Origin of the sequence: Sphingopyxis italica (assembly GCF_011926545.1) — a bacterium.
Classification (GTDB): Bacteria; Pseudomonadota; Alphaproteobacteria; order Sphingomonadales; family Sphingomonadaceae; genus Sphingopyxis; species Sphingopyxis italica.
In genome coordinates, this window is sequence record NZ_JAATIT010000001.1 from 1,173,398 (window position 1) to 1,229,497 (window position 56,100).

Sequence of the window (56,100 nt, forward strand, 5' to 3'; positions counted from 1 at the left end):
GCGCCGCGCCGAACATGTTGTAGCGTTCGAGCGGGGTCTGAAAATAATTGGCGGGCGCGAAATTATACGCGTCGCGCGACCCCACATAGTCGCGCAGCGCGCCGTCGGCGGGATTGTAGATGCGATTGTTGATGCGCGTCGGGGTCGTCGTCCCCGAACCCACCAGGCTGCCGTCGAGGAAATAGGTGTCGCGCGAAACCGCGCGTCCCCCTTGGAACACCGGCTCGACCTTCTGATAGCCGATGTTCAGCACCGCATTGCCGCGACCGTCGTCGAAATTGGCGCCGACCGTCACGTCGAAGCGATAGCGCGCGCCGTCGCCGCGCTCGGTGATGCCGACCGTACTGGCCAGCTCGACCCCCGCAAAGTCGCGCTTGGTGATGAAATTCGCGACGCCGGCGATCGCGTCGGCGCCATAGACCGACGAGGCGCCGCCGGTCACGATCTCGGCGCGCTCGATCAGCGCGACGGGAATGATATTGAGGTCGGTCTCGCTGAGCAGCGACGAGGGCACGAGCCGCGTTCCGTCGAGCAGCACGAGGTTGCGGTTGGTGCCGACGCCGCGCAGGTTGAGCGACGCGAAGCCCGCGCCGCCGTTGTTGACCGCGCTGTTGGCGCCGGGCGACACGCCGGGCAGATCGCCGATCAGCTCCTCGGCATTGGTCGCCTGACGCAGCCCGATTTCACTCTCGCCCACGACCTGGACGGGACTCGACTGTTCGAGATTGGGGTTCTGGATGCGCGATCCGGTGACGACGATCGGCGACGCATCCTCGATCACCGTCTCGCCGCCCGGCACGTCCTGCGCATAGGCCGGCGATATACAGACGGCGCTTCCAAGCAATGTCGTCGAAAGCAGATAGTGACGCGGTCGAAATTTGCCCAACATGTCGATTCTCCCTGTTATTGTCCGTTTTTTATGAAGCGAGCCGGGCCCAGCGATGCGCCGCGAGCGCGATCGGCAGGCCGAAGAGGAACATGTGCGATGCAAGGTCCGCGAAGCTGAGCGACATGCCGCCGGGCGGCACCGCGAAGTTCGAGAGCGGCAGCACCGCGCGGTTCATCACGAAATAGACGGCGACGCCGTAGAGCGGCCCGGTAAGCCAGGGCGATTGCCGCGCCACCGGCGCGACTCGCGCGGCGATGAGCACGAAGGCCGCCGCGAACAGGAACGAGAGCAGGAAATGGCTCACCAGTCCCAAAGGCACCGGAGCGAAGCCCGTCCGCGCCGCGGGGCCCAGCAGCCCCGACGCGATGCTCCGCAATATGTCGGCCGGGCCGACGCCTTTCAGCGCCCATGCCGTAAAGGCGAAACCCAGATCGAGAACGCCGCCCGCCAGCCCGCCGATCAGGATCGCCTTGGCAGGCGCCTCCTGGCCTCCCGCCATTATGACATGGGTAGCCTCGATCATCTTCGTCCCCTTTTCTTCTCGAAAGGGGCGCTAACGCGGGCGGGTCGTCACTTGGAGCGTATCGCCGCCGATCGTCGCGACGATGCGGCCCAACGCAGGCCGATCAGGCGAACGTCGCGTCCCGCGGGGTGAACGGCCGAGCACACGCACGCCAACGCGCCGCTTCGGCCGGGAACGGCCGCTCTGTCGGTGATGGGGAGTTTTCCCCGCGCCCATATGATCGCGGCGGCAGGATGCTGGATGCCCCGCGAGGATTCGAACCTCGATAGGCGGTATCAGAAACCGCAGTCTTACCATTAGACGACGGGGCACCAGAGGCGGGCGCAATATGGCCCGGCGCCCGCGCTGTCAAGGCCGCTGGGGCGGCCCGTACAAGTCCGCTTGCCCTGCCGCATTTCGCCGCTAGCATCACCCCATAACAAAAGGGGGCCGCGCGCAGGCGCGGATACCCGAAGGAGTGGGTTGATGCGTCATGTCGCGATCGTCGGGTCGGGGCCCGCGGGCTATTACACCGCCGAAACATTGCAGAAAGCGGACGATATCGCGGTCGATGTCATCGACCGCCTGCCGGTGCCCTATGGCCTGATCCGCACGGGCGTCGCCCCCGACCACCAGTCGATCAAGGCGGTGTCGCGCCGCTACGAAGGCACGGCGCTCACCGACAATGTCCGCTTCGTCGGCCATGTCTCGGTCGGCAGCGACGTGACGATCGACGAGCTTGTCGGGCTTTATGACGCGGTCATCCTCGCGACCGGCGCACCGAACGACCGCCCGCTCGACATCCCCGGCGCCGACTTGGGCGGCGTGATCGGCAGCGCCGCCTTCGTCGGCTGGTATAACGGCCATCCCGATTTCGCCGATCTCGATCCCCCACTGGGAGCCCCCGGCGTCGCGGTGATCGGCAACGGCAATGTCGCATTGGACGTGGCGCGCATCCTCGCCAAGACGCCGCAAGAATTCGGGGGCAGCGACATCGTCGCGCACGCCCGCGATGCGCTGGCGGCGAGCGCGGTGCGGCATATCCAGATCCTCGGCCGCCGCGGCCCGCACCAGATCGCCATGACGCCGAAGGAACTCGGCGAGCTTGGTCATCTCGAGCGCGCGAGCCCGCGCGTCGACCCCGCCGACCTGCCTCCCGAGGGCGACGACGCGATGCTCGAACCCGGGATGCGCAAGTCGGTGACGCACCTCCGCGGCTTCGCCGCCAACCCCGTCGCCAAGCCGGTGACGATCGATTTCGATTTTTTCGCGATGCCGGTCGCGATCGAAGGAGACGGCAAGGTCCAACGCGTCATCGTCGAACGCACCACGCTCGACGCCGACCTTCGCAGCCACGGCACCGGGGAGACCTATGCCGTCGACGCGGGGCTCGTGATCAGTTGCATCGGCTATCAGACCCCGCCGATCCCCGGCGTTCCCTACGAACATGGCCGCGGCCGCTTTGCGAGCGACGACGGGCGGATCCTGCCCGGACTTTACGCGGTCGGCTGGGCGCGGCGCGGGCCGTCGGGGACGATCGGCACGAACAAGCCCGACGGCGCGCGCATCGGCGAGATGGTGCTGGAGGATATCGGCCGCGGCGCGGGCAAGGCCGGACGTCCCGGGCTCGACGCGCTGCTCGCCAGCCGCGACGTCGTGCCCGTCACCTTTCGCGACTGGCGCCGGATCGAGGAGGCCGAGGTCGCGGCCGCGCTCGACGGCAATCCGCGCGAGAAATTCACCAGCATCGAGGCGATGCTCCAAGCCACGGGGCGGTGAAGGAACCGGTCCGCACCGCGCTGCGCGCACTGCTCGCGCTCGCCTATGGCTATGCCGGCTGGCGCCATCTGGTCACGCCCGCGCCTTTCCTCGCGATCACCCCGCCGTGGGTTCCGCGGCCCGAACTGATCGTCGCCGCGACCGGCATCGCCGAGATCGCGGGCGCGGTCGGCCTGATGATCCCGGCGACGCGCAAGGCGGCCGGTTGGGGCCTCGCGCTCTATGCGCTGTGCGTCTGGCCCGCGAACTTCCACCATGCGCTCGCCCATATCGCCATCGGCGGCGAGACCTTAAGCTGGTGGTATCATGGCCCGCGCCTCGCCGCGCAGCCGCTGATCATCTGGTGGGCGCTGTGGGCCAGCGGGGCGGTCCACTGGCCGTTCGGGAAGTCCGTGGGCAATCCTGAAATCCGTTTACCCTGAGCTTGTCGAAGGGCCGTTCTTCTTTTCGGCGTCGCAGATGGAAGAACGGTGCTTCGACAAGCTCAGCACGAGCGGAGAATCGAGAAGCCTATTTCGCGACCGGCGTCTCGATCGGCGGCTGGCCCTTCTGGCTCGCGGCATAGGCTTCGACCGCCTTCAGCACGCGCAACATGTTGCCGCTGGCGATCTTTTCGAGCTCGGCCTGACTGTAGCCGCGTTTCGCGAGTTCGACGAAGAGCGCCGGATAGCCCGACACATCCTCCATGCCGACCGGCGCCGAATCCATTCCGTCATAGTCGCCGCCCAGCCCGATATGATCGACCCCGATCGTCTTTTTCAGATGATCGATATGGTCCGCCACCTTCGCGACGTCGGTCGTCGGCACCGGATTGGCGGCGTCCCAGGTTTTGAGCGCCGTCTCGGCCGCCGCCGGGTCGCCCGGATACATCGCCTTCAGCCGCGCCGCCTCGGCGGTGCGCGCGAGGCCCTGCGCGCGGACGTCGGCATCGAGGAAGCCCGGCAGCAATACGATCATCACGATCCCGCCGTTCGCCTTTACGGCAGGCAGCACACTGTCGGGGACATTGCGCGGATGCGGATTGATCGCGCGCACCCCCGAATGGCTGAACATCACCGGCGCGTGCGAGGTTTCCAGCGCGTCCTTCATCGTCGCTTCGCTGACATGGCTCAGATCGACGATCATCCCGATGCGGTTCATTTCGCGAACGACCTGGCGGCCAAAATCGGTGAGCCCGTCGTGCGCGGGCACGTCGGTCGAAGCGTCGGCCCAGCTCAAATTCTTCGAATGGGTCAGCGTCATATAACGCGCGCCGAGATCGTACATCTGGCGCAGCACCGCGAGGCTCGAGCCGATCGAATGGCCTCCCTCCATGCCGAGCATGCCGGCGATCTTGCCCGCTTTCATTCCCTTTTCGAGCTCGGCCGAGGTCGACGCGAGCATGAGTTCGTCCGGATAGCGCGCCACGAGCCGCTTCATCACGTCGATCTGCTCGATCGTCTGCTGCACCGCGAGCGGCTCATCGGGATTGCTCGGTACATAGACCGACCAGAATTGCGCGCCGACGCGGCCCTTGCGCAGCCGCTGGAGGTCGGTGTGCATCGCACCCTCGGGCGGGGTGGCATCGGGTTTCGCGGTGTCGGTCGTGTCTTCGAAATCGAAGCTGTTGATCATATTGCCCTCGCGCCCGCGCAGCGCCCACGGCACGTCATTGTGTCCGTCGAACACCGGCGCCTGCTTGAGCGCAGCCTCGGCAACCGCCTCTGGCGACTTCTGTGCGATGGCGGGGGTGGAGATAAGGGCGAAAGCGGCGAGGCCGGCGAGCAGGGAGGGCTTGTTCATGGGAGGCGACCTTAAGTGCTTGAGCCGCCGGTGCAAGCCTTGCTTGACGCAAGCGTCAAGGCCGCGCAGCATCGGTGCATGACAGCTTTCGACGACTGGCGCGCGCGTTCGCCCTATTACGACGAAACCCACGAAGCCTTGGCGCAGAGCGTCCGCCGCTTCGTCACGCGCGAGATCGCGCCGCACATCGATCGCTGGGAGGCCGAGGGCGAACTGCCGCGCGAGCTGCACAAAAAGGCCGCCGATGCCGGCATCCTCGGCCTGCGCTATCCCGAGCGATATGGCGGGCACAGCGAGGGTTTCGACAATTTTCACAGCCTCGTCGTTACCGAGGAGCTCGCGGCCGTCGGCGCGGGAGGGCTTGGCGCTTCGCTGATGACGCACGGCATCGGCCTGCCGCCGATTCTCGCGCTGGGTTCGGAAGAGTTGAAACAGCGCGTCACGCCGCCGGTACTCGCGGGCGAGAAGATCATCGCGCTAGGCATCACCGAGGCGGGCGGCGGCAGCGACGTCGCGAACCTCAAGACCACGGCGGTCAGGGACGGCGATCATTATGTCGTGAACGGCGGCAAGATGTTCATCACCAGCGGCATGCGCGCCGACTGGCTGACCTGCGCGGTGCGCACCGGCGGACCGGGCGCGGCGGGCATCTCGCTGCTGCTGATCGACATGGCCTCGCCCGGCGTCGAGCGCACAAGGCTCGACAAGATGGGCTGGCGCTGCAGCGACACCGCCGCGATCCACTTCAGCGACGTGCGCGTCCCCGCCGAAAACCTCATCGGCACCGAGAACGGCGGCTTCATCGGCATCATGCGCAACTTCAACAGCGAGCGGCTCGGCATGGCGATGGGCTGCTGCGCCTACGCCCGCGTCGCGATGGCCGAGGCGGCGGAATGGGCCAGGCAGCGCGAGACCTTCGGCAAGCCGCTCGTCGGTCACCAGTCGATTCGCATCAAGCTCGCCGACATGGAGCGCCAGATCGAAGCGACGCAGGCCTGGGTCGACCTCTGCGCGTGGCAGGTCAAGACCGGCAAGGACCGCCCCGCCGACTTCGCGATGCTCAAGGTGCAGGCGACGCGGATGCTGGAGGCCGTCGCGCGCGAAGCGGCGCAGGTGCTGGGCGGCGCATCCTACATCACCGGCAGCAAGGTCGAACGCATCTACCGCGAGGTGCGCGTCAACGCGATCGGCGGGGGCAGCGAGGAAATCATGCTCGATCTGGCGGGACGGCAATTGTTCGGCGGCGGCCGCTGAACGTCAGTGCGGGGAGCGCGAACTCCGTTCGCCTGTCCGCGCCAGGCGTTCCACAAGCGCCACGCGCCGATTATGCGCCATCGCGGTACCATTCAGGTCGTCGGCAAGTTCATAGCCGGCGCGGCGCTGCAGATGGCTTAGCAATTCCGCTCGCGCTTCCGGCGCGTGGCGCGACATCTCGTCGGCTAGCGCGTCGATAATCCATGACCATGCCTCGGCTTCGCTGTCGTCCAGCCGATGCGAACGCACCGGCGTTCGGGCGCTTGCGACCTCCCCGGCTGCGGCGACAGGGGTCCATATGACGGGTGCCGTGGAGGTCTTCCGCCATTCCATTTCCAGAAACGCGCTGACCCATAACCCGAAATAGCCCGCCCAGACGAGCACCCACATGACATGTTCACCGATCGTCAAGGGCGTATCGGACAAAGTCCGGTTGGCAACATAACGCAGCGTCAGCATGATCAGCGATGCCCCGACGACATGGAGAGCCAGCCTCGCCAGACCGCCACCACTGGTCCGCGACCGCATCGCCGACCGCAGCGCATGCGCGTACAGCAGCGTGCCTCCCGCGATCGACACCAGGCGAACATCGCTCATCCACAAATAACGGTCGCCGAACACGATTTGCGCCCATGCCGAAAGCACGAGATAGGTGAAGCTTGCGAAGAGGCCAACCCAGACCATAAGGCGCGTGGTGCTGCGGTCTGACGATGGTGATTGCAAAGTCTGGTACATGCGGAAAGCGATAGCCAATCTGTTGATCTTGCGAAAGAGACAGCCGACCAACCGACGCTGTTTTGGCACAAACGACATCCCTCGATCCTCCCGCTTGCCAAAGGGGGATGGCATGGGCGATGCTCGGTGCGACGTGGTGTGTAGCAGATTATCAGGGGACGAACCGATGGAAATATTCGAGACGGTGGGGGCTGATCAGGGTGGCTGGGCCGATGCGGCAACCAGCGAGCTCGACGCGATGATCGATCTTCGCCGCGCGATTCATCGCGAGCCCGAGCTCGGGCTGCAAAACCCGAAGACGCTCGCGAAGATCAAGGATGCGCTCGCCGGGCTGCCGCTCGAATTTCGCGAGGGGCCGTCGACGACCGGGCTGATCGCGATCCTGCGCGGCCCCGCGAACGGGCGCACCGTGCTGCTGCGCGGCGATATGGATGCGCTGCCGCTGCTCGAAGACACGGGGCTCGATTTCACGTCCGAGATCGCCGGCGCGATGCACGCGTGCGGGCACGACACGCATGTCGCGATGCTCGTCGGCGCCGCGAAGCTGCTCTGCGCCGCGCGCGACCGGCTCCCCGGCACCGTGATGTTCATGTTCCAGCCGGGCGAGGAGGGCCATCATGGCGCGCGCTTCATGCTGGAGGACGGGCTGATCGACCCGCTCCCCGACGCGGCCTTCGCGCTCCACGTCATGCCCAACGCGCCGCACGGTATCTTCGCCGGGCGCGCGGGGCCGTTGCTCGCCTCGTCCGACGTCCTCTCGATCATGGTCAAGGGCGCGGGCGGCCATGCGTCGATGCCGCACGACAGTATCGACCCGATCCCGGTCGCCTGTTCGATCGTCACCGCGATCCAGACCATGGTCACGCGCCGCATCTCGGTCTTCGATCCCGCCGTCGTCACCATCGCGAAGATCGCCGCGGGAACGACGAACAACATCATCCCCGAGACCGCCGAAATGCTCGGCACGATCCGCACGCTTTCACCCGAACGCCGCGCGATGATCGCGCGCGAACTCAAGCGCCTCGCTCCCGCGATCGCCGAAGCGCACGGCTGCACCGCCGAAGTGACGATCGAGGAGGGCTTCCCCGTCACCATCTGCGACAGCCGCGCGGTGAGTTTCGGCCAGTCGGTCGTCGAGGAGATTTTCGGCGAGGAGGCGTGGCTGACGATGGACAATCCGGTGATGGGCGCCGAGGATTTCTCCTACGTCCTCGAAAAAGTCCCCGGCGCCATGTTCTGGCTCGGCGCGAGCGAGGCGGGCAGCGACTGGCGCCAATGCTGCGGGCTCCACTCGAACCATATGGTGCTCGACGAAAAGGTCATGGCAAGAGGCGCCGCGCTGCACGCGGCGCTCGCCGAGCGGTTCTTGAACGAGGGGTTTGAAGCCTAGCTAGGCAATTTCCACGATCAGACTACGGGAACCGTGAAGCAGTCGATCATTGCAGGGGTCTCCCCAACAGGTCGCCACATCATAAATTCCCGCCAGCATGACATTGGAATCTTTGGCGCCTGTCGGTTTCCGGATGCTACCCGTCACAGGCGAACCCGCCACTCGAAAATGGTTGTGCAGCCAACTTCCTCGACCCGAATCACACCAAAATACCGCATCGTCGGTAAGCATCAACGCGACACCGGAATCAGCGTGACCAGCCCGAACGATGGCTTCGACAAATTCGATGTCAGCGCAAAAGGCGTACATCGTTTCCGGATGCTGGCCGTTTACAGGGACCTTGAGTTCGACTGCATATCGTTTGCCGCCCATCCGGACGAACAAGTCCAGATTCACCTTCGGCTTGAGCGTGGAGCCATCGAGTCTTGGAACCCGCAGACACTTTTCAAACTCCACGTCAAAGCCAGACTCTCTCAATCCGAGGGCGAGTTCCAATTGCAATGAACGCTCGTTGCTTATGGGGCCAACGGTCGCAGGCGGGGCAACGAGAAACTCTCTCAGCCAAGCGGCGATCACGGCACCAGCACCGTGTCGACCGCCTGCGGCAGCATGTCGGGGTAATCGAGCGTATAATGCAGTCCGCGGCTTTCCTTGCGGTGGAGCGCGCTCTTCACGATCAGCTCGGCGCATTGCAGCAGGTTGCGCAGCTCGATCAGGTCGGTCGTGACGCGGAAATGGCCGTAATAGTCGCCGACCTCGCCCGTCAGCATCTTGATCCGGTGCTGCGCGCGCTCGAGCCGCTTGGTCGTGCGGACGATGCCGACATAATTCCACATGAAGCGGCGGATCTCGGTCCAGTTCTGCTTGATCACGACTTCTTCGTCCGAATCGGTGACGCGGCTTTCGTCCCACGGGCGGATCGCCGGCGGCGGTTCGAGCTGGTCCCAGCGCGCGATAATGTCCTTCGCCGCCGCCTCGCCGAACACGAAACATTCGAGCAGCGAGTTCGACGCGAGACGATTGGCGCCGTGCAGCCCGCTTTCGGTGCATTCGCCCGCCGCATAGAGCCCCGGCAGGTCGGTGCGCCCGTCGAGATCGATCAGCACGCCGCCGCACGTATAATGCTGCGCGGGCACCACCGGGATCGGCTGTTTCGTCATGTCGATCCCGAGCGTCAGCAGCTTTTCATAGATATTCGGAAAGTGCCCGGCGACGAAATCGGGATCCTTGTCGCTGATGTCGAGGTGGACATAATCGAGCCCCGACCGCTTGATCTGGTCGTCATTGGCGCGCGCGACGATATCGCGCGGCGCGAGTTCGGCGCGCGCGTCATAATCGGGCATATAGCGGTGGCCGGTCACGGGGTGCTTGAGGATCCCGCCCTCGCCGCGCACCGCCTCGGTGATCAGGAAATTCTTGACGTCGAGATTGTAGAGGCAGGTCGGGTGGAACTGCATCATCTCCATATTCGAGACGCGGCAGCCCGCGCGCCACGCCATCGCGATGCCGTCGCCCGTTGCTCCTCTGGGAGCGGTCGAAAACTGGTAGACGCGCCCCGCCCCGCCGCTCGCAAGGATCGTCGCGCGGCCGACATGCGCGCGCACCTTCCCCGTCTTCTCGTCGAGCGCATAAACGCCCCAGACGCGGCCCGATCCCGAATAGCGTTCCTCGTGCCGCCCCGTGATCAGGTCGATGCACGCCTGCCCGGGCAGCAGCGTGATGTTCGGATGCGCCTCGGCGGTCTTCAATAGCGCCGCCTGCACCGCCCAGCCGGTCGCGTCGTCGACATGCACGATCCGCCGGTGCGAATGCCCGCCCTCGCGCGTCAGATGCAGCGCTTCGGCTTGCTTGTTGAACGGCACGCCCATTTCGACAAGCCGCTCGATCGCGTGCGGGGCGTTTTCGACGACGAACTCGACCGTCTCGCGGCGGTTCAATCCGCCGCCCGCGATCATCGTGTCCTCGATATGATTTTCGAACGTGTCGCCCGCGTCGAGCACCGCCGCGATCCCGCCCTGCGCCCACGCGGTCGACCCGCCGGTGAGCTCGCCCTTCGCGAGCACGAGCACGCGGCAATGATCGGCGAGCGCGATCGCGGCGGTCAGCCCCGCGGCGCCCGAGCCGACGATGATGACGTCGTGTTGGGTGGTGTCGGTCACTCTTCTCCCCTCCCGCAGGCGGGAGGGGCCGGGGGTGGGCATGAATTCAACGCCGCAAGTATCGTCATCAACACACCTTCCAGATTCGACATGACATCTGCATTGGCGAAGCGCAGCGTCTGGTAGCCTTGCGCGCGCAGATAGCCATCCCTGCGACGATCTTCGTCCTGCCGCATGTCGTGCGAGATGCCATCAAGTTCAACGACAAGCTTTGCTTCGCGACACAGGAAATCGGCCACATAAGGACCGATCGGCATCTGACGGCTGAATTTCCAGCCCTCGACCTGGCGTTTGGAAATCGCTTGCCAAAGCCTGCGTTCAGGCATCGTGGCCTCGCGGCGCAGCCTTTGCGCCTTTAGCGTCTCGCGGGGCCGAAATTTACGAACAGGCCCACCCCCGGCCCCTCCCGCCTGCGGGAGGGGAGAAGGGCGCTCGCCCTCACCCATTCGCCGCGCGCGTCAGGTTGAGGAACACATCTTCCAGATCGGCCTCGCGCGTCGAGACGTCGACGATGCCGTGCCCCATCGCATTGACCGCCGCGAGCACTTCGCCCGCGTTCATGCGGTCCTTGTTGTAACTGATCGCGAGCCCGCGTGTCCCGTCGCGCTCGATCTTTTCGAACGCCGGATGCGTCGGCAGCGTCGTCACATCGGCGTCGAGCGTCACGACGACGATCTTCTCGCGCGCCATATCGACCAGCTCGCGCGTCGGCTTGTTCGCGATCAGCTTGCCATGGTTGATGATCGCGATCCGGTCGCAAAGCTCCTCGGCTTCCTCTAGATAATGCGTCGTCAGCACCACGGTGACGCCGCGGTCGTTGAGGCGCTGCACATAGTCCCAAAGCTGCTGGCGCAGTTCGATGTCGACTCCCGCGGTCGGTTCGTCGAGCACGATGATCGGCGGCGAATGCACCATGGCTTTCGCGACGAGCAGGCGGCGCTTCATGCCGCCCGACAGCGTGCGCGCATAGGCGTCGCGTTTGTCGGACAGATGGACGGCGCCGAGCAGTTCGTCCGAAATCCGCTGATCCTTGGGCACGCCGTAGAGCCCCGCCTGATTTTCGAGCGTTTCATAGGGCGTGAAAAAGGGATCGAAGACGATTTCCTGCGGCACGATGCCGATCGAATATTTGGCGTTGCGCGGATCGGCGTCGATATCGAAGCCCCAGATGCTCGCCGACCCGCTCGTCTTGTTGACGAGACCCGCGAGGATATTGATCAGCGTCGACTTGCCCGCGCCGTTCGGGCCGAGCAGACCGAAGATCTGGCCGCGCGGCACGTCGAAACTGACATTGTCGAGCGCCTGCTTGCCGCCGGCATAGAGTTTGGAGACGGCGTCGATGCGGATGGCGGCTTCACTCATGGCCGCCTCCATAGCCGCGCGCCCGCCCGCGTGAAAGCCATCATCGCCGATAGATTTTCTGCTGATGGGCGCGTTAACGCTAAATTGGAATCTTGCCGCTAGGACGATGCCGGTGGGGACCAGTCACATCTTTCGCCCGCTGCCGCTGCGGCGCGGGCTAGCCATCGCTGCGCTCTTGATCGCGCCCGCCGCCGCCTCGCCGGCGCTGGCGCAAGTGAGCGCGCAAGGCGAGGCCGAAGCCATCGTGCTTCGCCCGCTCTCCTTCTTCAAGGTCAACGACCTCGACTTCGGCGACATCATCGCGTCGAACGCCGCGGGGACCGTGACGATCGAACCCGACGGGTCGCGCAGCCGCACCGGCGGCGTCACCCTCGCGGGCGGGGGCGGCGAACCCGCGCGCTTTGCCGGGCTCGGCACCCGCAATCGCCAGGTCAACATCTCGCTCGGTTCGAATAGCATCTGGATCACCGGACCGGGCACGCGGATGCGCGTCCGCAATTTCGAGATCGGCAGCACGCCGACCGCGATTCTCTCGACCTCGCCCACCCGCTTTCGGATCACCTCGCCGCTCGGCAATTATAATTTCCCGGTCGGGGCGACGCTCGAGGTCGGCGCCAACCAGGCGCCGGGCGATTACAGCGGCAGCTTCACGATCACGCTGAACTATCTCTAGGGTCAGGACCCTTAGACCTTCCTGTGGGGGGAAGACGGCACCGGGGGACCACTGGCACCCCGACGGGCGCCTGCACCGGTGCCGTCACGACCCGCCCATCATGCGCGGACCCGATTGCCGAGCCTTCGCGCGCTTGCTATGGGCGCCCTCGATGACCCAGCCCGCACCCGAAACCATTCGCACGCCCAAGACCCGCATCGCCTGCGACGGCACCGGCGACGGCCTCGCCGATGCGGCGCTCGGCCACCCGCGCGTATGGCTGGAAATCGACACCGACGAAGGTTTCGCCGACTGCGGCTATTGCGACCGGCGCTTCGTCCTGATCGGCGGGATCGCCGATAAAAGTTAAGCGTCGGCGGGATCGTCGATGACAGTTAAGCGCCGGCGGAAGTAAACGCCGCTTTTACCAGCCCCGTGCACCCGCGATGAAGGTCCCGCTGGCATAGTCTGTGCCAGACAGGAGCAGAATCTGTGGGGATTCAAGGGACCAGACAGTGTCGGGGCGCTGCTCGCACCCTGACCATCGCCGTTGCCACGGCCAGCGCGGCGCTATGCGCGCCCGCTTATGCCGCCGACATGAACGCGACCGCCAATGCGGCGGTCGTTCGTCCGAACACGCTGATCAAGACCGACGATCTCGACTTCGGCACGCTGCTCGGCGGGCCGGGGGGCGGCACCGTCACGATCAATCCCGTGACCAACGGACGCAGCGCAACCGGCGGCGCGACGCTCGTCGGCAGCGACGGCCGGCGGGCGGTGTTCCAGGGCACCGGCGGCATTTTCCTGATCACCGTGTCGGGCAGCACTTCGGTCACGCTAACGCGCGCGGGCGGCGGCGCGGCGCCGATGACCGCCAGCCTCGTCCGCGCCGCGACCACCAGCGGCGGCGGCATCGCCTTGCTCGGCGCGACATTGCTGCCGAGCGGGGTGCAGACCTATTATATCGGCGGCACGCTCACCGTCCCCGCGAACCAGCCCGCGGGCGATTACAGCGGGACGTTTACGCTGACGGTCAATTATCTCTGACGAACCTTTGCGGTCGGCGAGCGCAGCGCTTATATCCATCCTATGACAAGCCCCACCGATCCCCGCCGCTTCCTCTATCGCGCCGACGCGCTCGACCCCGATCTTGCGCAGGCGCTCGCGCGCGAGGCACTCGCCAAGGCCGACGACGGCGAGCTCTACCTGCAATATCGCGCGACCGAGAGCTTCGGCTTCGACGACGGCCGGCTCAAGACCGCCGATTATTCGACCGACGCCGGTTTCGGCCTCCGCGCGGTGTCGGGCGAGATGACGGGCTTTGCCCACGCCAGCGACATCAGCGCCGGCGCGATCCGCCGCGCCGCCGAGACGCTGGCGCTGCTCGACCCCGCAAGCCAGGCGCACGCCGCCCCGCCGCCGCGCACCAACCGCCACCTCTATGACGAAGCGAACCCGCTCGACCTCATCCCCTTCGCGAAAAAGGTCGCGCTCTGCCAGGAAATCGACGCCGCCGCGCGCGCGCGCGATCCGCGCATCGTGCAGGTGTCGGTCGCGCTCGCGGGTAGCTGGTCGGTGGTCGAGATCGTCCGCGCCGACGGCTTCCTCGCGACCGATATCCGCCCGCTCGTCCGCCTCAACGTCTCGATCGTCGTCGAAGAGAATGGGCGCCGCGAATCGGGCTATTTCGGCCTCGGCGGCCGCTACATGTACGACCATCTGTTCGAACCCGCACAGTGGAACCGCGCGATCGACGAGGCGCTGAACCAGGCGCTCGTCAATCTGCGCGCGGTCGACGCGCCCGCGGGCGAGTTCACCGTGCTGCTCGGGCCCGGCTGGCCCGGCGTGCTGCTCCACGAAGCGGTCGGCCACGGGCTCGAGGGCGATTTCAACCGCAAGGGCACCAGCGCCTTTTCGGGAAGAATTGGAGAGCGCGTCGCGGCTCCGGGGGTGACGGTCGTCGATGACGGCGCGATGGACAGTCCCGTCGGCGGCGGCCGCCGCGGCTCGCTCAGCATCGACGACGAAGGCACGCCGACCGGTGAGACGGTGCTAATCGAGGACGGTGTTTTGAAGGGCTATATGCAGGACCGCCTCAACGCGCGCCTGATGGGGGTCGAACCCACGGGCAACGGACGGCGCGAGAGTTTCGCGCACGCACCGATGCCGCGGATGACCAACACCTTCATGAAGGGCGGAAACGACGATCCCGCCGAGCTGCTCGGTCGCGTCAAGAACGGCATTTTCGCCAAAAGCTTCGGCGGCGGGCAGGTCGACATCGTCTCGGGCAAGTTCGTCTTCAGCTGCACCGAGGCGTACAAGATCGAGAATGGCAAGCTTGGCGACTCGATCAAGGGCGCGACCCTGATCGGCGACGGGCCGAGCGTGCTGACGAAAGTCACCGGCATCGGCAACGACATGGCGATCGACGAAGGCATCGGCATCTGCGGCAAGGGCGGCCAGAGCGTCCCCGCCGGCGTCGGCCAGCCGACCTTGCTCGTGAACGGGCTGACCGTCGGCGGGACGGCGTAAGCCTACCGGAAATTCGTCATTGCGAGCGTAGCGAAGCAATGACGACGAAGTGTGATCCCGCTCACTTGGCGTTCGCCCCTCCCGCGCATATAGGATAGCCAAACAGAAACAAGAATCGGTCGCATCATCCGCGGGGGCAGCCTCCGCAACAGGGAGGGTAATATGCGTTCGACTCTGCGTTTCGTTTCCGTGGCCACCGTCGCCGCGATGCTCGCCGCCGTTCCCGGTTCGGCGCAAAAGACCACCGGCCCCAAGGAACGTTATGAAATGGACGTCGCGACCGCGTCGGGCTTCGCCGCCATGACCGCGGGCGGGCGCAAGCCCGGGATCGGCGGGATGATGGGGATGATGTTCGGCGGCGGCCCCGACAATCAGGTCGCGCGCACGATCGAGCTGCGCCTGGGGTCGAACCAGCCGCCGACGAAGCCGCCGGTCCGCGGCGACCATTATTTCCAGCCGCAGGCGAAGCTCGGCGCGTCGCTGCCGCTCTGGGGGCCCGAACCCGGCACGCCCCGCCCGCGCGAGGATGGCAACGAAATGCCCGGCAATTTCGAGCGGCCCAAGGGCCGTTTGCTGCTGTTCTGGGGCTGCGGCGCCAAGGCCGGGCCGGGACAGCCCGTGGTGATCGATTTCGCGAAGGTCGCCGCCGGACAGGTGCCGCCGAACCTCTTCACCTCGACCGTCCCGCGCATCCGCGAGGTGATGGCGTCGAACAGCGCCTCCTACGCCGGCTGGCCGAACGGCAAGTCGTCGAAGGCGGTGCCGAAGGACAGCTCGCTGCTCGGCGCGCATCGCATTGCGAGCAATGCCGGGCCGGAGATCGGCTTCACGCTGGCGCAGGATTATATGCCCGCGCTCGGCGCCTCGACCGCGCCGCAGGGCGACGGGTCGGTGATGATCCGCTGGAACCAGCTGCAACCCGCGACGGGCTATGTCGCCTGGGCTTTCGGCGGCATGGACCGCGGCGACGCGGGCGGCGACATGGTGTGGTGGACGAGCAGCAACGCGCGCGAATTCGGCGGCGGCCTGTGGGACTGGCTGCCGCCGTCGGTCGTCGCGAACCTCGTCACCAAAAAGATCGTGATGCCGCCCGCGCAGACGAGCTGCCAGATCCCGGCCGAGGTCAAGAAAGCGTCGGGCGAGATGCTGATCGGCAATCTGAACGCCTTCGGGCCCGAGGCGAATTTCTCCTATCCGCCGAAGCCTGCCGGGGGTGCGGCGTGGAACATCGACTGGACCGCGAAAGTCCGCTTCCGCTCGCACACGATGCTGATGATCGGCGCCGATTTCGGCGGCATGGGGGGCCGGGCGGGCGGGGACGACGCGGCCGCCGAAAAGCCGAAGAAAAAGAAGTGCAAGGGTCCGTTCGGCATCCCGCTGCCTGATGGGGCGTGCTGAAACGGCGGCGAGTCAGCCCCTGTTCACGCCGCGCGGCGTAGAAGGGCGCCGGGTAGGCTATGATGAAGACAGGAGTCGAACCATGCGTCACCTCATCCCGGCGCTCATTGCCGCCGCGGCCGTAGCGGCCGCCCCCGTCGCGACTGCGCGTGAAAAGCTCGAACCCGAAGCCGAGCTTGCCAAGCTGCTCGAAGGCCGCGTCGCCGGCGAGCCGCAGAAGTGTATCCCGCTCTCGACCGCGCGCAGCTCGCAAATCATCGACAAGACCGCGATCGTCTACAAGGTCGGCAGCACCCTGTGGGTCAACCGGCCCGAAGGCGGTGCCGAATCGCTCGACGATGACGATATCCTCGTCCTCAAGACGTCGGGTAGCCAGCTGTGCAGCATCGACACGCTCGAGCTGCACGATCGGACGAGCCGGATGTACAGCGGCTTCGTCTCGCTCGGCGAATTCGTCCCCTATCGGCGCGCGAAGGGCGAATGAGCGGCCAGCTCTAAACCATATTATCGTCATCCCGGCGAAGGCCGGGATCTCACCGTGGCGACCGATCGTTACGTTGAGATCCCGGCCTTCGCCGGGATGACTCAATGACGGGAAAACAACCTTGGCTGAAAAAGGACACGCCCCTCCCCCCGCCGACTGGGCGCAGCAACTGCTCGCCTTCTGGTTCGACGAACATGGCATGGACGACTGGTACGGCGGCGGCCCCGATTTCGACGCCGAGGTCCGCGAGCTTGCCGAAGGCTGGCACGAAGCCCTTCGCTCGCAGCCCGCCGAGGCCTTTCTGACCGATCCCGACACCGCGCTCGCCGCGACGATCCTGTTCGATCAGGTGCCGCGCAACATCTATCGCGGCCACGCCGACGCCTTCGCGACCGACAGCCTCGCCCGCGCGATCGCGCACGGCATCGTCGAGCGTGGCTGGCACGAAGCCTGGCCCGACGAGCGGCGCCAGTTCGCCTGCCTGCCCTTCCAGCACAGCGAGGACATCGGCGACCAGCGCGAATCGCTGCGCCTCTTCGGCGGGTTCGACGACCCCATGTTTCAGGATTTTGCGAAAAAGCATTTCGACATCGTCGACCGCTTCGGCCGCTTCCCGCATCGCAACGATGCCCTCGGCCGCGCGACGCGCGCCGACGAGGAAGCGGCGATAGAAGAGGGCAAGAATTGGTGATAGGCACGTCGCGAACCGGAGAGCAGCCATGGCCGAATTCACCGATACGCTGACCGACAAGCATATCGCCTTCATCGAGAAACAGCCCGTCTTCTTCACCGCGACCGCCGCCGAGGGCGCGCGCATCAATCTGTCGCCCAAGGGCTATTCCGACAGCTTCCGCGTCCTGTCGCAAGCCCAAGTCGCCTATCTCGACCTTGGCGGATCGGGGAACGAGACGCACGCGCACCTCGCCGCGGACGGCCGGATCACGATCATGTTCTGCGCCTTCGACCGCAGCGCGCTGATCCTGCGCATCTATGGCCGCGGCCGCCCGGTGTTACCGCAGGACGCCGAATGGGACGCACTGGCGGCGCATTTCACGCTGCTTCCCGGGACGCGCCAGATTTTCGTGATCGACGTCGAAAGCGTGCAGACGAGCTGCGGGTGGGGCGTGCCGATGATGGAATTGCAGCACGAGCGCGACACGCTGCAGAAATACCACCGCCAGGCCGACCGGGATCTGTGGGTCGAGAAATTCAATGAACGCGACCGGAGCATCGACGGCCTGCCGACCCGCCCGACCGACCGCTTCATTTCGGGCGAGCCCGCCTGATGCCGCTCGTCGAACTCGTCCGTCTCCCCAATGGCGCCGAAGCCGAATTGCTGCGCGGCCGGCTCGAAAGCGCGGGTGTCCACGCGGTCTGCTTCGACGCGGGCATGAACATCGCCGAAAGCGTCGGGCTGATGATCCCGGTGCGCATCATGGTGCTCGACGAGGATCTGGACGAAGCGCGCACGCTGATGACCGAGTTCGAGGGCGGCGGGAACGGAAACGCGGCCTGAGCGCTTGCAAAGCAGATGATCAAGGTCGCCAGTTACAATATGCGCAAGGGCATCGGGCTCGACCGCCGCCGCGATCCCGGCCGGGTGCTGTCGGTGCTCGGCGAGCTCGACGCCGACATCGTCGCGCTGCAGGAAGCCGACCGCCGTTTCGGCACGCGCGCCAGCGCGATCCCGCCGCACATGTTCGAGGAGCATAGCGACTATGTCCCCGTCGACCTGCTCAGCGGCCGCCCTTACGCGATCGGCTGGCACGGCAATGCGCTGCTCGTGCGCAAGGGGGCGGAAGTCGAGGAGAGCCATGCGCTCCACCTGCCGACGCTCGAACCGCGCGGGGCGGTCGCGGCGACGGTGCGAATCGGCGATACGCGGCTGCGCGTCGTCGGCATGCACCTCGACATTTCGGGGCTCCGCCGCCGCCAGCAGGCGCGCGCGATCCTGAACCATGTCGCCGAGGGCGAGGCGTTGCCGACGATTCTGATGGGCGACTGCAACGAATGGCGCGCAACCGGGGGCTGCCTCGCCGATTTCGGCGCAGCGCACCGGCTCGTCGATACCGGCCACAGCTTCCACAGCCGCCGCCCGGTCGCCAGGCTCGACCGCATTTTCGCGACCCCCGACCTCGAAGCGATCGAAGCGGGCGTCCACCAGAGCGCACTCGCCGCGCGCGCGTCCGATCACTTGCCCATCTGGGCGCGGTTCAGAGCGGCCGCCGACACTTAAGCCCCTCCCGCAAGCGGGAGGGGAACACTCTCTGCCCAAATTTTAGGCAACCCCTTGCCTCGCCTGCCCACCGAACGCACGATCCGGTGCATCTCCCTATCCAAAACCGTCACAAAATATCAACTTCCGCCGTCGCTGCGCAATCTGGCACGCCCGTTGCAGTGCAACATGGTGCCATTAGCAAAAGGGGGCGTCATGAAGCTGATCCTGGCCATCATCAAACCATTCAAGCTCGACGAGGTGCGCGAGGCGCTCACCGGTCTCGGCATCGCCGGCATGACCGTGACCGAGGTCAAGGGCTTCGGCCGGCAAAAGGGGCAGACCGAAATCTACCGCGGCGCCGAATATGCCACCAACATGGTACCGAAGGTGAAGATCGAACTCGTCTGCGACGACGCGCTCGCGCCGCGAGTCGTTGAAACGCTGCAACAAAGCGCCGGCACCGGGTCGATCGGCGACGGCAAGATTTTCGTCCTCGACGTCGGGCAAGCCGTGCGCATCCGCACCGGCGAAACCGGCGAGGCGGCTCTGTAATGACAAAGGGGGAAAACATGACGTTCGCAAAGAAGATTGCGGCGGGCGCCGGGGCCGCGGGTCTCGCGCTGTTCGCCGCGCTGCCCGCCTGGGCACAGGAAGCGGCGCCCGCCGTCGCCGAAGCCGCCGCGCCGACGCCCGACAAGGGCGACACCGCCTGGATGATGACCGCGACCGTGCTCGTCATGGCGATGATCGTCCCCGGCCTCGCACTTTTCTATGGCGGCCTCGTCCGCACCAAGAATATGGCCTCGGTGCTGACGCAGATCCTCGCCGTCGCGGCGCTCGCGATGATCCTCTGGGTCATCTACGGCTATGGCCTCGCCTTCGGCGGCGACGCCAACTGGCTCATCTCGTCGGGCAAGTTCTTCCTTGCCGGCGTCACCGCCGATTCGACCGTCGCGACCTTCACCGATGGCGTCGTGATCCCCGAATTCGTCTTCATCGCCTTCCAGATGACCTTCTCGGCGATCACCGTCGCGCTCGTGCTCGGCGGGCTCGTCGAGCGCATGAAATTCTCGGCGGTGATGGTCTTCGCGATCGTCTGGCTGACCATCGTCTATTACCCGATCGCGCACATGGTCTGGTATCTCGGCGGCGACGAAGCCTCCACCGGGCTGATCTTCGGCTGGGGCGCGCTCGACTTCGCGGGCGGCACCGTCGTCCACATCAACGCGGGCATCGCGGCGCTCGTCGGCGGCTTCATCATCGGCAAGCGTCGCGGCTATCAGAAGGACATCATGGCGCCGCACTCGCTGACCATGACGCTGATCGGCACCGGCCTGCTCTGGGTGGGCTGGTTCGGCTTCAACGCCGGCTCGGCGCTCGAAGCCAATGGTTCGGCCGGTCTCGCGCTGATCAACACCTTCACCGCGACCGCCGCCGGCGTCCTCTTCTGGATGCTCACCGAGCGCGCGCTCGGCCACAAGGGCTCGCTGCTCGGCGCCTGTTCGGGGGCGATCGCCGGCCTCGTCGCCGTCACCCCCGCCGCAGGCAATTCGGGTCCGTTCGGCGCGATCCTTCTGGGCGCGATCGCCGGCATCGTCTGCTGCTGGTTCGTGATGAAGGCGAAGCCCAAGCTCGGCTTCGACGACTCGCTCGACGTGTTCGGCATCCACGGCATCGGCGGCCTGATCGGTTCGGTGCTGACCGCGGTCACCATGCTGCCCGCGCTCGGCGGCCCGGCGGGCGACGATTATGTCCTCGGCAGCCAGCTGTGGATCCAGATCAAGTCGGTCGGCGTCGCCGTCCTCTGGTCGGCGGCGGGTTCGGCCATCGCCTTCACGATCGCCAAAGCGGTCACCGGCGGGCGCGTCTCCGAAGAAGTCGAACGCGAAGGCCTCGACCTCGGCGAGCATGGCGAGCGCGCGTATAACTACTGACGACGAGACAGGAACCCCGTCGCCGCACGTCTCTCTCCTTTCAAACGGCGGCGGCGGGATTCTACCGAGGTTCCTCCTGCGAACCACTGGCCGGGGCTTGACCCCGGCCTCTTTTTTGATTGTGGCCGGGACGGCCACGGGCCCGGGGGCCCGCCCCGGCCTTTTTTATACTGTGGCCGCGACGCAACAGGTTCGGGTAATTATATTGCGCGCAAATCGTCCCCCATTGCGGATCACCCGCAAGAGGCGCACCTTCCCGCCCGGACCAGCGTCAGATTGGCCACCAGGAGGAGGATTATTATGAATAAACGAGCATCTTTGCTCGCGGGCTTGTCGTGCCTTGCGCTCGCCAGCACCCCGGCAGCGGCGCAGGACGCGCCGACGGGCAGCTATGACGGCAACGAGATCATCGTCACCGCGACCAAGCGCGACGCGAGCCTTCAGGACGTTCCCTTTTCGATCAACGCGCAGACCGAGCAGGCAATCGAGCGCGCGAATGCGAGCACGATCGAGGACCTGTCGCGCAACGTCGCGGGCCTGACCGTCCAGAACCTCGGCCCCGGACAGAGCCAGGTATCGGTGCGCGGCGTTTCGGCGGGCCAGATCGCGCGCGACCAGCCGGGCGTAAAGGAACAGGTCGGCGTCTATCTCGACGAATCGGTCATCTCGCTGTCGCTTTTCACCCCCGACCTCGACCTGTTCGACCTCAACCGCGTCGAAACATTGCGCGGACCGCAGGGCACGCTCTTCGGTTCGGGATCGGTCGGCGGCACGCTGCGCTACATCACCAACCAGCCGACCACCGACCGCGTCGAGGGCAAGGTCGAGGGCAATGTGAACCTCGTCGACGGCGACGATTTCGGCGGCCATTTGAAAGGCGCGATCAACCTGCCGCTCAGCCAGAATCTGGCGATGCGCGCGGTCGGCTATTATACGCGCTACGCCGGCTTCATCGACGCGCTGCGCGAAGGCGGCGGGGTCAGCGAGGACGTCAACAGCGGCGAACGCTATGGCGGCCGCGTGTCGCTCCGCTGGGAGCCCGCCGAGAACCTCTCGATCACCCCGCGTTTCGTCTATCAGAAGGTCACGACCGACGGCTTCAACCGACAGGAAGTCTATAATCTCTACGCCAACCAGTTCACGACGACGCGCCAGCAGGTGACCTTCGAAGAACGCCAGCAATATCTGCTGCTCGACGAGGCGTTCGAGGACGAGGTCAAGCTTTTCGACCTCACGATGAACTATACCGGCGACGTCATCGGCGTCACCTCGGTAACGAGCTACACCGACCGCGACATTCTCGTCAGCCGCGACGCAAGCGCGCTCACCGGCAGCGTCTCGGCCGACCTCGGCTTCCCCGACGCCGGAATCTTGCTGCCGTCGAACCTCGTCGACACCACCGGGGTCAAGCAGTTCACGCAGGAAGTGCGCGTCAATTCGGCGGATGACGGCCCCTTCCAGTGGCTGATCGGCGGCTATTATGCCAATGTGAAGCGCGACTATACGCAGCGCCTGCCGACACCGGGCTACGATGCCGTCACCGATGCGACGCTTGGCGACGGAACCTCTGCGGCGGTGGCGAACGGCTTCGGCCCCAATTCGCCGTACAATGCCGACATCCCCTATGACCTGTCGCAAATCGCGATCTTCGGCGAGGTCAGCTATGATTTCACCGAACGCCTTACCGCGACAGTCGGCGGCCGCTATTACGCCTTCGACGAAACGCGGCGCTTCGTATCGGGCGGGCTGTTCACGAACGGCGACAATGACCGCGACAAGACCTCGTCGACCGGCTTCTCGCCGCGTCTGCTCTTGAGCTACGACGTAGCCGAAGGCATCACGCTCAACGCGCAGGCGTCGAAGGGCTTCCGCCTCGGCGGCGTCAACGATCCCCTGAACCTGCCGCTCTGCGACGGCGGCGTGCCGAACGGCCCCGACGCCGAAACCTTCGGCGGCCGGCCGCGCTACGACGACGAAACGCTGTGGAACTATGAAGGCGGGGTGAAGGCGCAGTTCGGCGGCATCACCTTCAACGCCGCGGGCTTCTATACCAAGATCAACAATCTGCAGGTCACCGCCGATGCCGGCAGCTGTTCGTCGCGCATCGTCTTCAACGCCGACGCGCACACGATGGGGCTGGAGTTCGAGCTGTCGGCGAGCCCCTTCACCGGTCTCGATCTCGGCCTGTCGGGCAGCTATGTCGAGGCCGAGTTCGATTCGACGCTGACCCGCCCGAACGGGACGGTGATCGAGGGCATCCGCGACGGCAACCGCCTGCCATCGGTGCCGAAATTCCAGATGGCGGCGAACGCGACCTACAGCTTCCCGATCGACCCGTCGTCGGACACGAACGCCTTCGTCACCGCCTCCTTCCAGCATGTCGGCAGCCGCTACACCCAGCCGGGCGATCAGGAGAACAACCCGCGGACCTTCGTCCACGGTTTCACCTTCGGCGGCGCGCCAATCGGCTCGGCGACGACGCTCGACCTCAAGCTGCCCGATTATCAGCTGGTCAACCTCGGCGCGGGAATCGAGTTTCCGGACGAGCTCGAAATCTCGGTCTATGTGAACAATCTGCTCGACGAAAATGCGCTGCTCGCCTTCGACCGCGAGCGCGGCGGGCGCGCGCGGCTCGGCTTTGCGACGAACCAGCCGCGGACCTTCGGCGTCACGGTGCGAAAGGGCTTCTGAGGGGCGGCAAAAAGGGGCCGGGCGCACCACGCCCCGGCCCCTTTTCCGCCCTGAAATGCTGCGCGAATTATATGCAGCATGGTCGTAACTTTTGCCTTTTCAACATGACATTAATATGGCATTCATTGGGTCAACAGTTTCAGGAGGGGAGAGCCTGAAAGGCTGGGCCGGGACGCAAGTCCCGGCCCTCTTTTTTTGTGCGCAGCAGGGGATCCGCCAAAAAAAAACAGCGGTTTCAAGGACTTTGCGCATGGAACGCGGCGCCGCGAAGACGCACCAACCGCCGTCATCCTGCAGGACCGAATCGCTGGCGAGGAGCGAGCCGCCCTCTTCAAGAACATAGGTCGAGCGGCCGATCTCGACATCGACGCTGCCCCAATGCGTCCACCATTTCGCCGCATGGCCCCCGCTTCCGCCGGGACACGCTCAGTTCAGCGCCGCCTTCACGAAATCGGCCGCGCGCTCGCCGATCATGATGCTCGGCGCATTGGTGTTGCCGCTGACCAGCCGCGGCATCACGCTCGCATCGGCGACCCACAGCCCGTCGATGCCATTCAGCTTCAACGCCGGATCGACCACCGCATCGGCATCATTCCCCATCCGGCACGTCCCGACCGGGTGATAGACGGTGTCGGCGCGGCTGCGGATCAGCGCGTCGAGCGCCGCATCGTCGTCCAGATCGACCGGGTGGCGGTCGACTCCCGCATAATCCGACAGCGGCGGCGCGGCGGCGATCCGGTGCATCATCCGCACCCCGGCACGCAAGGTCGCCATGTCGCGCGCGTCGGTCAGGAAACCCGGATCGATCACCGGCGCCGCGGCGGCGTCCGACGACGCCAGCGTCACCGACCCGCGACTCTCGGGCCTGAGCACGCAGGCGTGGCACGAAAAGCCGTGCCCCTTCACCTTGGTGCGGCCATGATCCTCGAGCATCGCGGGCACGAAATGATATTGGATGTCGGGCGCGGGCAGGTCGGCGCGCGATTTCCAGAAGCCCCCCGCCTCGGCAAAGCAGGTCGTCATGATTCCGGTGCGCTGCCTGCGATGCTCGAAGATCGCCTTCACCATCCGCCATGTGCCGCCCGCGCTGTCGCCGAACGGATCGGCCGAGCGCGTCTCCCAACTCGACACATAATCGACATGATCCTGGAGGTTGGCGCCGACGCCGGCGCGGTCGAGTACAACCTCGATCCCCTTGCCGGCGAGGTGCGCGGCCGGCCCGATCCCGGACAGCATCAAGATCTGCGGACTGCCGAACGCCCCTGCCGACAGCACCACCCCGCCGCGCGCGCGCAGCGTCTCGCGTTTCGATCCGCGGCGGATCACGACGCCCGTCGCGCGCCCCTCCTCGATCAGGATCTTCTCGACCAGCGCGCCGGTGCGCACCGCGAAATTGCCATGCTCGCGCAAAGGCTCGACATAGGCACGCGCCGCCGACCAGCGTTCGCCGCCCTTCTGCGTCACCTGATAGAGACCGAAGCCTTCCTGGCTGGCCCCGTTGAAATCGGCGGTGCGCGGCAATTGCAGCGATGCCGCGCTCTCGACGAAGCGCCGGCTCGTTACATTGGGCCAGCGTTGGTCCATGACATTGAGCGGGCCGCCGCCGCCGTGGAAATCGTCGGCGCCGCGCTCGTTATGCTCGGCACGTCTGAAATAGGGCAGCACGTCGGCATAGCTCCAGCCCGTCGCTCCCAATGACGCCCACCGGTCGTAATCGAAGGCGTGCCCGCGAATATAGACCATCGCGTTGATCGCGCTCGACCCACCGAGCCCGCGTCCGCGCGGCTGATATCCGATCCGGCCGTTCAGCCCCTTTTGCGGCACCGTCTCATATTTATAGTTCGAGCTGTTTCGGATGAAGGGCATGAAGCCCGGCGTCTTGATCAGCATATTGTCGTTTCGCCCGCCCGCCTCGACCAGACAGACGGTGCGCTTGCCATCCTCGGCGAGCCGTCCCGCCGCCGCGCTCCCCGCGCTGCCCCCGCCGATGACGATGATGTCGAACTGATCCATGCTGCGGCTCTCCCTCGCGCCGCCTGCTGGCGGTCTCCCGGAGACTTACATGAATGTCATTAGAGGGCGAGGCAAGCTACTAGATGGAGCAGCCTATTCCGCCGCTTCCTCGACCGGCCGTCCCGCTGCCCAGCGTTCCTTGATCATCGCGCTCGTCGCACGGCTGCCGTCGTGGCTCCAGCCGGGCTCGCGCCACATATAAGACAGCTTGTGCTTCCACGGCGCGTGCCACACGTCCTTCGCGATCCCGACCCATTCATGCACCGCGGCCCAGAGGATGTTGAAGCTGCCGAGTTGCTTGACGATGCCATAGCGCACCGGCTCGTCGTCGCGCTCGGCAACGAAGCTGCCGAACATCTTGTCCCAGATGATGAAGACGCCCGCATAATTGGCATCGAGATAGCGCGGGTTCACTCCGTGATGGACGCGGTGGTGCGACGGGGTGTTCATCACCGCCTCGAACCATTTCGGCAGCCGCTTGATCGCCTCGGTATGGATCCAGAACTGGTAGATCAGGTTCAGCCCTGCGCAGAAGAAAACCATCGTCGGCGGAAAGCCGATCAGGAACAAGGGCAGGCGAAAGAGGAAAGTCAGGCTGAAGAAGCCCGTCCATGTCTGCCGGAGCGCGGTCGAGAGATTATAATGCTGCGAACTGTGGTGGATGACATGGCTCGCCCAGAACCAGCGCACGCGGTGCGCGCTGCGGTGAAAGGCGTAATAGGCAAGGTCGTCGAGGAAGAAGCAGAGGATCCACGCCCACCACCAAGTCTTGAACGCGATCCCGATGTCGAACAGGCGGAACTGATAGACCCACACCGCCATGCCGATCACCGCCGCGCCGACGAGTGCGCCCGCGACCTGGCTGCCGGTGCCAAGCATCAGCGAGGTCAAAGTATCGCGCGCGCTATAGCGGCTCCTGTCGGCGCGCAGCGAGATGATCATCTCGGCGATCAGCAGCAGGATGAACGCCGGCACGGCATAGACGACAGGATCGGGCAGCTCAGGCACGGCGGAACTCGCGCATCCGGCTGGCCCACATCCCCGCATCCTTCCCCAATTGCAGCGTCACCGCACCGAATGTCCGCTCCGGCGTCGTCAGTGTCAGGAAATCCTTGTCGAGCCGGCCGATGACGCTTGCATCGACCGGCCGCGCCGCGAAGTGGTTGCCGTGCGCGCGCACCAGCATCATCCGCCCTTCGGCATTGCGGACGATCGCGGCAAAGCCCGCGCGGTCGCGCGCGACCTCGATCCCGCGAAACCCCGCTTCGGCCTCTTCGGCGAGGCGGATCGCGTGGGCTTCGTCCGCAATCCGCGGATCGGCGCCAAGTCCCATCTTGCCGACCAGCCAGGCGACGAACAGCACCGTAACGAGCGACGCGCCCGTCTGGATCGCGATTGCGGTCATTTCGAGGATCCATATGCGACTACAGCGCCGTCGAGGCGCCCAAATGGCGAACAGATCGGGCCGAAAGACGCGCCGGGAAGGCTGGTTGCCTTTCCAAGCGGCTTTCGGCCCGAGATGGAAGCCATTTGGGCGTCCCCCCAATTAAGCGGGAGGGGGGATTTGATCAAAATGGCCCATTGCATCGTCGAGAAGTCTTGAAATATCGACATATTCCTACGCCTTCTCTCCTCGCACTGGGTCATTTTGCTTCAAACCTCGACGGCGCTGTAGTCGCATATGGATCCTAGCCCGAAAGCGCGTCCAGCATCGGCCGCAGCCCCGAAAGATCATAGCCCGCCTTCGCCGCCGCATCGACGATGCCGCCCACATCGTCGCCCGCGCGCGCGCGCGCCAGCGCCCAAAGATGCGCCGAGCGCGTTCCCGAGCGGCAATAGGCGAGGATCGGCCCCGTCGCGCTCGCCAGCAATTTGTCGAGCGCGTCGATCTGCGCATGGCTGAATCCCGCATGGCCGATCGGAATCGCCGCATAGGCAAGCCCCTCGGCCGCACAAGCGGTCCAGATCTGCTCGCCCTGCGGCGCCGCTGGCTCCTCGCCGTCGGGACGGTTGTTGATCACCAGCGCAAAGCCTTGCGCCTTGGCCTCCGCGACATCCTCGATGCCGATCTGCGGCGCGACGCTGAACTGGGCGGACAGGGGACGAAAATCGCTCATGTCGGCGATCTAATCCCGCCGCATGGTTGCTGACAAGCGTGAAAGCCACCGGCGCCGTTGTTGTGACGATGAATGCGGCTTTTGATTTGTCTCACGCAAAGGCGCGAAGGAGGAAAAATAGAGACCCACACAAAGACACAAAGAGGGCAGAGCGCGCCCGGGGGCGCCGCGAAGTACCGCGCGAAGCGCATTCGAGAAGGTCGCCTGCGGCGACAAATCCACGCCAGGGCCCGGGGGCGCCCGCTTTGTGTCTTTGTGTGAGATATTCCTTCTTCTTCGCGTCTTTGCGCCTTTGCGTGAGATTATTCCTACAACTGCCGGATCACGTTCAGAAACGCGTCGCCCCACGCTTCCAGCTTCTTGCCGCCGACGCCCGGGATGTCCGCGAGCGCGCTGCGGGTCGCGGGCCTTTCGCTCGCCATCGCGCGCAGCACCGCGTCGTGAAAGATCACATAGGGCGGAACCCCCGCCTCCGCGGCAAGCTCGCGGCGCATCGCGCGCAGCGCGTCGAACAAGGGATCGCCGACGGGGTTCGCCGCCGCGCGATCCGCGCGCGACGCGCGCTGCGTCCGTCTGACGGGCGGTTCTGCGATCAGCACCGGCGTCTCGCCCTTCATCATCGCGCGGCCCGCGGGGCCGAACATCAGCCCGCCATGTTCGGTCGTCTCGAGCGCCTCGCGCGCGACGAGCGTGCGGACGAGCGGCTTGATCAGCCGCGCCTCCTCGCCCGCGACGATCCCGAAGACCGACAGCTTGTCGTGCCCGCGGCTCGCGATGCGCTCGTCGCTGCGCCCGGTCAGCACCGCCTCGATATGCCCCGCGCCAAAGCTTTGCCCGGTGCGGTACACCGCCGAGAGCAATTTCTGCGCCAGTACCGTCGCATCGACCTGCGCCGCAGGCTCGAGGCAATTGTCGCAATTGCCGCATCGCTCGGGCGGCGTTTCGCCGAAATGCCGCAGCAGCAGCGCGCGGCGGCATTCGACGGTCTCGACCAGCGCCGCAAGCGCATTCAGCCGCACCCGCTCGCCCGCGACGCGCACTTCGGGCAATTCGGAAAGCCGCATCCGTGCCTTCGCGAAATCGTCGGCGCCCCATAGCATCAGCGCCTCGGCGGGGTCGCCGTCGCGCCCCGCGCGCCCGGTTTCCTGATAATAGCTTTCGATCGACTTCGGCAGGCCCGCGTGGGCGACGAAGCGCACGTCGGGCTTGTCGATCCCCATACCGAAGGCGACCGTCGCGGTGACGATGCCGTCCTCCGACGCGACAAAATCATGCTGCACGCGCGAACGCACCTCGGCGTCGAGCCCGGCGTGATAGGCAGCGACCGGCCGCCCCGTCGCTTTCGCCAATTGCTCGGCCAGCCGTTCGGTGCCGCTGCGCGTCGGGCAATAGACGATCCCCGGCCCCGGATTGGCGGCGATGAAATCGGTGAGCTGTTTTGCCGGGCTCACCCGCGGCGTCACCCGGTAACGGATATTGGGCCGATCGAACCCCGCCAGCACCAGCCCTTCGGCCGGAATGCCGAGCTGGAGCAGAATATCCTCGCGCGTGTGCTTGTCGGCGGTTGCGGTCAGCGCGAGCCGCGGCACCGCCGGAAAAGCATCGAGCAACGGCCGCAGCAGCCGGTAGTCGGGCCGGAAATCATGCCCCCATTCCGAAACGCAATGCGCCTCGTCGATCGCGAACAGCGCGGGCGTCCGCGCCTCCATCAGCGTGCGGAAGCCCTCGCTCGTCGCGCGCTCGGGCGCGATATAGAGGAGGTCGAGCGCGCCGTCACGATACGCCTGCCGCGTTTCGGCGAAATCGGCGTCAACGCTGGTCAGCGACGCGGCGCGGATCCCCGCCGCGCGCGCGCCGCGCAGCTGATCGTGCATCAGTGCGATCAGCGGCGATACGACGACGACGCAGCCGGTCAGCGCGACCGCCGGCAGCTGATAGGTCAGCGACTTGCCCGCCCCCGTCGGCATCACCGCCAGCGTGTTCTCGCCCGTCATCACGCGATCGACGACATCGGCCTGCTTCCCGCGAAAGGCGTCGAAACCGAAGGTGGATTTGAGAAGCGGAAGGAGCGCGTCGGCGGACATTGGATGGGGCGATAGGGCGGAAGCGGGATAAAACTCAACCCCTCCCCTGAAGGGAAGAGGCTTAAGATGCCCGCGTCAGCATCGCGCGCTCGGCCATCCGCGCCGCGGTCTCGCGCTCGGCCATCACGACATGGTCGGCGCCGCGCCGCACGAGGTCGTTCACTTCCTCGTCCGAATGCGCGCGCGCGACAATGACGAGCTTGGGGTTGATCGCGCGCGCGCGCCGCACGATCGCGCCCGCCTCGACCCCTTCGGGAATCGCGATCAGCAGCGTCGACGCCGCGTCGAGCCCCGCCTGCCGCAGGATGCTTTCCTTCGTCGCGTCGCCGACGATCACCGTCGCGCCCGCGGCTTCGGCGGCGGCGGCCATGTCCTTCTGGTCCTCGATCACCGTCAGCCCTTCGCCGCGCCCGCAGATCATGCCGCCGATATGGCTGCCGACGCGGCCATAACCGATCAGCACGACACCCGCGTTGCACGGCTCGGGCGTTTCGGGAGCAGCGCCCTCCGGCTGCTCCGCGACCGGCTCGTCGGATCGGATACGTTTCACCGCCAGCGTGAAAAGGATCGGGTTGAGCAGAATCGACAGCATCGATCCCGCGAGGATCAGGTCGCGCCCGGTTTCGGGCAGCACCTTGAGCCCGACACCCAATCCGGCGAGGATGAACGAGAATTCGCCGATCTGCGCAAGGCTGACCGAAATCGTCAACGCGGTCTGCGACTTGTGGCCGAAGGCGCGGACGAGCGCATAGGCGGCGAGCGACTTGCCGACGACGATGATCGCCACCGTCGCGATCACCGGCCCCGGCTGCTCGGTCAGCACCTCGGGATTGAAGAGCATCCCCACCGACACGAAAAACAGCACCGCGAACGCATCGCGCAACGGCAGCGTCTCCTCGGCGGCGCGCCGCGACAGCTGCGTCTCGCCGAGGATCATGCCGGCGAAGAAGGCGCCCAATGCGAAGCTCACATCGAAAATCACCGCCGCGCCGAACGCGACGCCGAGCGCGATCGCCAGCACCGCGAGCCGGAACAGCTCGCGCGATCCCGAATGCGCGACCCAGTGGAGCACCCACGGCAAGACCCGCCGCGCGATCAGGAACATGAAGGCGCCGAAACCGACGATCTTGATCAGCACGATCGCCGCCGATTGGAGCAAGCCAGCGCCCCCACCAAAGCCTCCCTCATCGCCGCGGTCGCCGAACATCGCGGGCAGCAGGACGAGCGCGAGAACCATCGCGAGATCCTCGACGATCAGCCAGCCGACCGCGATGCGGCCTTTTTCGGTCTCGACCATGTCGCGCGCCTGCAGCGCGCGCAGCAGCACGACGGTCGAGGCGACCGACAGCGCCAGCCCGAACACCGCGCTCCCCTCAACGGACCAGCCGAGCCCGAGGCCGAGCATCATGCCGAGCGCGGTCGCGACCGCGATCTGCAGGATCGCCCCGGGCACCGCGATCTTGCGCACCGAAAGCAGGTCTTTCAGCGAAAAATGGAGGCCGACCCCGAACATCAGCAGAATGACGCCGATCTCGGCGAGCTGCATCGCGAGCCCCGTGTCGGCGACGAAGCCCGGCGTGAAGGGACCGACAAGAATGCCCGCGAGCAGATAACCCGCGATCGGCGAGATTTTGAGCCGGTGCGCGAGCGCGCCCATCAAAAAGGCGACGCCAAGCCCCGCGACGATGGTTCCGATCAGCGTGGTGTCATGCGGCATGGCCCCTTGCGTAAAGGGCGCGGGCGCGGAGGGTCAACCCAACCCAAGTATTTTTATTGTGAATGCGGCGGCCTGGCGCGTGTAACCGGAACCCCGCGCCGCACGAACTGCGTTCGACCAAGTCCGTCTCCCCGTGAACGAACCATCAAGGACCGCCGCCGTGATCACCGCCCGCCCACCCCTCACCACCATCGCCGCCATCGCCGCCGCGCCGATCCTGCTGCTGTCCGGCTTCGCCTGGGCCGGTGGCTGGATCGGCCCGCCCCGCATCGGCGGCGGAACGATCGCCGACGCCCTCGAATCGAATGCGGGCAAGCACGAAGGCTATCGCCGCGCCCATGCGAAAGGGGTCTGCTTCACCGGATATTTCGACGCGAGCGGGGGCGCGGACGCCCTGTCGCGGACGCCGCTGCTGCGTTCGGGCCGCCATGCGGTGATCGGCCGCTTCTCGACCGGCGGCGGTAAACCCTTCGCGACCGACGGGCGCAACGTCTTTCGCGCCATGGCGCTGCAACTGACCGGACCCGATGGCGAGATATGGCGCCTGGCGATGGACCATACCCCCATCTTCCCCGTCGCGACCCCCGAGGCTTTCGTCGCGCTCCAGCGCGCGGCGCGCCCCGACCCCTCGACCGGCAAGCCCGATCCCGCCGCGATGAAGGCCTATCTCGCTCGCCATCCCGAAACCCGCGCCTATCAGGATCATATCGCCGCCGCGCCGCTCCCCGACAGTTTCGCCAACAGCACCTATTACAGCATCAACGCCTTTCGCTTCATCGACGGCGCGGGCTCCGCGCACGCCGTCCGCTGGGCTTTCGAGCCCGAGGCCGCGTTCGGCGCGCTCGACAAGGCGGCGCTCGCCAGCCTGCCCACCGATCATCTGTTCACCGATCTCGGCGCCCGCCTCGCCAGGGGACCACTGCGCTGGCGCATGATCGTGACCGTCGCGGCGCCGGGGGACCGGACCGACGATGCGACCGTGCCATGGCCTGCCGGCCGCCGGCGAATCGACGCCGGAACGCTCACCATCGCGCGCGCGGAACCCGAGGAAAGCGGCGCCTGCCGCGACATCACCTTCGACCCGACGATATTGCCCGACGGAATCGCGCTGTCCGACGACCCGCTGCTCGCCGCGCGATCGGCGGCTTACGCATCTTCCTTCGGGCGGCGCGCGGTCGAGGCGCCCGGACCCAGTGCGGTCGGCAAGACGCTGTCGCAGAAAGGACGCTGATCATGCCGCACCGTTTCCCGCTCGCGATCCGCCTGCTCCACTGGACGATGGCGCTGCTGATCATCGCGATGCTGTTCATCGGCGCCGCCATGGTCTCGACCGCGAGCCCCGCCTATGCGTCGCTGATCGCGCTGCACCGTCCGCTCGGGATCGCGATCCTGCTGCTCGCCGCGCTCCGCCTCGTCCTCCGCTTCGCCACCGGCGCGCCGCCGCTCCCCGCCGATCTGCCGCGCGTCCAGCAGCGCGCGGCGCGCGGCGCGCATATCCTCCTCTATCTCGCGATGATCGGATTGCCGCTGATCGGCTGGGCGATGCTGTCGGCGGGCGGCTATCCGGTGCGCCTGACGGCCGGCTTCGTGCTGCCGCCGATCGTGCCGCGGGACGCGCTCGCCTATGGCCTGCTGCGGCAGACGCACGGCCTGATCGCCTTCGCCTTCTTCGCGCTGATCCTCGGCCATCTCACCGTCGCGCTGATCCACCGCTTCGTACGCCGCGACGGGGTGCTCGAAACGATGGGCTTTGCGCGCGCAGCGGCGTTGGACCCCGAACTCGCGGAGCCGGAGGAAGCCGACGAGCCGGAGGTGGAACCCGCCGAAACGCCCGGGCCCTAAACCGTCCCCTCTTCCTTCTCCGCCTGCTGCCGCGCCCACATGTCGGCATAGAGCCCGCGCATCGCGAGCAGTTGGTCGTGCGTCCCCGTCTCGGCCACCCGCCCCTTGTCGAGCACGATGATGCGGTCGGCATTGGTCACCGTCGACAGCCGGTGCGCGATGACCAAAGTCGTGCGCCGCGCCGCGATGCGTTCGAGCGTATCCTGGATCGCCGCCTCGGTGCGGCTGTCGAGCGCGCTCGTCGCTTCGTCCAAAATCAGCACCGGCGGGTTCTTGAGCAGGGTGCGCGCGATCGCGACGCGCTGCTTTTCGCCGCCCGACAGCTTGAGCCCGCGCTCGCCGACCTCGGTGTCATAGCCTTGCGGCAAGAGCGCGATGAAGCCATCGATCGCCGCGCCCTCGGCCGCCGCGGCGATCTCCTCCGCGCTCGCGCCCTCGCGGCCATAGGCGATGTTGTAACCGATGCTGTCGTTGAACAGCACCGTGTCCTGCGGAACGATCCCGATCTCGGCGCGCAGGCTCTTTTGCGTGACCTGCGATATGCCCTGATCGTCGATCAAAATACGCCCGCCCTGCGGATCATAGAAACGGAAGAGCAGCCGCGCGATCGTCGACTTGCCCGCGCCCGACGGCCCGACGATCGCCAGCGTCTCGCCCGCGCCGACCGCGAAACTGACGCCGTTCAGGATCGTCCGGTCGGGCTCGTAACCGAAGACGACATTCTCGAACGCCACCGCGCCGCCATTGACGACGAGCGGCCAGGCATCGGGCGCGTCGGCAATCTCGGACGGCGTGTCGATCAGGCGGAACATCGCCTCCATGTCGATCAGCCCCTGGCGGATCACGCGATAGACCATCCCGAGCATGTCGAGCGGGCGGAAGAGCTGGGCGAGCAAGGTGTTCACCAGCACGACGTCGCCGACCTTATATTCGCCCTGCGCCCAGCCCCACACGGTGTATGCCATCGCGCCCGCGAGCGCGAAATTGGTAATCAGGCTCTGCCCCATGTTGAGCCACGCGAGGCTGTTCTCGCTCTTCACCGCGGCGCGCGCATATTGGTCGGCGACGTCGCGGTAGCGCGCTTCCTCGCGCGCCTCGGCGCCGAAATATTTGACCGTTTCGTAATTGAGCAGGCTGTCGACGCTGCGCCCGATCGTCAGCGTGTCGAGATCGTTCATCCGCGTGCGCAGCGCGTTGCGCCAGTCGGTCACCCGCCGCGTGAAGATGATATAGACGACGACCATCAGCGCGGTCGCACTCGCGAGGCCGAAGCTGAACTTGGTCCAGAAGATGATCAGCACCGCCGCCAGCTCGACGATCGTCGGCGCGATGTTGAACAGCAGGAAATAGAGCATCGTGTCGATGCTCTTGGTCCCGCGCTCGATCACCTTGGTGACCTCGCCCGTCCGCCGCGCGAGGTGGAAACGCAGGCTCAGCGCGTGGAGGTGGCTGAAGGTCGTGATCGCCAGTTCGCGCGTCGCATCCTGCCCGACCCGCTCGAACACGACATTGCGCAGATTGTCGAACAGCACCCCGGCGAAACGCGCGCCCGCATAGGCAAGCACGAGGCCGATCGCGAGCGCCACGCCTTCTTCCATCCCCGGCGCCATGCGGTCGATCGCGGCGCCATAGAGGAAACCCATCGACAGCTGCACGCCCTTCGACGCGAGCACGATGAGCCCGGCGACGACGATGCGAACCTTGGCCTCGACCTGCCCGGCGGGCCACAGATAGGGCAGGAAGCGCCGCAGCGTCGCAAGGACGGGCGGTTCGCGGCTGGCATCGGCGGAGGTTGCGGTATCGGGCGGCATCGCCGCCCCATGTAGGGGCGCGGGAGCCTGACGCCAAGCAACTCAATTCCGCAACTGCCCGTCGGCAGTGCTATAATTTCTCGCGCGGTCCCGCATGGCGGATGATGCGATCGATCAGCCGCCTCTCTTCGGATGTCGGCGTCGGCACGATCGCCGCGGGCGGTTCCAGGCGACGGCCGAACAGCGGACGCCGGGGCGGGACGAGAGGGGAAAAGCGCATGGGGGCTGCTTTCACTTTAATGCGGCGTCGCCCCCCGGCTCCGCTATGATCTGGTCCCGGCTCCATGGTGAAGCCGCGTGGTTGCGGCCCGGTAAAGCAGGGTGGTTACTGCTTTCTTTCCGGTACCGTGAAGGTGCCGGTGACGCGCCCCTCGGTACCGCCCTCGACCGGATTGCCGTCGGGACCGCGCGCCGCGCCGCGCCCGTCGACCGTCGCGCGGCCGCTGTTGAGGTCGATGACGAGGCGCCCGCCGCGCAGATTGTTGCCGCGCTGGCGCAGTTCGACATTGCCGACCATCGTGATCAGCCGCCGGTCGAGATCGTAAATGGCGACATTGCCCTTCGCCATTTCATCGCCCTTGGTGACCACCACCCCGCCGGTCGCGTCGATCCGGTTGATGTCGGTGCCGCCGCTGCGCGTATAGGCGATGGTCATCCGCGGCGCGGTCAGCGTCATCCCCGCCTGCGTGACGCGGACGTTGCCCGTCACGATGACGCGGTCGGCGCGGTCCTGCACCTCGATGGCGTTCGCGGCCATATCGACCGGGGCATTGCCATTGTGGTTGGCGAGCGCCTGCGCCTCGGCGCGATCACCGCCGCCGGCCGACAGGAATGCCAGGCTGGTCAGGGCGAAGCCCGCGCCCGCCAGCGCCATGCTCCTCAGGGTCCAAAGCCGGTTCATTTGAGCACTCCCTGATTGATTCTGAGCCGCGCATCGCCCTCGAGGCGCACGACCCGCTTGTCGAGGTCGGCCGTCAGCCGATTGGCCGAAAAGCGGCCGATGTTCAATGTGCCCTCGACGCCGCCCTCGCCAGCGAGGGTGCGCGTGTTGAGGTCGACCGCGACATTGCTCGCGTCGATGCGATAGCCGTTCGCGCTCTTGACCTGCACCGTTCCCGGCACCGCGACCGTTTCGGTCTCCATATTATAGGCGCCCGACTTCGCGACGATCGTCGCGGGGCCGTCGGCGAGCTTGATCGCCCCCGACAGGTCGGTCATCCGCACGATCGGTTCGGCCGAGCTTTTCTGCACCGCGCTCCCCGCGAGCAGCGCAAAGGGCTGCCCCTTCGCATCCTGCCCGCGATATTCGGCGCGCGTCACCTTCATCCGCTCGCTCGCCATGTCGACCTTGTCCTTCGCGAGCAGGAAGCTGATCTCGGCGCGCTGGGTGAAGGGCGAAAAGACGAGCACCGCCGCGACGACGCCGATGACGAGCGGCAGGCCGAAACGCAGGATGCGCACCACCCGGTCGTGGCTCGACCCGCTCGCCGCCCACATGCGGCGCATCGTGCGGTCAAGATCGGCGCGTTCGGACATCCATCAGGGCCTTTTGCGAATCGCTGGCATTAAGTGTGTGCGAAAATGTCGACCTCGGGCCAGCCGGCAAGGTCGAGCGCGGCGCGCGTCGGCAGGAAATCGAAACAGGCCTGCGCGAGTCCGGTGCGCCCCTCGCGCGCCAGCCGCGCGTCGAGAATATCCTTCATGGCGTGCAGGAAGCGCACATCGCTCGCCGCATAGTCGCGCTGCGCATCGCTCAGTTCGGCGGCGCCCCAGTCGCTCGACTGCTGCTGCTTCGACACGTCCTGGCCGAGCAGTTCGCGCACCAGCTCCTTGAGCCCGTGCCGGTCGGTATAGGTGCGCACCAGCTTCGAGGCGATCTTGGTGCAATAAACGGGCGCGGTCACGACGCCGAGCGCCTGCTGCAGCGCCGCGATGTCGAACCGCGCGAAATGGAATAGCTTCAGCCGCGCGGGATCGGTCAGAATCGCCTTCAGCACCGGCGCATCATAGGCGCTGCCGGGCTTGAAGCGGACGAGATGCTCGTCGCCCGACCCGTCGCTGATCTGGACGAGGCACAGCCGGTCGCGCAGCGGGTTCAACCCCATGGTCTCGGTGTCGATCGCGACCGGACCCGGGCGCAGCACGCCCTCGGGCAGATCTTCTTCGTGAAAATAGACAGTCATAGCCGCCGCCTTAGGCCAAGCGGCCCTGCCGCTCAATGGCTGGTTTGCGGGCCCGCCCGCCGGTCCGCGAAGCACGCGGCAAAGCGTGCGATATTCGGCACCATCTTTCTGAAATTTTCTGTTCGCAGCCTGTGGATAATTAGGCTATATCTTGCGTCCTTGTGGCATAGGGCGAGTCTGTGCCCGTGGTGAACTGCGTCCCCGTCCGGCGCAAGGAGCCGGTTGAATGGGGTGTGGACGACCGAAAGCGACTACTAAGCAATGAGTTTCAACAAGGATCGCCGTGGCCATCGGGGACGCGGCAAGCGCGATGATTTCGGCAATTTCGACAGCTTCGAACCGGCTCCCTACGGCGGCGGCGGATTCGGCGATCGTGATCGCGGCGGCTTCGGCGGCGGCGACCGTGGCGGCGGTTTCGGCGGCGGCGATCGCGGTGGCTTCGGCGGTGGGGACCGCGGTGGCGGCGGCGGTTTCGGCGGCGGACGCGGCGGCGGCATGCCGGCGCAGGTCGTCGGCGAAGGCCAGGGCACCGTCAAATTCTTCAACGCGGCAAAGGGCTTCGGCTTCGTCGCGCGTGACGATGGCGGCGAAGACGTGTTCGTGCACATCAGCGCGGTCGAACAGGCGGGCCTCCAGGGCCTCGCTTCGGGGCAGCCGATGGCCTTCACGCTCGTCGAACGCAACGGCAAGGTTTCGGCCATCGATCTCAAGATCGAAGGCGAGCCGATGCCGGTCGAGGAATTCGCCCCGCGCCGCGACGACCGCGGCGACCGCCCGGCTCCGGGCGGCGCGCGTGGGCGTCGTCAGCTGACCGGTGAACGCACCTCGGGCACCGTCAAATTCTTCAACACGACGAAGGGCTTCGGCTTCATCGCGCGCGACGACGGACAGGCCGACGCCTTCGTCCACATCAGCGCGGTGCAGCGCGCCGGCATGGCGGGCCTCGACGAGGGCGACCGCGTCGCTTTCGACATCGAAGTCGACGACCGCGGCAAGTTCGCAGCGGTGAACATCCAGCCGCATCAGGACTGATCGGCCGGACAGACGAACGGAAAGGGCGGCCATGGGCCGCCCTTTTTGTTTGTGATGAAGAGCGGCGGCAAGCGACCGTTAGTTGCCTCCCCTACCTCGTCATCCCCGCGAAAGCGGGGACCCAGAGCGCGCGTAGGCTGGCCCGTCCCTGGGTTCCCGCTTTCGCGGGAATGACGAAAATGGGGAATAGCCGCTAGCGACCGGTTGCTGCCGTTCACAAACTCAGTATGTTACGGCAAATGAAAGAGATGAGACGAAAGCTCTCGGTCGTGCTCTTGGTCCCATTTTTGGTCATTACAGCGTGCGGCGTTGATAGCTCTAGCGACCCCAGCGACCCTTGGGAGCGCGAACCCGATCCTGCTCTCGCGCCGGTCACAGATGTCGATGCGCCGATAGTGCAAGAGCTCTACCGTGAAGGCTATCTGATTGTCGATCAGCGCGAAACTGGCTGTGACGCTGGGCCTGATGTTTATTGCGATGGGTTTAGCGCACTGTATCTCGGGCGTGACAATAAGACTGGCGAAGAATCAGCAGCCGAGTTTGCATGTCCAGGCACCAAAGCGCCGGTTGATCAGTGGAAGTGCCGTCGCCTTGATCCGCCATACGTTCCAAATGGCGGCTTCAAGCCTGAACCGCTGGGCGACAGCTAACCACCCCAAAGCGGTCGCGGACGATCTCGCCGGCCTCAATAGCCCAGCGTCGCTTCCAGGAACCAGATGCGCTGCTGCGTCTCGTCGACCCAGCCGTCAACCAGCCCGCTGGTCGCGATGTCGCCATCGGCTTCGGCGGCGGCCTTCACCTCCTTGAGCTGACCGAGCAGGGTCTTGTTGTCGCCCGCCAGCGCCCGAATCATCGCCTCGGCGTCCGCGCCCGCGCTGTCGTCGTCGCGAATCGACGCGCGGCGACCGACATCGCCGATCGAACGCAGCGTCGCCGCGCCATTCTTGCGCACGCGCTCGGCGATCAGGTCGGTGGTCGCGAAAATCTGCGCCGCCTGCTCGTCGAACAGCAGGTGCAGTTCGCGAAAGCGCGGACCCTGGACGTGCCAATGATAGTTTTTGGTCTTCAGATAGAGTGCGAAACTGTCGGCGAGCAGCGCGTTCAGCGCATCGGCGACGGCGGGGGCATTGTTGGTCTTGTCGGACATGGGAGCATCCTTTCTGTTGCCCCACCAATATAGAGAGGGCGGACGATCTTTCCCATTGAAGCTTTGGCTGAGCATCATCGACAAAAACGATGAAAGCCGTCCCGATATATCGATCAGCCGATCAACCCGAACGCGCCGAGCGCGGTGCGAAGCCCCCATATCGCCAGGATCGCCGCGGCCGCCCAGCGCAGGCTCCGCGCGGCGGGCCGCTCGGCGAGCGCGGGGCCAAAGGCGAGGAAGGGCAGCATCGACAGCGTCCAGCCGACCAATCCGCCCGCCGCCGCCCACTGCCCCGCCCCGCTCGTCGCGGCGAGCGCGCCGATCAGGAAATGGCTGCGGTCGCCGAACTGGTTCGCCAGCATCCGGCCCGCGAATACCGCGATCGGCGCATCATCCGCCCCCGCATCGCGAACGGGCTTCATCGGCCACAGCAAGGCGCCCGCGGCCGACAGCATCGCGAGCGTGACGAGCAGGGCGGCGACGCCTTGCCCGATCATCCGGTTCGCGATCGCCCCGGCGGTCGCGGCGACGACCGCATTGACGATGAAAGCGCCAAAGGCGATGCCGACCGTGACGCGCCGGTCGCTGCGCGCGCTCAAGAGCCGCGACAGCGCGATTCCGCTGCGCCCGTCGGCATTGGCGAGCAGCACCGCCACCAGCGCGAGCATGATTGCGTCCATGACGTCGGATCTGGATGGTCAGGCGTTCGGGGTCAATGCCCGAGCCGCGTCGCCACCGACGCCAGCCACGCCTCGTGCGCCGCCGCCGGCATCGGCCCGCGCGGCGCCTGCGCCGCGTCGCTCATCGCGTCGAGATAGGTCAGGATCGCGGCGCGATAACCGCCGCCCGCCACCGCCGATTCGAGCCGGCTCGCCAGCGTTTCGACCGCGACAAAGCCATTGTCGCGCGCAAGGCAGCGGATATCGTCGATCCCCCGCACGATCTGCGCCAGCGCGCAATGCGGCAAGGCTTCGGCCAGCGCGCCGATCTGGCCGGTGATCCGGTTCTGGATGTCGAGATATGGGTCGGTCTGGTTTCGCATCGTCCACCCCCTGTCATACCGGAGACGATGCGCGCTTTTGGTTAACGCGCGGTTAGCGGTGGCCGGGAAGCCCGCCGAGGCTTTGCTTGCTGCGATACATGTCGCGGTCGGCGGCCGCCAATATATCCGATTCGTTCATTCCCGTCTGGAGCATCGCAACGCCGAAACAGGCCGACAAGGCGATCTCGTGCCCGTCATAATGCGCGGGGCCCGCGGTCAGCACGTCGCACAGGCGGGTCACCTGCGCGCGCGCGCCGTCCTCGCTCGACTGATCGAGGATCAGCCCGAATTCGTCGCCGCCGATGCGCGCCGCGACGTCGGTCGCGCGGATCGAGCCCGCGAGCCGCTTGGCGATCTCCATCAGCGCGAAGTCGCCCGCGGCATGGCCGAAATTGTCGTTGATATATTTGAGCTGGTTGACGTCGATGAACACGACCGCGGCGCGCTCGGCGTGGCGCTCGAACCGCGCCATGCGGTGGTGAATCGCGGTCAGGAAATAACGGCGGTTGAACAGCGGGGTCAGCGTGTCGCGCTCCGACACGCGCTCCAGCTCGGCGACGGCGATCTTCAATACGCGGTTTTCGCGGCGCAAAGCGTCGCGTTCCCGGCGTATCTCACGCAGTTGGTCCTCAATGGAGTCAACGGGTACGGCGGCGAACTGGTCGACCGCGATCCGTGCCCCCCCTATGCTATCCATGCCTCGTCCCCGGCGCGACCTATCCCTCCGCCGGCCACATGCCGACGGATATGAGGCGGTCACTCTAGCCGCGACTTGATACCAATCGGTAAACGCGGGAGACATCAAATGCGCGCCGTTGCCCGCGCGCCGCGCAGTCGCTAGGGGGAAGGCGGCGGCGATTCATCGCGGCCCGCAGGAGGGATAGGGTGATGGGCGATAGCGCGCCGCAAGTCGGTGTCATCATGGGCAGCCAGTCGGACTGGCCGACGATGGCGCACGCGGTCCAGCTTCTCGAGGAATTCGGCATCGCGCACGAGGTGCAGATCGTCTCGGCGCACCGCACCCCCGACCGCCTCGTCGCCTATGCCAAGGGCGCAGCCGAGCGCGGGCTGAAGGCGATCATCGCGGGCGCCGGCGGCGCGGCGCATCTGCCCGGCATGGTCGCCTCGATGACGCGCGTTCCCGTTCTCGGCGTGCCCGTCCAGTCGGCGGCCTTGAACGGCGTCGACAGCCTCTATTCGATCGTCCAGATGCCCGGCGGTATTCCCGTCGCAACCTTCGCGATCGGCAAGGCGGGCGCGACCAACGCCGCCCTCTTCGCCGCCGCGCTGCTCGCGAACGAGGACGCGGGCCTCGCGGAGAAGCTCGTTGGATGGCGCGAGGCGCAGACGAACGGCGTCGCGCCCATTCCCGTTCGCGAGGGCTGACCATCTTGCTCCCTCCCGGTTCGACGATCGGCATATTGGGCGGCGGCCAGCTCGGCCGCATGCTCGCGGTCGCCGCCGCGCAGCTCGGTTACAAGGTGCATATCTATGCCCCCGACGCGACAAGCGTCGCGGCCGAGGTGACCGCGCACCACAGCCAGGCGGCATGGGACGACGAACCCCGCCTCGCCGCCTTTGCCGCGGCGTGCGACGTCGTCACTTATGAATTCGAAAATGTGCCCGTCGACACGCTGCGCTTCCTGTCAGGCCATGTCGCGGTGCGCCCCGGCGTCGCGGGACTGAAAATCGCGCAGGACCGGCTGGAGGAAAAGACGTTCGTCGCCGGCCTCGGCGGCCGCCCCGCGCCTTTCGCGGCAGTGCCCGACCGCGCCGCGCTCGATGCCGCGCTCGAACAGGTCGGCGCACCCGCGATCCTCAAGACGGTGCGCATGGGCTATGACGGCAAGGGGCAGGCGCGCCTCAGGACGTCCGCCGACGCCGACGCGGCATGGGAAACGATCGGCCGTCATCCCGCGGTGCTTGAAGGCTTCGTGACCTTCGCGCACGAATTTTCGGTGATCCTCGTGCGCGGCATCGACGGCGAAGTCCGCTTCTGGGACTCGCCCGCCAATGTCCACGAGGGCGGCATCCTCGCGACGTCGAGCCTGCCGCCGCCGCAAATCATCTTCGACCAGCAGGACGAGGCACGCGCGCTGATGGCGAAGATCGCCGACGAACTCGACTATGTCGGCGTCCTGACGGGCGAATTCTTCGCGACGGAAGAGGGACCCGTGTTCAACGAGATGGCGCCGCGCGTCCACAACAGCGGCCACTGGACGATCGAGGGTGCGATCGTCAGCCAGTTCGAAAATCACATCCGCGCCGTCGCCGGCCTGCCGCTCGGCAGCACCGCGACCGCCGCGCTGCCCGTCGTCATGCACAATCTGATCGGCGGCGGGATCGAAACGGTCCCCGATCTGCTCGCCGATCCCGCGTGCCACCTCCATCATTACGGCAAGGCCGAGGTGCGCGAGGGGCGCAAACTCGGCCACGCCACCTGGGTCGGAGCCTCTCCCAAAGGGTCCGTACTCGATTGCAGCAGCGTCGAGGTTTGAAGCAAAATGGCCCAGTGCGAGGAGAGAAGGCGCAGACATATGCCGATATTTCAAGGCTTCTCGACGAAGCACTGGGCCATTTTGATCAAACCCCTTCGGGACGCTCAAATGGCTTCCATCTCGGCCCGAAAGTCGCTTGGAAAGGCAACCAGCCTTCCCGGCGCGTCTTTCGGCTCGATCTGTTCGCCATTTGAGCGCCTCGACGCTGCTGCAATCGAGTACGGACCCTTATGAATCGTCCCGAAATCACGCTGATCCTCGCCCGCGCCGCCAATGGCGTGATCGGCGCCGACGGCAAGATGGCGTGGCACCTGCCCGCCGACCTCCGCCGCTTCAAGCAGATCACGATGGGGCGCCCGATGATCATGGGGCGCAAGACCTTCGACAGCCTGCCCGCGGTGCTCGAAGGGCGCCGCCACATCGTCCTCACCCGCGACCCCGACTGGCAGGACGAGGGCGCCGAGCCGGTGGCGACGATCGAGGAGGCGCTCAAACTCGCCAACGCCCCGCATGTCATGGTGATCGGCGGCGCCGAAATCTATCGCCTGTTCTTGCCCATCGCCGACCGCATCGAACTCACCGAAGTCGCGCTTGAGCCGAAGGGCGATGCGGTGATCGACTATCCCGCCGCGGCGTGGCGCGAAGTCGCGCGCGAGGATCATCCGGCTGACGACGCGGGGCGCCCTGCCTACAGCTTCGTCACGCTGACAAGGGCATAGCCGATGCGTCGCTGGATTCTCGGTATCCTGCTCGTCGTCGCGGTCGGGGCGCTCGCTTTCTTCGCCCTCGCCCCCGGTATCATCGAGCGCGGGATGAACAAGATCGATGGCAAACCGCTGCCGGCCGTCAGCGAACGCGCCAAGGCGCTGCACCGGACGTTGACGATCGTCGACCTCCACAGCGACACCTTGCTGTGGAAGCGCGACATCCTCGACCGCGCCGAGCGCGGCCATATGGACCTGCCACGGCTCGAGGACGGCAATGTCGCGCTGCAAATCCTCGCCAGCACGACCAAATCGCCGAAGGGTCAGAATTACGACGCCAACAGCGGCGACACCGACAATATCACCAGCCTCGTGATCGCGCAGCTCCAGCCGGTGCGGACGTGGAACTCGCTGCTCGAACGCTCGCTCTGGCACGCCGAAAAGCTCCACCGCGCGGTTGCCGCATCGGCGGGCGAGCTGCGCGCGGTCGATGCGCCCGGGGATATCGACGCCTTGCTCGCCGCGCGCCGCGGCAAAGCGGTGCCGGTCGGCGCGATGCTCAGCATCGAGGGGCTGCACGGCCTCGAAGGCAAGCTCGCCAACCTCGACCGGCTCTACCACGCGGGCTTCCGCATGGCGGGGCTCACCCATTTCTTCGACAATGATCTCGCCGGATCGATGCACGGTCTGAAGAAGGGCGGGCTCACCCCGCTCGGACGGCAGGTGGTCGAGACGATGGAAGCCAAGGGCATGATCGTCGACATCGCGCATTGCTCGAGCGCCTGCGTCGCCGACATCCTCAAGATCGCGCGCCGCCCCGTCGTGTCGAGCCACGGCGGCGTGCAGGCGACGTGCAAGGTCAACCGCAACCTTTCCGACGAGCAGATCCGTGGGCTGGCCGCGACCGGCGGCCTCGTGGGCATCGGCTATTGGGACGCCGCGGTGTGCGACACCTCGCCCGCGAGCATCGCGAAGGCGATGAAGCATGTCCGCGACCTCGTCGGCATCCAGCATGTCGCGCTCGGCAGCGACTATGACGGCGCGACCACCGTGCGCTTCGACACGTCGAAGCTGGTGCAGGTGACGCAGGCGCTGCTCGACGCGGGGTTCAGCGACGACGAAATCCGCGCCGCGATGGGTGGCAACGCGATCCGCGTGCTGCGCGCCGGTATCGCCTGGCGGAAGGAACCGCGTCGTCCCGCGGTGATATTATGATCCGTCTCGACGGCCATAACCGCATCGAAGGGCCCTTGCGCGGCGGGGTGATCGCGCTCGGCAATTTCGACGGCTTTCACGCCGGGCATCAGGCGGTTGTCGGGCGCGCGGTCCATCATGCGAAGGACGAGGGGCTTCCGGCGATCGTCGCGACCTTCGACCCGCATCCGGTGCGCTTCTTCAAACCCGGCGTCCCGCCCTTCCGCCTGACCACGCTCGATCAAAGGCAGGAGCTGTTCGCCACCGCGGGCGCCGACGCGATGCTCGTGCTGCCCTTCGACGCCGCGCTCGCGGGCACGACGGCGGAGGATTTCATCACCGAGCTGCTGCTCGATCGCTACGGCGCCGCGGGCGTGGTGACCGGCGCCGACTTCGTCTTTGGCAAGGGCCGCGGCGGCGATGTCGTGACGCTCGCCGACCATGCGCGCCGCCTCGGCTTCTTCACCGAAATGGTCGCGCCGTTGGGCGACGCCGAAGAAGTGATCTCATCGAGCCGCATCCGCGAAGCCCTCCAAACGGGCGACTGCGAAACCGCTGCGCGCCTCCTCACGCGCCCCTTCACCGTGCGCGGCACCGTCCAGCATGGCGACAAGAACGGCCGGCTGCTCGGCTTTCCGACCGCCAACCTCGAAATGGGGCAATATCTGCGCCCGCGCTACGGCATCTACGCGGTGACCGGCCGCCTGCTGAGCGAGGGTCCGGGGGGCCGCCTCCTGAAGGGCGCCGCCAACTTCGGCATCCGTCCGAGCTTCGACCCGCCGAAGGAACTGCTCGAACCGCATTTCTTCGACTTCGCCGAGGATCTCTATGGGCAGGAAATCGACGTCGCCTTCCACGCCTTCATCCGGCCCGAGGCGAAGTTCGACGACATGGACGCGCTGATGGCGCAGATCGCGGCCGATTGCGAAGAAGCGAGGCGGTTGCTGGCCGAATTGTAATCATGATGAAAGGGGGGATGGATGACCGATACCGACGATTGGGCATCGGCCCTCGAGGGCCCGCCGAAAAAGCCGATGAAGCGCCGCACGAAGATCCTGCTCTGGCTCTTCGCCGCGCTCGTCGCGTGGCTCACGCTGTCGAACGCGAGCTTCCTCGCTCCCGATCCCGTGGGCAAGCCCAAGCTCATCGCGCACCGCGGCGTCTATCACCTCTATGACAAGCGCGCCGCCGCCGGCCGCGATACCTGCACCGCCGCGCACGCCTACCCGCCCACGCACGACGTGTTCGAAAACACCCCCGAATCGATGCGCTGGGCGGTCGGGCTCGGCGCCGCGATGGTCGAGGTCGACGTCGCGCCGACGAAGGACGGACGCATGGTCCTGTTCCACGACTGGACCGTCGACTGCCGCACCGATGGCAAGGGCGAGACGCGCGATTTGACGCTGGCGGAGCTCAAGGCGCTCGACATCGGTTACGGCTACACCGCCGACGGCGGCAAGACCTTTCCCCTGCGCGGCAAGGGCATAGGCAAGATGCCGACCGTCGAGGAAGGCCTTGCGGCGCTTCCTGTCCACCCGATCCTGTTCAACTTCAAGTCGAAGGATGCGCGCGAGGCCGACCAGCTCTTCGCAATCCTGAACGCATCGGGCCGGAACAGTGCGAAGATCGGCGACGCTTTCTATGGCGCCGAACGCCCGGTGAAGCGGATGCGCGAACTGCTGCCAAACAATTGGTCGTTCGATCTGCGGCGCGAGGCGCTGGCCTGTTCGAAGGACTATGTGAAATATGGCTGGACCGGCATCGTGCCCGAAAGCTGCCGGAACGGCGTGCTCGCGATCCCGATCAATTACCAATGGGCCTTCTGGGGCTGGCCCGACCGGCTGATCGCCCGCATGGACAGCGTCGGCGCGCGCGTGATCGTCTTCGGCCCCTATGAAAAGGGCAAGTCGAACGAAGGCCTCACCACGCCCCAACAACTCGCCAAAGTGCCCGCGAGCTTCAACGGCTATATCTGGGTCGAGGACATCCGCGAGGTCGGCCCGGCGCTGCGGCCGCGGCAGAAGTAAAACCCTCTCCCCTTGGGGGAGAGGGAGCTTTGCGCCCGCGTAAATCTGCGCTAAGCGCCGCCACCATGACCGACACGCCCTCCTCCGAGCAGCGCGCCAAAGAAACTGGCGATTATCGCGACACCGTCTTCCTGCCCAAGACCGACTTCCCGATGAAGGCCGGCCTGCCGCAGAAGGAGCCGGCAATTCTCGCCAAATGGCTCGAGGGCAATCTCGAAGGGCAGATTCGCGAAGCGCGCCGCGGCCGCGACCAGTTCATCCTCCACGACGGACCTCCTTACGCGAATGGCGACATGCACATCGGCCATGCGCTCAACCATATCCTCAAGGACATGGTCGTCCGCACCCAGACGTTGAAGGGCAAGGACGCGCCTTATGTGCCCGGCTGGGACTGCCACGGCCTCCCCATTGAGTGGAAGGTCGAGGAGCAGTATCGCAAGAAAAAACTCAACAAGGACGAGGTTCCGGTCGAGGAATTCCGCGCCGAATGCCGCGCCTATGCGCAGCATTGGGTCGACACGCAGCGCGAACAGCTGAAGCGCCTCGGCATCGGCGGCGACTGGGACCATCCGTACCTCACGATGGATTATGAGGCCGAGGCGACGATCGTCCGCGAACTGCTCAAATTCGCCGCGAACGACATGCTCTATCGCGGCGCCAAGCCGGTGATGTGGTCGCCGGTCGAAAAGACCGCGCTCGCCGAAGCCGAGATCGAATATGAGGACATCGTCTCGACCCAGATCGATGTCGCGTTCGAGATCGTCGAGAGCCCGATCAAGGAGCTGGTCGGCGCTTACGCGGTGATCTGGACGACGACGCCGTGGACGATCCCGGTCAACCAGGCGATCGCTTATGGACCCGACATTGAATATGTTTTGATCCATCACGGCGACCGCAGATATCTGGTCGCCGAGGATCTCTGCTACGGGCTGTCGCTGCGCACCGGCGCCAATGAACGAGGCAGTGGCGCACCTCCGAGTGGCGAGACCAAGGTAACGATCTACAAAGGCTCCGATCTCGCCGGAACCATCGCCCGCCACCCGATGCACGCGCTCGGCGGCTTCTTCGCGCGCCCGCGTCCCTTCCTCGCGGGCGATTTCGTCACCACCGACAGCGGCACCGGGCTCGTCCATATGTCGCCCGACCATGGCGAGGATGATTTCGACCTGTGCAAGGCGAACGGGCTCGACCCCGTCTTCGCGGTCGAGGGCGACGGCAAATATCGCGAGGACTGGGGCTGGCTCGGCGGTCAGGGATCGGTGATCAATCCCAAGTTCAACGCCCCCGACGGCCCGATCTGCACCGACCTCCGCGAAGCCGGCGCGCTCCTCGCGGCCAGCGCCGACTACAAGCACAGCTATCCGCACAGCTGGCGCTCGAAGGCCAAGGTCATCTATCGCTGCACACCGCAATGGTTCGTGCCGATGGACAAGGTGATGACGCATATCGAGCCCAAGGCGCCGCGCGAGCAGCGCTGGGAGTCCGAAGGCGGCGCGATCAACCCCGCCGAGGAAGGCCTTTGCGACGCGCCGACGCTGCGTCAGGCCGCAATGCACGCGATCGATCGCACGCGCTTCGTCCCCGAAAAGGGCCGCAACCGTATCGGATCGATGGTCAAGGACCGCCCCGACTGGGTGCTGAGCCGTCAGCGCGCGTGGGGCGTGCCGATCACGCTCTTCGTCGACCGCAAGACCGGCCATTATCTGAACGACCCGGTCGTCAATGATCGCATCGTGGCAGCCGTCCGCGAAGGCGGCGTCGACGCATGGAACGACGCGCGCGCGCAGGAATATCTTGGCGATAAATATAACGCCGCCGATTACGAGCGCATCGTCGACATTCTCGACGTCTGGTTCGATTCGGGCTGCACCCACGCCTTCGTCCTTGAAAGCGGCCGCTGGCCCGCGCTCGTCCGCCACGACGGCTCGACCCACAGTGCCGACCTCTATCTCGAAGGCAGCGACCAGCATCGCGGCTGGTTCCAGTCATCGTTGCTCGAAAGCTGCGGCACGCGCGGACAGGCGCCGTACAAGGCGGTGCTGACCCATGGCTTCACGATGGACAGCAAGGGCTTCAAAATGTCGAAGTCGCTCGGCAACACGATCAGCCCGATCGACCTGATGCGCGACTATGGCGCCGATATCCTCCGCCTCTGGGCGCTGAGCGTCGACTTCACCGAGGATCACCGCATCGGCAAGGAAATCCTGACCGGAGTCGCCGACCAGTATCGCAAGCTGCGCAACAGCTTCCGCTACCTCTTGGGCGCGCTCGACGGCTTTACCGAAGAGGAACGCATCACCGACGTCACGGCCATGCCCGAGCTCGAACGCTATATGCTGAGCCTGCTCGCCGATCTCGACGCGAAGCTGGCCCGCGCGGTCGATGATTTCGACTATAACAGCTACACGCGCCTGCTTGCCGATTTCTGCAACGAAGACCTCTCGGCCTTCTATTTCGATATCCGCAAGGACGTCCTCTACTGCGACCTCGGCCGCGCCGCGCCGCTCGGCACCGACACCCGCCGCGCCTACCGCAGCGTGCTCGACACCCTGTTCCACGCCCTCGTCCGCTACGCCGCGCCGGTGCTGGTGTTCACCAGCGAAGAGGTGTGGGGGACGCGCTATCCCGGTGCCGGCAGCGTGCATCTGCTGGAGTGGCCGGAAATCGAAACCCTCCTGCACCCCGGCGAAGGCCGGGGTCCATCACCCGCCGGTGCAAGTTCGAACCCACCGGAGATGGGCCCCCGCCTTCGCGGGGACACGGCATTGACGGAAAAGTGGGCGCAAATCCGCGAAACCCGCGCGCTTGTCACCGAACGTATCGAACCGCTGCGCCGCGAGAAAATCATTCGTTCCAGCCTCGAAGCCGAAGTCTGGCTTCCGAATGAAGGCGGCGATGTCGATTTCGAGGAAATCTTCATCACCTCGTCCGTCCATCGGGGCGATTGGGACGTGAAGCGCACCGAAAACCACAAATGCGGACGCTGCTGGCGCCATCTGCCCGAGGTCGAAACCGACGGCAGCTTGTGCAATCGCTGCGACACGGTATTGACCTCGGCATGAGCAGCACACGTTCGCCCTATCTGCGCTTCGGCCTGATTTTCGCCGCCTTGGCCTTCATCCTCGACCAGATCGTCAAATGGGTCGTCACCGTCCCGCTGTCGCTCGAACCCAAGGGGCAGATCGAGCTCGCGAGCTTCTTCAACCTGACCTGGGCGGAGAATTGCGGGATTTCGCTGTCGATGTTCGCGAGCTGCACCGACACGACGCGCTGGACGCTCGTCGCGGTGACGGGAATCGTCGCCGCCGCTGTCGCCTTCTGGATGACGCGCGAACAGGCGAAGGGCGACGTGATCGCGCTCGCGATGATCCTCGGCGGTGCGCTCGGCAATATCGTCGACCGCGTGCGCTTCGGCTATGTCGTCGATTTCGCCGACCTGCATTTCGGCGATTTCCGCCCCTTCATGATCTTCAACGTCGCCGATGCGTGCATCACGCTCGGCGTGCTTTTGCTGGTTGCGCGCGCGCTGCTCTTGGGCGAAAAGGCCGGGAACGCGGACGCCAGCCCGTCCGCCGAATAAACGGGGCGCATTGGGAGTATGTTTAAAGTGAACCGGACCACCGCCATCCTGGCCGCCTCGATCGTCGCCACCACCCTGTCGGCCTGCGGGTCGAACAGCCTGTTCAGCCGCGACCGTCCCGACGAGATGATGGTGTCGCGTCAGGCGCCGCTCGTCGTGCCGCCCGATTTCGCGCTGACCCCGCCCGCCCCCGGCACCGCGCGCCCCGGCGGCGAATCGACCGCCGAACAGACGCTGCGCGCGCTCTTCGGCGGCGCGTCGCAGCGCAGCGCGAGCGAGACGCAGATCATCGGCGCCGCCGACGGCGCGCGCGCCGACCCCGGCATCCGCAGCGAGGTCGGCAGCGCCGGCACGCAGGTCGTCGACAAAGGCCTCGTCGTCCGCGACATCCTCGCCGCCCCCGAAGGCGACGGCCGCGACGCACAGGCGGCGATCCCGGGCGCCTGAGCGCGCTTCGACCAGTTTTGAGGACGGCCCAGCAAAGCAGGCCGTTTTCTTTTCACCGCTGCGCCTCCTTTTGTCATCCCGGACTTGATCCGGGGTCCACCGCCGCGCCGAAGTCGCGGATCCCCGATCAAGTCCGGGGTGACGATGATGAAGAGAGGCCGACTAGAGCGGCGCTTCGACAGGCTCAGCACGAGCGGCGTTGGTCGATGCGATCAAAGCTGACCAAACCAATCCGGTTTGACCACCACCTCTTCTACCATGCGCGTTTCAACACCCAGCCCCAATTCCTTGAGCTTCTCGCAAAGTGCTTCCCCGTCGATGAGATCAATTGGCGGCGCTCCGTCCCGTGTAGCTTCGCGTCGAGCATCGGGTGAGAACGTGCCGGTTGTAATGATGAGCCCCTTGTCGGTGCGTCCCATCATCGCGCCTCGAAAGTCCCTCACGGCTCCAGCCCCAACTGATCCCTGGTAGCGTTTGCACTGAAACAGCACATGAAAGCTCATCAAGCTAAGCTGGAGAATGCCAGTGCCATCAATGCCGCCGTCGCCTGACTTGCCGGTGACCTCAACCTTTACAAAGCCCGACTCCCGAAGCAATCGTTGAGACAAGCGTTCGAACGCGGAAGGATCAAGCGACTTCAGCTTAGTCAGCAGCTGGTCCTTCCAGTCTAAAAACTCGGCCTCAGGATTTCCGATCTGCGGTGTAGATGGTGTGTCGTCGCCCGCAGCAGCCGATTTCTCGACCTCCTTGTTTTTGGCGAGCACATCTGTTTTCAGTTGTGAAGCCGTCATGGAGACCGCCTCGCGACCTTCGTCTGTAAGTATCCATATCCCTCGCCCGCCTGATTTCAGATAACCAGCGCCTTTCAGATAACTGCGGGCCCACGACATTCGGTCTGGCAGTACTGCGCCATGACCGCTGGAATATTCGACATCGAGCATCGCCGGATTTAACGCCATCGTCGTCATCACGGCATCGTTGCTTTCGGCAAGCGAGGCTGAACCGCCCAGCCCATCCAAGGCAATCAATGTTGGCCGGAAAAACTCGTGATACTTAGGCAAGTCATCGACGGTCATCACGCTCGCGCGCCTGCTTCCTCGACCCCCGCGCTGTTGTGGCGCAGCGCCTTCAGCACCGTATCGACGATCTGCGGCGCGTTGAGGCCCGCCGCGTCATATTGCAGTTCGGGCTTGTCCTGATCCTGGAACATATCGGGCAGGCGCATCGTGCGCAGTTTCAGCCCCGCGTCGATCAGCCCCTCGTCGCTTGCGAGCGTCAGCACATGCGCGCCGAGGCCGCCGATGCTGCCTTCCTCGATCGTCACGCAGACCTCGTGGCTCGCCAGCGTCTTGCGGATCAGTTCCTCGTCGAGCGGCTTGGCGAAGCGCAGGTCGATCACGCTCGTCGACAGCCCGCGCCCTTCGAGCGTGTCGGCGGCCTTGAGCGCCTCCGCCAATCGCGTGCCGAGCGAGAAGATCGCGACGGTCTTGCCCTGCCGCACGACCCGCCCCTTGCCGATCTCCAGCTTCTCGGGGACCGCGGGCAGCGCCACTCCGGTGCCATTGCCGCGCGGATAGCGGAAGGCGATCGGGCCGTCGTCATATTCGGCGGCGGTATAGGTCATATGGACGAGCTCGGCCTCGTCGGCCGCCGCCATCACCACCATGTTGGGCAAGGTCGCGAGATACGTGACGTCGAACGAGCCCGCATGCGTCGACCCATCCGCCCCGACCAGCCCCGCACGGTCGATCGCGAAGCGCACGGGCAGATTCTGGATCGCGACGTCGTGCACGACCTGATCGTAAGCGCGCTGGAGGAAGGTCGAATAGATCGCCGCGAACGGCCGCATGCCTTGGGCGGCGAGCCCCGCCGCGAAGGTTACCGCATGCTGCTCGGCGATCCCCACGTCGAAGCTCCGGTCGGGATGCGCCTTGGCGAATTTGTCGACCCCGGTCCCCGACGGCATCGCCGCGGTGATCGCGACGATGCGCTGGTCGGTGTCGGCGAGCTTCGCGAGCGTCTCGCCAAAGACATTCTGATATGCGGGCGGCCCCGGCGGCGCCTTCGCCTGTTCGCCGGTGATGACGTCGAATTTCTGCACGCCATGATATTTATCGGCGGCGGCCTCGGCCGGGGCATAGCCCTTGCCCTTCATCGTCACCGCGTGGATCAGCACCGGCCCATGCTCGCTGTCGCGGACATTTTCGAGCACGGGGATCAGATGGTCGAGATTATGCCCGTCGATCGGCCCGACATAATAGAAGCCGAGTTCCTCGAAGAGCGTCCCGCCCATCGCCATGCCGCGCGCGAACTCGTCGGTCTTCTTCGCCGCCTTGTGCAGCGGGTGCGGCAGCTTGCGCGCGAAGCGCCGCGCGATCTCGCGCAGCTCGACGAACGGCCGCGACGACACGAGCTTCGCCAGATAGGCCGACAGTCCCCCAACCGGCGGCGCGATCGACATGTCATTGTCGTTCAAAATCACGATCAGCCGGTTGCCCGCCTGCTGCGCATTGTTCATCGCCTCATAGGCCATGCCCGCCGACATCGACCCGTCGCCGATCACCGCGATCGCGCGGCCGGGTTCGTCCTTGAGCTTGTTCGCGATCGCAAAGCCCAATGCGGCGCTGATCGAGGTCGACGAATGCGCCGCGCCGAAGGGGTCATATTCGCTCTCGCTGCGCTTGGTGAAGCCCGAAAGGCCGCCGCCGGTCCGCAAGGTCCGGATCCGGTCGCGGCGCCCGGTGATGATCTTGTGCGGATAGCATTGGTGGCCGACGTCCCACACGATCTTGTCGCGCGGCGTGTCGAACACATAGTGGAGCGCGGTCGTCAGCTCGACGACGCCGAGTCCCGATCCCAGATGCCCGCCCGTCGTCCCCACCGCCGAAATCATTTCGGCGCGCAATTCGTCGGCGAACTGGCGGAGGTCTTCGGGCTTCAGCTTGCGGAGGTCGGCGGGGACATCCACCGTGTCGAGCAGCGGCGTATGCGGACGATCGGTCATCGCGCCATCATAAAGATAACCGCCGATAGTGTCGAACGAAAAGGGATCAGTCGCGCTCGCTCCGCTCGCCCTCTTCCTCGCTCCGCTTCGCGGTATCGACCTGCGCGTAAAGCCCGCGCACCATCAGGTCGGTGAAGACCAGCATCACCCCGACCATGCCGAGGAACAGCGCGACCGCGACCGCGGGCAGGGGTCCGACCGTCTCGACCCCCTCCTTCTTCATCACCGCCGCCAGCAGCGCGGCCGCCGCCATGAAGCCATAGCCGATCAGGCGCGGAATCCGGCTCATGCGCGCCAAAGCCCGGGCAGCCCAAGGGAACCAATGAGGCTGCGGGGGAATAGGAAAGCGGCGAAGGAGCATTGGTGCATGAATGTCACATGCGGCGAAATCCGCGCTTCGGCAAGACGAAGCCGTTGCAATGGCGCCCCGTTTACTTACACCCCCGTAAGGAGGGGTAAAAACAAAAGATAATAGGCGGATATTTATGCCCGATTTGCCCTCGTTTTTCCGCTTGGCCCGTCCGGCCCGATCGCTTCCTCTTCTTGCTCTATTCGCCTTCGCCGGTTTTGCCGCGCCTGCCGCGGCTGAAGACGCCGCGCTTCCCTATGATCTGCCGACCAGTGCCGATACGGTGCTGATCACCGGCGACGATGAGCAGGCGGCCGCCCATTTCCAGAACACCGAGATCGACGAGAATATCCTGCTGCCCCCCGCGCGGCCGCAGGACGACGATCCCGACCGCACATGGTCGCGCGACTATTTCGCGGTCGCCGTGGGCGTCTTGAACACGCCGAAATATAACGGCTCCGACGATCGCCGCACGCTGCCCGCCTTCTATTTTCGCGGGCGGGTCAGCGGCTTTTCCTTTTCGACCCGCGGCACCAATCTCGTGGTCGACCTGATCCGCCAGCGCCGCGGACAAAGGACCGACCTCAAATTCGGCCCGACGATCAGCCTGCGCGGCGACCGCACGGGCAAAATCGACGACCCGCAGGTCGCGGCGCTCGGCAAGCGCAAGGTCGCGGTCGAAATGGGGCTGTTCGCCGGGGTCAGTCACACCGGCGTGTTCACCAGCAAATATGACCAGATCGGCTTCCGCATGTCGGCGTCCAAGGATATTTCGGGCCGCCACGGCAGCTGGACCGCTTCGCCGACGATCGATTACGGCGGCCCGCTGTCGAAGCGCGCCTATCTGGGCGTCTCGGCGTCGGTGAATTTCTACGGCAAGGGTTTCGGCCGCTATTATTACGACATCGACGCCGAAGACAGCGCCGCGAGCGGGCTTCCCGTCTATGACGGCGCGGGGCGCAAGGCGACCGCGGGCAAATATACGCTGGGGATCGCGGGTGCCTATGCGCTGTCGGGCGACTTGCGCAAGGGCTTCACGCTGATCGGCGGCGCGCAATATGGCCGTATCGCCTCGCGCTTCGCCAAATCGCCGATCGTGGCGGACGTCGGCAGCGCCGACCAATGGCTTTTCGGCGGTGGGCTGGCCTATCAATTCTGACGGTTTCGGCGGTAGCTGCCGCCCATCCACACACGCAAAAAAGGGCGGCACTTGGCCGCCCTGGATCCCCGCCTTCGCGGGGATGACGCATCGCCGTTCCGTTCAGCCTTGCTGAACGGGTCGATACGTCACTTGATCTTGGCTTCCTTGAACTCGACATGCTTGCGCACACGCGGGTCATATTTCCGCACCGTCATTTTTTCGGTCATCGTGCGCGGGTTCTTTTTCGTGACATAGAAAAAGCCCGTGTCGGCGGTGCTCACCAGCTTGATCTTGACGGTCGTCGGCTTGGCCATGGCCCTGTTCCTCGAAATGACTGCACATCCGCCGGAGGCCCGATGGATGCGGCGGGACTAGGGGCCCCGACGTTGGTGTGAAAAACATGAAAG

The 56,100-nt window shown here is 65.9% G+C and carries 57 protein-coding genes and 1 tRNA gene (1 of these 58 running past the window's edge); 31 read left to right on the forward strand and 27 right to left on the reverse strand.

All coding sequences use genetic code 11. The features are described 5' to 3' along the window. The 3 genes from GGR90_RS05245 to GGR90_RS05255 all read right to left on the reverse strand — a co-directional run. A protein-coding gene (locus GGR90_RS05245; protein ID WP_167919939.1) for a TonB-dependent receptor domain-containing protein crosses the window boundary here: on the reverse strand, nt 1-889 show its start. Its footprint begins 1,973 nt before the window's first position; 889 of the gene's 2,862 nt are visible here — the first part of the coding sequence; the start codon lies at nt 887-889; its stop codon lies beyond the left edge, outside the window. 28 nt (nt 890-917) lie between these two features. Continuing rightward, the gene (locus tag GGR90_RS05250) at nt 918-1,412 is read right to left on the reverse strand and encodes a hypothetical protein (protein ID WP_167919941.1); all 495 of its coding nucleotides are present in this window, start codon (nt 1,410-1,412) and stop codon (nt 918-920) included. Between the two features lie 237 nt (nt 1,413-1,649). After that, nucleotides 1,650-1,723 (reverse strand) — tRNA-Gln (locus GGR90_RS05255). A 154-nt stretch (nt 1,724-1,877) separates the two neighbouring features. Between GGR90_RS05255 and GGR90_RS05260 the strand changes: the two genes are divergently transcribed. Continuing rightward, nucleotides 1,878-3,170, forward strand: a complete 1,293-nt coding sequence (locus tag GGR90_RS05260; protein ID WP_167919943.1) for an FAD-dependent oxidoreductase — start codon at nt 1,878-1,880, stop codon at nt 3,168-3,170. After that, on the forward strand, nt 3,167-3,592 hold the full coding sequence (locus GGR90_RS05265; RefSeq protein WP_342449888.1) for a DoxX family protein: 426 nt from the start codon (nt 3,167-3,169) through the stop codon (nt 3,590-3,592). Before GGR90_RS05260 ends, GGR90_RS05265 begins: the two co-directional genes overlap by 4 nt. Nucleotides 3,593-3,680: 88 nt before the next feature. Here GGR90_RS05265 and GGR90_RS05270 read toward each other — a convergent pair whose 3' ends face one another. Further along, the gene (locus GGR90_RS05270) at nt 3,681-4,952 is read right to left on the reverse strand and encodes a dipeptidase (RefSeq protein WP_167919945.1); all 1,272 of its coding nucleotides are present in this window, start codon (nt 4,950-4,952) and stop codon (nt 3,681-3,683) included. A gap of 78 nt (nt 4,953-5,030) precedes the next feature. On the opposite strand from GGR90_RS05270, the gene GGR90_RS05275 reads away from it, so the two are divergent. After that, nucleotides 5,031-6,206: an acyl-CoA dehydrogenase family protein gene (locus GGR90_RS05275; protein ID WP_167919947.1), complete on the forward strand. Its 1,176-nt coding sequence runs from the start codon at nt 5,031-5,033 to the stop codon at nt 6,204-6,206. Nucleotides 6,207-6,209: 3 nt separating this feature from the next. On the opposite strand, the gene GGR90_RS05280 is transcribed toward GGR90_RS05275, so the two are convergent. Further along, on the reverse strand, nt 6,210-7,019 hold the full coding sequence (locus tag GGR90_RS05280; protein ID WP_167919949.1) for a hypothetical protein: 810 nt from the start codon (nt 7,017-7,019) through the stop codon (nt 6,210-6,212). A gap of 160 nt (nt 7,020-7,179) precedes the next feature. Between GGR90_RS05280 and GGR90_RS05285 the strand changes: the two genes are divergently transcribed. Then, nucleotides 7,180-8,331, forward strand: a complete 1,152-nt coding sequence (locus GGR90_RS05285; RefSeq protein WP_167920827.1) for a M20 metallopeptidase family protein — start codon at nt 7,180-7,182, stop codon at nt 8,329-8,331. Here the strand turns inward: GGR90_RS05285 and GGR90_RS05290 are convergent, their stop codons facing one another. The 4 genes from GGR90_RS05290 to GGR90_RS05305 form a co-directional block, all read right to left on the reverse strand. Further along, a complete protein-coding gene (locus GGR90_RS05290; protein ID WP_167919951.1) occupies nt 8,332-8,907 on the reverse strand; it encodes a hypothetical protein in 576 nt (191 codons plus the stop codon). It abuts the gene before it with no gap. Continuing rightward, complete coding sequence (nadB, locus tag GGR90_RS05295) at nt 8,904-10,490, reverse strand: L-aspartate oxidase (RefSeq protein ID WP_381448611.1); 1,587 nt, start codon at nt 10,488-10,490, stop codon at nt 8,904-8,906. Before nadB ends, GGR90_RS05290 begins: the two co-directional genes overlap by 4 nt. Continuing rightward, nucleotides 10,487-10,816 (reverse strand): endonuclease domain-containing protein, encoded by a 330-nt coding sequence (locus GGR90_RS05300; protein ID WP_245198397.1) that lies wholly within the window; start codon nt 10,814-10,816, stop codon nt 10,487-10,489. Before GGR90_RS05300 ends, nadB begins: the two co-directional genes overlap by 4 nt. A 112-nt stretch (nt 10,817-10,928) precedes the next feature. Then, complete coding sequence (locus GGR90_RS05305) at nt 10,929-11,852, reverse strand: ABC transporter ATP-binding protein (protein WP_167919957.1); 924 nt, start codon at nt 11,850-11,852, stop codon at nt 10,929-10,931. Between the two features lie 106 nt (nt 11,853-11,958). Between GGR90_RS05305 and GGR90_RS05310 the strand changes: the two genes are divergently transcribed. From GGR90_RS05310 to GGR90_RS05370, 13 genes are all read left to right on the forward strand, one after another. After that, entirely contained in the window at nt 11,959-12,525 is a 567-nt protein-coding gene (locus tag GGR90_RS05310) for a DUF4402 domain-containing protein (RefSeq protein WP_209023563.1), read from the forward strand. Nucleotides 12,526-12,676: 151 nt separating this feature from the next. Next, nucleotides 12,677-12,874, forward strand: coding sequence for a zinc-finger domain-containing protein (locus GGR90_RS05315; RefSeq protein ID WP_167919961.1), 198 nt, complete (start codon nt 12,677-12,679; stop codon nt 12,872-12,874). A gap of 227 nt (nt 12,875-13,101) precedes the next feature. Next, entirely contained in the window at nt 13,102-13,551 is a 450-nt protein-coding gene (locus GGR90_RS05320; protein ID WP_167919963.1) for a DUF4402 domain-containing protein, read from the forward strand. Between the two features lie 42 nt (nt 13,552-13,593). Continuing rightward, nucleotides 13,594-15,036, forward strand: coding sequence for a metalloprotease TldD (gene tldD / locus GGR90_RS05325; RefSeq protein ID WP_167919966.1), 1,443 nt, complete (start codon nt 13,594-13,596; stop codon nt 15,034-15,036). Nucleotides 15,037-15,198: 162 nt separating this feature from the next. Further along, the gene (locus GGR90_RS05330; RefSeq protein WP_167919968.1) at nt 15,199-16,434 is read left to right on the forward strand and encodes a hypothetical protein; all 1,236 of its coding nucleotides are present in this window, start codon (nt 15,199-15,201) and stop codon (nt 16,432-16,434) included. A gap of 82 nt (nt 16,435-16,516) precedes the next feature. Beyond that, complete coding sequence (locus GGR90_RS05335) at nt 16,517-16,918, forward strand: hypothetical protein (RefSeq protein WP_167919970.1); 402 nt, start codon at nt 16,517-16,519, stop codon at nt 16,916-16,918. Between the two features lie 121 nt (nt 16,919-17,039). After that, complete coding sequence (locus tag GGR90_RS05340) at nt 17,040-17,609, forward strand: DUF924 family protein (protein ID WP_245198398.1); 570 nt, start codon at nt 17,040-17,042, stop codon at nt 17,607-17,609. Between the two features lie 28 nt (nt 17,610-17,637). Further along, a complete protein-coding gene (locus tag GGR90_RS05345; RefSeq protein ID WP_167919972.1) occupies nt 17,638-18,204 on the forward strand; it encodes a pyridoxamine 5'-phosphate oxidase family protein in 567 nt (188 codons plus the stop codon). Continuing rightward, nucleotides 18,204-18,434 (forward strand): putative signal transducing protein, encoded by a 231-nt coding sequence (locus tag GGR90_RS05350; protein ID WP_167919974.1) that lies wholly within the window; start codon nt 18,204-18,206, stop codon nt 18,432-18,434. Before GGR90_RS05345 ends, GGR90_RS05350 begins: the two co-directional genes overlap by 1 nt. Nucleotides 18,435-18,449: 15 nt before the next feature. Further along, nucleotides 18,450-19,154, forward strand: coding sequence for an endonuclease/exonuclease/phosphatase family protein (locus GGR90_RS05355; RefSeq protein ID WP_167919976.1), 705 nt, complete (start codon nt 18,450-18,452; stop codon nt 19,152-19,154). 195 nt (nt 19,155-19,349) lie between these two features. After that, the gene (locus tag GGR90_RS05360) at nt 19,350-19,688 is read left to right on the forward strand and encodes a P-II family nitrogen regulator (RefSeq protein WP_003043080.1); all 339 of its coding nucleotides are present in this window, start codon (nt 19,350-19,352) and stop codon (nt 19,686-19,688) included. A gap of 17 nt (nt 19,689-19,705) precedes the next feature. Beyond that, the gene (locus tag GGR90_RS05365) at nt 19,706-21,070 is read left to right on the forward strand and encodes an ammonium transporter (protein WP_167919978.1); all 1,365 of its coding nucleotides are present in this window, start codon (nt 19,706-19,708) and stop codon (nt 21,068-21,070) included. A gap of 300 nt (nt 21,071-21,370) precedes the next feature. After that, on the forward strand, nt 21,371-23,761 hold the full coding sequence (locus tag GGR90_RS05370; protein WP_167919980.1) for a TonB-dependent receptor: 2,391 nt from the start codon (nt 21,371-21,373) through the stop codon (nt 23,759-23,761). Nucleotides 23,762-24,187: 426 nt separating this feature from the next. Here the strand turns inward: GGR90_RS05370 and GGR90_RS05375 are convergent, their stop codons facing one another. The 6 genes from GGR90_RS05375 to GGR90_RS05400 all read right to left on the reverse strand — a co-directional run bounded on the left by GGR90_RS05375 (nt 24,188) and on the right by GGR90_RS05400 (nt 31,692). After that, a complete protein-coding gene (locus GGR90_RS05375) occupies nt 24,188-25,774 on the reverse strand; it encodes a GMC family oxidoreductase (protein WP_167919982.1) in 1,587 nt (528 codons plus the stop codon). A 93-nt stretch (nt 25,775-25,867) separates the two neighbouring features. Further along, complete coding sequence (locus GGR90_RS05380) at nt 25,868-26,782, reverse strand: sterol desaturase family protein (RefSeq protein WP_167919984.1); 915 nt, start codon at nt 26,780-26,782, stop codon at nt 25,868-25,870. Then, on the reverse strand, nt 26,775-27,179 hold the full coding sequence (locus GGR90_RS05385; protein ID WP_167919986.1) for a hypothetical protein: 405 nt from the start codon (nt 27,177-27,179) through the stop codon (nt 26,775-26,777). The genes GGR90_RS05380 and GGR90_RS05385 overlap by 8 nt, the downstream gene beginning before the upstream one ends. A gap of 283 nt (nt 27,180-27,462) precedes the next feature. Then, a complete protein-coding gene (locus GGR90_RS05390) occupies nt 27,463-27,891 on the reverse strand; it encodes a protein tyrosine phosphatase family protein (RefSeq protein WP_167919988.1) in 429 nt (142 codons plus the stop codon). Nucleotides 27,892-28,199: 308 nt separating this feature from the next. Further along, nucleotides 28,200-29,975: a DNA helicase RecQ gene (gene recQ / locus GGR90_RS05395; RefSeq protein WP_167919990.1), complete on the reverse strand. Its 1,776-nt coding sequence runs from the start codon at nt 29,973-29,975 to the stop codon at nt 28,200-28,202. 61 nt (nt 29,976-30,036) lie between these two features. After that, nucleotides 30,037-31,692, reverse strand: coding sequence for a cation:proton antiporter domain-containing protein (locus GGR90_RS05400; RefSeq protein ID WP_167919992.1), 1,656 nt, complete (start codon nt 31,690-31,692; stop codon nt 30,037-30,039). A gap of 160 nt (nt 31,693-31,852) precedes the next feature. Between GGR90_RS05400 and GGR90_RS05405 the strand changes: the two genes are divergently transcribed. Then, nucleotides 31,853-32,923 carry a catalase family peroxidase gene (locus tag GGR90_RS05405; RefSeq protein ID WP_342449889.1) on the forward strand — a complete coding sequence of 357 codons (1,071 nt, stop codon included), beginning with the start codon at nt 31,853-31,855 and terminating at the stop codon, nt 32,921-32,923. A 2-nt stretch (nt 32,924-32,925) separates the two neighbouring features. Further along, nucleotides 32,926-33,534, forward strand: coding sequence for a cytochrome b (locus GGR90_RS05410; RefSeq protein ID WP_167919994.1), 609 nt, complete (start codon nt 32,926-32,928; stop codon nt 33,532-33,534). Here the strand turns inward: GGR90_RS05410 and GGR90_RS05415 are convergent. The 4 genes from GGR90_RS05415 to GGR90_RS05435 all read right to left on the reverse strand — a co-directional run bounded on the left by GGR90_RS05415 (nt 33,531) and on the right by GGR90_RS05435 (nt 37,528). Continuing rightward, entirely contained in the window at nt 33,531-35,345 is a 1,815-nt protein-coding gene (locus GGR90_RS05415; RefSeq protein WP_167919996.1) for an ABCB family ABC transporter ATP-binding protein/permease, read from the reverse strand. The genes GGR90_RS05410 and GGR90_RS05415 overlap by 4 nt on opposite strands. A 325-nt stretch (nt 35,346-35,670) precedes the next feature. Continuing rightward, nucleotides 35,671-36,246, reverse strand: coding sequence for an LptA/OstA family protein (locus GGR90_RS05425; protein ID WP_209023565.1), 576 nt, complete (start codon nt 36,244-36,246; stop codon nt 35,671-35,673). Further along, nucleotides 36,243-36,881, reverse strand: coding sequence for an LPS export ABC transporter periplasmic protein LptC (gene lptC, locus GGR90_RS05430; RefSeq protein WP_167919999.1), 639 nt, complete (start codon nt 36,879-36,881; stop codon nt 36,243-36,245). The genes GGR90_RS05425 and lptC overlap by 4 nt, the downstream gene beginning before the upstream one ends. Nucleotides 36,882-36,910: 29 nt before the next feature. Then, a complete protein-coding gene (locus tag GGR90_RS05435) occupies nt 36,911-37,528 on the reverse strand; it encodes a ribonuclease D (protein WP_167920001.1) in 618 nt (205 codons plus the stop codon). Between the two features lie 261 nt (nt 37,529-37,789). On the opposite strand from GGR90_RS05435, the gene GGR90_RS19610 reads away from it, so the two are divergent. Both GGR90_RS19610 and GGR90_RS05445 read left to right on the forward strand, forming a co-directional pair. Beyond that, on the forward strand, nt 37,790-38,560 hold the full coding sequence (locus tag GGR90_RS19610) for a cold-shock protein (protein ID WP_167920010.1): 771 nt from the start codon (nt 37,790-37,792) through the stop codon (nt 38,558-38,560). A 239-nt stretch (nt 38,561-38,799) separates the two neighbouring features. Beyond that, nucleotides 38,800-39,210, forward strand: a complete 411-nt coding sequence (locus GGR90_RS05445) for a hypothetical protein (protein WP_167919889.1) — start codon at nt 38,800-38,802, stop codon at nt 39,208-39,210. Nucleotides 39,211-39,245: 35 nt separating this feature from the next. Here GGR90_RS05445 and GGR90_RS05450 read toward each other — a convergent pair whose 3' ends face one another. From GGR90_RS05450 to GGR90_RS05465, 4 genes are all read right to left on the reverse strand, one after another. Beyond that, complete coding sequence (locus tag GGR90_RS05450) at nt 39,246-39,707, reverse strand: Dps family protein (protein WP_167920012.1); 462 nt, start codon at nt 39,705-39,707, stop codon at nt 39,246-39,248. Between the two features lie 113 nt (nt 39,708-39,820). Continuing rightward, nucleotides 39,821-40,387: a hypothetical protein gene (locus tag GGR90_RS05455; protein WP_167920014.1), complete on the reverse strand. Its 567-nt coding sequence runs from the start codon at nt 40,385-40,387 to the stop codon at nt 39,821-39,823. 32 nt (nt 40,388-40,419) lie between these two features. Then, nucleotides 40,420-40,749, reverse strand: coding sequence for a hypothetical protein (locus GGR90_RS05460; protein WP_167920016.1), 330 nt, complete (start codon nt 40,747-40,749; stop codon nt 40,420-40,422). A 52-nt stretch (nt 40,750-40,801) separates the two neighbouring features. After that, nucleotides 40,802-41,446, reverse strand: a complete 645-nt coding sequence (locus GGR90_RS05465; protein WP_167920018.1) for a GGDEF domain-containing protein — start codon at nt 41,444-41,446, stop codon at nt 40,802-40,804. Nucleotides 41,447-41,637: 191 nt separating this feature from the next. Here GGR90_RS05465 and purE point away from each other — a divergent pair, with 191 nt between their 5' ends. From purE to GGR90_RS05510, 9 genes are all read left to right on the forward strand, one after another. Further along, nucleotides 41,638-42,135: a 5-(carboxyamino)imidazole ribonucleotide mutase gene (purE, locus tag GGR90_RS05470; RefSeq protein WP_167920020.1), complete on the forward strand. Its 498-nt coding sequence runs from the start codon at nt 41,638-41,640 to the stop codon at nt 42,133-42,135. A 5-nt stretch (nt 42,136-42,140) separates the two neighbouring features. Further along, nucleotides 42,141-43,247: a 5-(carboxyamino)imidazole ribonucleotide synthase gene (locus GGR90_RS05475; protein WP_245198399.1), complete on the forward strand. Its 1,107-nt coding sequence runs from the start codon at nt 42,141-42,143 to the stop codon at nt 43,245-43,247. Nucleotides 43,248-43,477: 230 nt separating this feature from the next. Next, a complete protein-coding gene (locus tag GGR90_RS05480) occupies nt 43,478-43,966 on the forward strand; it encodes a dihydrofolate reductase (protein ID WP_167920024.1) in 489 nt (162 codons plus the stop codon). A gap of 3 nt (nt 43,967-43,969) precedes the next feature. Then, nucleotides 43,970-45,166, forward strand: a complete 1,197-nt coding sequence (locus GGR90_RS05485; protein ID WP_167920027.1) for a dipeptidase — start codon at nt 43,970-43,972, stop codon at nt 45,164-45,166. Then, nucleotides 45,163-46,104, forward strand: coding sequence for a bifunctional riboflavin kinase/FAD synthetase (locus GGR90_RS05490; protein ID WP_167920029.1), 942 nt, complete (start codon nt 45,163-45,165; stop codon nt 46,102-46,104). Before GGR90_RS05485 ends, GGR90_RS05490 begins: the two co-directional genes overlap by 4 nt. 21 nt (nt 46,105-46,125) lie before the next feature. Then, nucleotides 46,126-47,172 carry a glycerophosphodiester phosphodiesterase family protein gene (locus GGR90_RS05495; RefSeq protein ID WP_167920031.1) on the forward strand — a complete coding sequence of 349 codons (1,047 nt, stop codon included), beginning with the start codon at nt 46,126-46,128 and terminating at the stop codon, nt 47,170-47,172. Between the two features lie 65 nt (nt 47,173-47,237). Beyond that, the gene (ileS, locus tag GGR90_RS05500; protein WP_167920033.1) at nt 47,238-50,234 is read left to right on the forward strand and encodes an isoleucine--tRNA ligase; all 2,997 of its coding nucleotides are present in this window, start codon (nt 47,238-47,240) and stop codon (nt 50,232-50,234) included. After that, nucleotides 50,231-50,752: a signal peptidase II gene (gene lspA / locus GGR90_RS05505; RefSeq protein WP_167920035.1), complete on the forward strand. Its 522-nt coding sequence runs from the start codon at nt 50,231-50,233 to the stop codon at nt 50,750-50,752. Before ileS ends, lspA begins: the two co-directional genes overlap by 4 nt. A 27-nt stretch (nt 50,753-50,779) precedes the next feature. Continuing rightward, the gene (locus GGR90_RS05510) at nt 50,780-51,199 is read left to right on the forward strand and encodes a DUF3035 domain-containing protein (protein ID WP_167920038.1); all 420 of its coding nucleotides are present in this window, start codon (nt 50,780-50,782) and stop codon (nt 51,197-51,199) included. Nucleotides 51,200-51,411: 212 nt separating this feature from the next. On the opposite strand, the gene GGR90_RS05515 is transcribed toward GGR90_RS05510, so the two are convergent. The 3 genes from GGR90_RS05515 to GGR90_RS05525 are packed head-to-tail and all read right to left on the reverse strand — an operon-like array spanning nt 51,412 to nt 54,492. Further along, nucleotides 51,412-52,275: a restriction endonuclease gene (locus GGR90_RS05515; protein WP_167920040.1), complete on the reverse strand. Its 864-nt coding sequence runs from the start codon at nt 52,273-52,275 to the stop codon at nt 51,412-51,414. Next, nucleotides 52,275-54,203 carry a 1-deoxy-D-xylulose-5-phosphate synthase gene (gene dxs, locus GGR90_RS05520; protein WP_167920042.1) on the reverse strand — a complete coding sequence of 643 codons (1,929 nt, stop codon included), beginning with the start codon at nt 54,201-54,203 and terminating at the stop codon, nt 52,275-52,277. Before dxs ends, GGR90_RS05515 begins: the two co-directional genes overlap by 1 nt. A gap of 46 nt (nt 54,204-54,249) precedes the next feature. Beyond that, nucleotides 54,250-54,492, reverse strand: a complete 243-nt coding sequence (locus GGR90_RS05525) for a hypothetical protein (RefSeq protein WP_167920044.1) — start codon at nt 54,490-54,492, stop codon at nt 54,250-54,252. 223 nt (nt 54,493-54,715) lie between these two features. Here GGR90_RS05525 and GGR90_RS05530 point away from each other — a divergent pair, with 223 nt between their 5' ends. Next, nucleotides 54,716-55,711: a MipA/OmpV family protein gene (locus tag GGR90_RS05530; protein WP_167920046.1), complete on the forward strand. Its 996-nt coding sequence runs from the start codon at nt 54,716-54,718 to the stop codon at nt 55,709-55,711. Nucleotides 55,712-55,839: 128 nt separating this feature from the next. On the opposite strand, the gene rpmG is transcribed toward GGR90_RS05530, so the two are convergent. After that, nucleotides 55,840-56,007 (reverse strand): 50S ribosomal protein L33, encoded by a 168-nt coding sequence (gene rpmG / locus GGR90_RS05535; RefSeq protein WP_167920048.1) that lies wholly within the window; start codon nt 56,005-56,007, stop codon nt 55,840-55,842. Nucleotides 56,008-56,100 lie beyond the last annotated feature (93 nt).

Excerpts from the sequence above, each read along its gene's own strand:
- GGR90_RS05250 (WP_167919941.1), bottom strand. The coding sequence starts at position 1,412 with ATGATCGAGGCTACCCATGTCATAATGGCGGGAGGCCAGGAGGCGCCT.
- GGR90_RS05260 (WP_167919943.1), top strand. The coding sequence starts at position 1,878 with ATGCGTCATGTCGCGATCGTCGGGTCGGGGCCCGCGGGCTATTACACC.
- GGR90_RS05270 (WP_167919945.1), bottom strand. The coding sequence starts at position 4,952 with ATGAACAAGCCCTCCCTGCTCGCCGGCCTCGCCGCTTTCGCCCTTATC.
- GGR90_RS05275 (WP_167919947.1), top strand. The coding sequence starts at position 5,031 with ATGACAGCTTTCGACGACTGGCGCGCGCGTTCGCCCTATTACGACGAA.
- GGR90_RS05280 (WP_167919949.1), bottom strand. The coding sequence starts at position 7,019 with ATGTCGTTTGTGCCAAAACAGCGTCGGTTGGTCGGCTGTCTCTTTCGC.
- GGR90_RS05285 (WP_167920827.1), top strand. The coding sequence starts at position 7,180 with ATGATCGATCTTCGCCGCGCGATTCATCGCGAGCCCGAGCTCGGGCTG.
- GGR90_RS05300 (WP_245198397.1), bottom strand. The coding sequence starts at position 10,816 with ATGCCTGAACGCAGGCTTTGGCAAGCGATTTCCAAACGCCAGGTCGAG.
- GGR90_RS05305 (WP_167919957.1), bottom strand. The coding sequence starts at position 11,852 with ATGAGTGAAGCCGCCATCCGCATCGACGCCGTCTCCAAACTCTATGCC.
- GGR90_RS05310 (WP_209023563.1), top strand. The coding sequence starts at position 11,959 with ATGCCGGTGGGGACCAGTCACATCTTTCGCCCGCTGCCGCTGCGGCGC.
- GGR90_RS05315 (WP_167919961.1), top strand. The coding sequence starts at position 12,677 with ATGACCCAGCCCGCACCCGAAACCATTCGCACGCCCAAGACCCGCATC.
- GGR90_RS05320 (WP_167919963.1), top strand. The coding sequence starts at position 13,102 with ATGAACGCGACCGCCAATGCGGCGGTCGTTCGTCCGAACACGCTGATC.
- tldD (WP_167919966.1), top strand. The coding sequence starts at position 13,594 with ATGACAAGCCCCACCGATCCCCGCCGCTTCCTCTATCGCGCCGACGCG.
- GGR90_RS05330 (WP_167919968.1), top strand. The coding sequence starts at position 15,199 with ATGCGTTCGACTCTGCGTTTCGTTTCCGTGGCCACCGTCGCCGCGATG.
- GGR90_RS05335 (WP_167919970.1), top strand. The coding sequence starts at position 16,517 with ATGCGTCACCTCATCCCGGCGCTCATTGCCGCCGCGGCCGTAGCGGCC.
- GGR90_RS05345 (WP_167919972.1), top strand. The coding sequence starts at position 17,638 with ATGGCCGAATTCACCGATACGCTGACCGACAAGCATATCGCCTTCATC.
- GGR90_RS05350 (WP_167919974.1), top strand. The coding sequence starts at position 18,204 with ATGCCGCTCGTCGAACTCGTCCGTCTCCCCAATGGCGCCGAAGCCGAA.
- GGR90_RS05355 (WP_167919976.1), top strand. The coding sequence starts at position 18,450 with ATGATCAAGGTCGCCAGTTACAATATGCGCAAGGGCATCGGGCTCGAC.
- GGR90_RS05360 (WP_003043080.1), top strand. The coding sequence starts at position 19,350 with ATGAAGCTGATCCTGGCCATCATCAAACCATTCAAGCTCGACGAGGTG.
- GGR90_RS05365 (WP_167919978.1), top strand. The coding sequence starts at position 19,706 with ATGACGTTCGCAAAGAAGATTGCGGCGGGCGCCGGGGCCGCGGGTCTC.
- GGR90_RS05370 (WP_167919980.1), top strand. The coding sequence starts at position 21,371 with ATGAATAAACGAGCATCTTTGCTCGCGGGCTTGTCGTGCCTTGCGCTC.
- GGR90_RS05375 (WP_167919982.1), bottom strand. The coding sequence starts at position 25,774 with ATGGATCAGTTCGACATCATCGTCATCGGCGGGGGCAGCGCGGGGAGC.
- GGR90_RS05385 (WP_167919986.1), bottom strand. The coding sequence starts at position 27,179 with ATGACCGCAATCGCGATCCAGACGGGCGCGTCGCTCGTTACGGTGCTG.
- GGR90_RS05390 (WP_167919988.1), bottom strand. The coding sequence starts at position 27,891 with ATGAGCGATTTTCGTCCCCTGTCCGCCCAGTTCAGCGTCGCGCCGCAG.
- recQ (WP_167919990.1), bottom strand. The coding sequence starts at position 29,975 with ATGTCCGCCGACGCGCTCCTTCCGCTTCTCAAATCCACCTTCGGTTTC.
- GGR90_RS05400 (WP_167919992.1), bottom strand. The coding sequence starts at position 31,692 with ATGCCGCATGACACCACGCTGATCGGAACCATCGTCGCGGGGCTTGGC.
- GGR90_RS05410 (WP_167919994.1), top strand. The coding sequence starts at position 32,926 with ATGCCGCACCGTTTCCCGCTCGCGATCCGCCTGCTCCACTGGACGATG.
- GGR90_RS05415 (WP_167919996.1), bottom strand. The coding sequence starts at position 35,345 with ATGCCGCCCGATACCGCAACCTCCGCCGATGCCAGCCGCGAACCGCCC.
- GGR90_RS05425 (WP_209023565.1), bottom strand. The coding sequence starts at position 36,246 with ATGAACCGGCTTTGGACCCTGAGGAGCATGGCGCTGGCGGGCGCGGGC.
- lptC (WP_167919999.1), bottom strand. The coding sequence starts at position 36,881 with ATGTCCGAACGCGCCGATCTTGACCGCACGATGCGCCGCATGTGGGCG.
- GGR90_RS05435 (WP_167920001.1), bottom strand. The coding sequence starts at position 37,528 with ATGACTGTCTATTTTCACGAAGAAGATCTGCCCGAGGGCGTGCTGCGC.
- GGR90_RS19610 (WP_167920010.1), top strand. The coding sequence starts at position 37,790 with ATGAGTTTCAACAAGGATCGCCGTGGCCATCGGGGACGCGGCAAGCGC.
- GGR90_RS05445 (WP_167919889.1), top strand. The coding sequence starts at position 38,800 with ATGAAAGAGATGAGACGAAAGCTCTCGGTCGTGCTCTTGGTCCCATTT.
- GGR90_RS05450 (WP_167920012.1), bottom strand. The coding sequence starts at position 39,707 with ATGTCCGACAAGACCAACAATGCCCCCGCCGTCGCCGATGCGCTGAAC.
- GGR90_RS05455 (WP_167920014.1), bottom strand. The coding sequence starts at position 40,387 with ATGGACGCAATCATGCTCGCGCTGGTGGCGGTGCTGCTCGCCAATGCC.
- GGR90_RS05460 (WP_167920016.1), bottom strand. The coding sequence starts at position 40,749 with ATGCGAAACCAGACCGACCCATATCTCGACATCCAGAACCGGATCACC.
- GGR90_RS05465 (WP_167920018.1), bottom strand. The coding sequence starts at position 41,446 with ATGGATAGCATAGGGGGGGCACGGATCGCGGTCGACCAGTTCGCCGCC.
- purE (WP_167920020.1), top strand. The coding sequence starts at position 41,638 with ATGGGCGATAGCGCGCCGCAAGTCGGTGTCATCATGGGCAGCCAGTCG.
- GGR90_RS05480 (WP_167920024.1), top strand. The coding sequence starts at position 43,478 with ATGAATCGTCCCGAAATCACGCTGATCCTCGCCCGCGCCGCCAATGGC.
- GGR90_RS05485 (WP_167920027.1), top strand. The coding sequence starts at position 43,970 with ATGCGTCGCTGGATTCTCGGTATCCTGCTCGTCGTCGCGGTCGGGGCG.
- GGR90_RS05490 (WP_167920029.1), top strand. The coding sequence starts at position 45,163 with ATGATCCGTCTCGACGGCCATAACCGCATCGAAGGGCCCTTGCGCGGC.
- GGR90_RS05495 (WP_167920031.1), top strand. The coding sequence starts at position 46,126 with ATGACCGATACCGACGATTGGGCATCGGCCCTCGAGGGCCCGCCGAAA.
- ileS (WP_167920033.1), top strand. The coding sequence starts at position 47,238 with ATGACCGACACGCCCTCCTCCGAGCAGCGCGCCAAAGAAACTGGCGAT.
- lspA (WP_167920035.1), top strand. The coding sequence starts at position 50,231 with ATGAGCAGCACACGTTCGCCCTATCTGCGCTTCGGCCTGATTTTCGCC.
- GGR90_RS05515 (WP_167920040.1), bottom strand. The coding sequence starts at position 52,275 with ATGACCGTCGATGACTTGCCTAAGTATCACGAGTTTTTCCGGCCAACA.
- dxs (WP_167920042.1), bottom strand. The coding sequence starts at position 54,203 with ATGACCGATCGTCCGCATACGCCGCTGCTCGACACGGTGGATGTCCCC.
- GGR90_RS05525 (WP_167920044.1), bottom strand. The coding sequence starts at position 54,492 with ATGAGCCGGATTCCGCGCCTGATCGGCTATGGCTTCATGGCGGCGGCC.
- rpmG (WP_167920048.1), bottom strand. The coding sequence starts at position 56,007 with ATGGCCAAGCCGACGACCGTCAAGATCAAGCTGGTGAGCACCGCCGAC.